The sequence below is a fragment of the Streptomyces sp. NBC_00178 genome, from assembly GCF_036206005.1.
Classification (GTDB): Bacteria; Actinomycetota; Actinomycetes; order Streptomycetales; family Streptomycetaceae; genus Streptomyces.
Window position 1 is genome coordinate 6,837,774 of sequence record NZ_CP108143.1, and the last position, 54,840, is coordinate 6,892,613.

At 70.7% G+C, this 54,840-nt stretch carries 56 protein-coding genes, 1 tRNA gene and 2 pseudogenes (2 of these 59 running past the window's edge); 32 read left to right on the forward strand and 27 right to left on the reverse strand.

Annotation, left to right across the window (positions count from 1 at the left end; genetic code table 11):
* Together OHT61_RS30030 and OHT61_RS30035 are read left to right on the forward strand one after the other, a co-directional pair.
* Nucleotides 1-224, forward strand: the 3' end of a protein-coding gene (locus OHT61_RS30030; protein ID WP_329042510.1) for a zinc-binding dehydrogenase. The gene continues 826 nt to the left of window position 1, outside the view; only the last 224 of its 1,050 coding nucleotides appear in the window; its start codon lies off the left edge, out of view; the stop codon is at nt 222-224.
* A 124-nt stretch (nt 225-348) separates the two neighbouring features.
* Nucleotides 349-846, forward strand: coding sequence for a GNAT family N-acetyltransferase (locus tag OHT61_RS30035; RefSeq protein WP_329042511.1), 498 nt, complete (start codon nt 349-351; stop codon nt 844-846).
* A gap of 104 nt (nt 847-950) precedes the next feature.
* On the opposite strand, the gene OHT61_RS30040 is transcribed toward OHT61_RS30035, so the two are convergent.
* On the reverse strand, nt 951-1,838 hold the full coding sequence (locus tag OHT61_RS30040; RefSeq protein ID WP_329042513.1) for a hypothetical protein: 888 nt from the start codon (nt 1,836-1,838) through the stop codon (nt 951-953).
* 208 nt (nt 1,839-2,046) lie between these two features.
* On the opposite strand from OHT61_RS30040, the gene OHT61_RS30045 reads away from it, so the two are divergent.
* Nucleotides 2,047-2,949, forward strand: coding sequence for an oxygenase MpaB family protein (locus OHT61_RS30045; RefSeq protein ID WP_329042514.1), 903 nt, complete (start codon nt 2,047-2,049; stop codon nt 2,947-2,949).
* Between the two features lie 26 nt (nt 2,950-2,975).
* Here the strand turns inward: OHT61_RS30045 and OHT61_RS30050 are convergent, their stop codons facing one another.
* Complete coding sequence (locus OHT61_RS30050) at nt 2,976-3,575, reverse strand: class I SAM-dependent methyltransferase (protein ID WP_329042516.1); 600 nt, start codon at nt 3,573-3,575, stop codon at nt 2,976-2,978.
* 161 nt (nt 3,576-3,736) lie between these two features.
* Here OHT61_RS30050 and OHT61_RS30055 point away from each other — a divergent pair, with 161 nt between their 5' ends.
* From OHT61_RS30055 to OHT61_RS30095, 9 genes are all read left to right on the forward strand, one after another.
* Nucleotides 3,737-4,525 (forward strand): MHYT domain-containing protein, encoded by a 789-nt coding sequence (locus OHT61_RS30055; protein ID WP_329042518.1) that lies wholly within the window; start codon nt 3,737-3,739, stop codon nt 4,523-4,525.
* A gap of 81 nt (nt 4,526-4,606) precedes the next feature.
* Nucleotides 4,607-7,144: a sensor histidine kinase gene (locus OHT61_RS30060; protein WP_329042520.1), complete on the forward strand. Its 2,538-nt coding sequence runs from the start codon at nt 4,607-4,609 to the stop codon at nt 7,142-7,144.
* The gene (locus tag OHT61_RS30065; RefSeq protein WP_329042522.1) at nt 7,141-7,578 is read left to right on the forward strand and encodes a roadblock/LC7 domain-containing protein; all 438 of its coding nucleotides are present in this window, start codon (nt 7,141-7,143) and stop codon (nt 7,576-7,578) included. Before OHT61_RS30060 ends, OHT61_RS30065 begins: the two co-directional genes overlap by 4 nt.
* A gap of 217 nt (nt 7,579-7,795) precedes the next feature.
* On the forward strand, nt 7,796-8,137 hold the full coding sequence (locus OHT61_RS30070) for a DUF742 domain-containing protein (protein WP_329043437.1): 342 nt from the start codon (nt 7,796-7,798) through the stop codon (nt 8,135-8,137).
* A gap of 172 nt (nt 8,138-8,309) precedes the next feature.
* The gene (locus tag OHT61_RS30075; RefSeq protein WP_329042523.1) at nt 8,310-8,945 is read left to right on the forward strand and encodes a GTP-binding protein; all 636 of its coding nucleotides are present in this window, start codon (nt 8,310-8,312) and stop codon (nt 8,943-8,945) included.
* A gap of 261 nt (nt 8,946-9,206) precedes the next feature.
* On the forward strand, nt 9,207-9,617 hold the full coding sequence (locus OHT61_RS30080; protein ID WP_329043439.1) for a roadblock/LC7 domain-containing protein: 411 nt from the start codon (nt 9,207-9,209) through the stop codon (nt 9,615-9,617).
* 109 nt (nt 9,618-9,726) lie between these two features.
* A complete protein-coding gene (locus OHT61_RS30085; protein WP_329042525.1) occupies nt 9,727-10,881 on the forward strand; it encodes a DUF6397 family protein in 1,155 nt (384 codons plus the stop codon).
* Nucleotides 10,823-11,323, forward strand: coding sequence for a GNAT family N-acetyltransferase (locus OHT61_RS30090; RefSeq protein ID WP_329042527.1), 501 nt, complete (start codon nt 10,823-10,825; stop codon nt 11,321-11,323). Before OHT61_RS30085 ends, OHT61_RS30090 begins: the two co-directional genes overlap by 59 nt.
* Nucleotides 11,324-11,708: 385 nt before the next feature.
* Nucleotides 11,709-12,353, forward strand: coding sequence for an LAETG motif-containing sortase-dependent surface protein (locus tag OHT61_RS30095; RefSeq protein WP_329042529.1), 645 nt, complete (start codon nt 11,709-11,711; stop codon nt 12,351-12,353).
* Between the two features lie 305 nt (nt 12,354-12,658).
* Here OHT61_RS30095 and OHT61_RS30100 read toward each other — a convergent pair whose 3' ends face one another.
* The gene (locus OHT61_RS30100) at nt 12,659-14,755 is read right to left on the reverse strand and encodes a SpoIIE family protein phosphatase (protein WP_329042530.1); all 2,097 of its coding nucleotides are present in this window, start codon (nt 14,753-14,755) and stop codon (nt 12,659-12,661) included.
* Nucleotides 14,756-14,935: 180 nt separating this feature from the next.
* Between OHT61_RS30100 and OHT61_RS30105 the strand changes: the two genes are divergently transcribed.
* Nucleotides 14,936-15,994, forward strand: coding sequence for an enoyl-CoA hydratase/isomerase family protein (locus OHT61_RS30105; RefSeq protein ID WP_329042531.1), 1,059 nt, complete (start codon nt 14,936-14,938; stop codon nt 15,992-15,994).
* 284 nt (nt 15,995-16,278) lie between these two features.
* Here the strand turns inward: OHT61_RS30105 and OHT61_RS30110 are convergent, their stop codons facing one another.
* The 3 genes from OHT61_RS30110 to rhaI all read right to left on the reverse strand — a co-directional run bounded on the left by OHT61_RS30110 (nt 16,279) and on the right by rhaI (nt 21,120).
* Entirely contained in the window at nt 16,279-17,769 is a 1,491-nt protein-coding gene (locus tag OHT61_RS30110) for a rhamnulokinase (RefSeq protein ID WP_329042532.1), read from the reverse strand.
* Between the two features lie 81 nt (nt 17,770-17,850).
* Nucleotides 17,851-19,896, reverse strand: a complete 2,046-nt coding sequence (locus OHT61_RS30115; protein WP_329042534.1) for a bifunctional aldolase/short-chain dehydrogenase — start codon at nt 19,894-19,896, stop codon at nt 17,851-17,853.
* A gap of 57 nt (nt 19,897-19,953) precedes the next feature.
* Nucleotides 19,954-21,120, reverse strand: coding sequence for an L-rhamnose isomerase (gene rhaI / locus OHT61_RS30120; protein WP_329042535.1), 1,167 nt, complete (start codon nt 21,118-21,120; stop codon nt 19,954-19,956).
* A 211-nt stretch (nt 21,121-21,331) separates the two neighbouring features.
* Here rhaI and OHT61_RS30125 point away from each other — a divergent pair, with 211 nt between their 5' ends.
* Nucleotides 21,332-22,090, forward strand: a complete 759-nt coding sequence (locus tag OHT61_RS30125; RefSeq protein ID WP_329042537.1) for an ArsR/SmtB family transcription factor — start codon at nt 21,332-21,334, stop codon at nt 22,088-22,090.
* 55 nt (nt 22,091-22,145) lie between these two features.
* Here OHT61_RS30125 and OHT61_RS30130 read toward each other — a convergent pair whose 3' ends face one another.
* The 4 genes from OHT61_RS30130 to OHT61_RS30145 all read right to left on the reverse strand — a co-directional run bounded on the left by OHT61_RS30130 (nt 22,146) and on the right by OHT61_RS30145 (nt 24,679).
* Nucleotides 22,146-22,373: a hypothetical protein gene (locus tag OHT61_RS30130; protein WP_329042538.1), complete on the reverse strand. Its 228-nt coding sequence runs from the start codon at nt 22,371-22,373 to the stop codon at nt 22,146-22,148.
* Between the two features lie 499 nt (nt 22,374-22,872).
* A complete protein-coding gene (locus OHT61_RS30135; RefSeq protein ID WP_329042539.1) occupies nt 22,873-23,352 on the reverse strand; it encodes a hypothetical protein in 480 nt (159 codons plus the stop codon).
* 261 nt (nt 23,353-23,613) lie between these two features.
* Nucleotides 23,614-24,153, reverse strand: coding sequence for a GNAT family N-acetyltransferase (locus OHT61_RS30140; RefSeq protein WP_329042541.1), 540 nt, complete (start codon nt 24,151-24,153; stop codon nt 23,614-23,616).
* The gene (locus tag OHT61_RS30145; protein WP_329042543.1) at nt 24,146-24,679 is read right to left on the reverse strand and encodes an SRPBCC family protein; all 534 of its coding nucleotides are present in this window, start codon (nt 24,677-24,679) and stop codon (nt 24,146-24,148) included. Before OHT61_RS30145 ends, OHT61_RS30140 begins: the two co-directional genes overlap by 8 nt.
* 139 nt (nt 24,680-24,818) lie before the next feature.
* On the opposite strand from OHT61_RS30145, the gene OHT61_RS30150 reads away from it, so the two are divergent.
* Nucleotides 24,819-26,171, forward strand: coding sequence for a radical SAM protein (locus OHT61_RS30150; RefSeq protein WP_329042544.1), 1,353 nt, complete (start codon nt 24,819-24,821; stop codon nt 26,169-26,171).
* Nucleotides 26,172-26,296: 125 nt separating this feature from the next.
* Here OHT61_RS30150 and OHT61_RS30155 read toward each other — a convergent pair whose 3' ends face one another.
* The gene (locus OHT61_RS30155) at nt 26,297-27,154 is read right to left on the reverse strand and encodes an NADPH-dependent F420 reductase (protein WP_329042546.1); all 858 of its coding nucleotides are present in this window, start codon (nt 27,152-27,154) and stop codon (nt 26,297-26,299) included.
* Between OHT61_RS30155 and OHT61_RS30160 the strand changes: the two genes are divergently transcribed.
* From OHT61_RS30160 to OHT61_RS30170, 3 genes are all read left to right on the forward strand, one after another.
* Nucleotides 27,146-27,697, forward strand: coding sequence for a glycoside hydrolase family 25 protein (locus tag OHT61_RS30160; protein ID WP_329042547.1), 552 nt, complete (start codon nt 27,146-27,148; stop codon nt 27,695-27,697). The two genes, OHT61_RS30155 and OHT61_RS30160, sit on opposite strands and share 9 nt — an antisense overlap.
* A 161-nt stretch (nt 27,698-27,858) precedes the next feature.
* Entirely contained in the window at nt 27,859-29,589 is a 1,731-nt protein-coding gene (gene ctaD / locus OHT61_RS30165; protein ID WP_329042548.1) for an aa3-type cytochrome oxidase subunit I, read from the forward strand.
* Nucleotides 29,590-29,625: 36 nt separating this feature from the next.
* Complete coding sequence (locus OHT61_RS30170; RefSeq protein ID WP_329042550.1) at nt 29,626-29,967, forward strand: hypothetical protein; 342 nt, start codon at nt 29,626-29,628, stop codon at nt 29,965-29,967.
* A 58-nt stretch (nt 29,968-30,025) separates the two neighbouring features.
* Here the strand turns inward: OHT61_RS30170 and OHT61_RS30175 are convergent, their stop codons facing one another.
* The 3 genes from OHT61_RS30175 to OHT61_RS30185 form a co-directional block, all read right to left on the reverse strand.
* Nucleotides 30,026-30,403, reverse strand: coding sequence for a VOC family protein (locus tag OHT61_RS30175; protein ID WP_329042552.1), 378 nt, complete (start codon nt 30,401-30,403; stop codon nt 30,026-30,028).
* A 623-nt stretch (nt 30,404-31,026) separates the two neighbouring features.
* Nucleotides 31,027-32,616 carry a sigma-70 family RNA polymerase sigma factor gene (locus tag OHT61_RS30180; RefSeq protein ID WP_329042553.1) on the reverse strand — a complete coding sequence of 530 codons (1,590 nt, stop codon included), beginning with the start codon at nt 32,614-32,616 and terminating at the stop codon, nt 31,027-31,029.
* Nucleotides 32,617-32,855: 239 nt separating this feature from the next.
* On the reverse strand, nt 32,856-33,050 hold the full coding sequence (locus tag OHT61_RS30185) for an antitoxin (protein WP_329042554.1): 195 nt from the start codon (nt 33,048-33,050) through the stop codon (nt 32,856-32,858).
* A 316-nt stretch (nt 33,051-33,366) separates the two neighbouring features.
* Here OHT61_RS30185 and OHT61_RS30190 point away from each other — a divergent pair, with 316 nt between their 5' ends.
* Nucleotides 33,367-34,170 carry an SAM-dependent methyltransferase gene (locus OHT61_RS30190; RefSeq protein ID WP_329042555.1) on the forward strand — a complete coding sequence of 268 codons (804 nt, stop codon included), beginning with the start codon at nt 33,367-33,369 and terminating at the stop codon, nt 34,168-34,170.
* A gap of 33 nt (nt 34,171-34,203) precedes the next feature.
* Nucleotides 34,204-35,493 (forward strand): FAD-binding protein, encoded by a 1,290-nt coding sequence (locus OHT61_RS30195; protein ID WP_329042556.1) that lies wholly within the window; start codon nt 34,204-34,206, stop codon nt 35,491-35,493.
* Between the two features lie 25 nt (nt 35,494-35,518).
* Here OHT61_RS30195 and OHT61_RS30200 read toward each other — a convergent pair whose 3' ends face one another.
* The 3 genes from OHT61_RS30200 to OHT61_RS30210 all read right to left on the reverse strand — a co-directional run bounded on the left by OHT61_RS30200 (nt 35,519) and on the right by OHT61_RS30210 (nt 37,972).
* Entirely contained in the window at nt 35,519-36,508 is a 990-nt protein-coding gene (locus OHT61_RS30200) for an MASE1 domain-containing protein (RefSeq protein ID WP_329042558.1), read from the reverse strand.
* Between the two features lie 67 nt (nt 36,509-36,575).
* Nucleotides 36,576-37,400, reverse strand: coding sequence for a PP2C family protein-serine/threonine phosphatase (locus OHT61_RS30205; RefSeq protein ID WP_329042559.1), 825 nt, complete (start codon nt 37,398-37,400; stop codon nt 36,576-36,578).
* Nucleotides 37,401-37,498: 98 nt separating this feature from the next.
* Entirely contained in the window at nt 37,499-37,972 is a 474-nt protein-coding gene (locus OHT61_RS30210; protein WP_329042560.1) for a MarR family winged helix-turn-helix transcriptional regulator, read from the reverse strand.
* A 109-nt stretch (nt 37,973-38,081) separates the two neighbouring features.
* Here OHT61_RS30210 and OHT61_RS30215 point away from each other — a divergent pair, with 109 nt between their 5' ends.
* A complete protein-coding gene (locus tag OHT61_RS30215) occupies nt 38,082-38,492 on the forward strand; it encodes an organic hydroperoxide resistance protein (protein ID WP_329042561.1) in 411 nt (136 codons plus the stop codon).
* 69 nt (nt 38,493-38,561) lie between these two features.
* Here the strand turns inward: OHT61_RS30215 and OHT61_RS30220 are convergent.
* Nucleotides 38,562-38,634: transfer RNA gene (locus tag OHT61_RS30220), tRNA-Trp, on the reverse strand.
* Nucleotides 38,635-38,798: 164 nt separating this feature from the next.
* Between OHT61_RS30220 and OHT61_RS30225 the strand changes: the two genes are divergently transcribed.
* The 4 genes from OHT61_RS30225 (at nt 38,799) to OHT61_RS30240 (ending at nt 41,524) form a co-directional block, all read left to right on the forward strand.
* Nucleotides 38,799-38,960 (forward strand): hypothetical protein, encoded by a 162-nt coding sequence (locus tag OHT61_RS30225; protein WP_329042562.1) that lies wholly within the window; start codon nt 38,799-38,801, stop codon nt 38,958-38,960.
* 69 nt (nt 38,961-39,029) lie between these two features.
* Nucleotides 39,030-39,662: an SGNH/GDSL hydrolase family protein gene (locus OHT61_RS30230; RefSeq protein WP_329042563.1), complete on the forward strand. Its 633-nt coding sequence runs from the start codon at nt 39,030-39,032 to the stop codon at nt 39,660-39,662.
* A 563-nt stretch (nt 39,663-40,225) separates the two neighbouring features.
* Nucleotides 40,226-40,462: a DUF397 domain-containing protein gene (locus tag OHT61_RS30235; protein ID WP_329042565.1), complete on the forward strand. Its 237-nt coding sequence runs from the start codon at nt 40,226-40,228 to the stop codon at nt 40,460-40,462.
* A 153-nt stretch (nt 40,463-40,615) separates the two neighbouring features.
* Nucleotides 40,616-41,524 (forward strand): helix-turn-helix domain-containing protein, encoded by a 909-nt coding sequence (locus OHT61_RS30240; protein ID WP_329042566.1) that lies wholly within the window; start codon nt 40,616-40,618, stop codon nt 41,522-41,524.
* A 37-nt stretch (nt 41,525-41,561) separates the two neighbouring features.
* Here OHT61_RS30240 and OHT61_RS30245 read toward each other — a convergent pair whose 3' ends face one another.
* A complete protein-coding gene (locus OHT61_RS30245) occupies nt 41,562-42,377 on the reverse strand; it encodes an SAM-dependent methyltransferase (RefSeq protein WP_329042567.1) in 816 nt (271 codons plus the stop codon).
* Between the two features lie 406 nt (nt 42,378-42,783).
* On the opposite strand from OHT61_RS30245, the gene hemC reads away from it, so the two are divergent.
* The 3 genes from hemC (at nt 42,784) to OHT61_RS30260 (ending at nt 44,815) form a co-directional block, all read left to right on the forward strand.
* The gene (gene hemC, locus OHT61_RS30250) at nt 42,784-43,719 is read left to right on the forward strand and encodes a hydroxymethylbilane synthase (RefSeq protein ID WP_329042568.1); all 936 of its coding nucleotides are present in this window, start codon (nt 42,784-42,786) and stop codon (nt 43,717-43,719) included.
* Nucleotides 43,720-43,930: 211 nt separating this feature from the next.
* The gene (locus tag OHT61_RS30255; protein ID WP_329042569.1) at nt 43,931-44,374 is read left to right on the forward strand and encodes an SRPBCC family protein; all 444 of its coding nucleotides are present in this window, start codon (nt 43,931-43,933) and stop codon (nt 44,372-44,374) included.
* A 57-nt stretch (nt 44,375-44,431) separates the two neighbouring features.
* Nucleotides 44,432-44,815, forward strand: coding sequence for a VOC family protein (locus OHT61_RS30260; RefSeq protein ID WP_329042570.1), 384 nt, complete (start codon nt 44,432-44,434; stop codon nt 44,813-44,815).
* 165 nt (nt 44,816-44,980) lie between these two features.
* On the opposite strand, the gene OHT61_RS30265 is transcribed toward OHT61_RS30260, so the two are convergent.
* The 6 genes and pseudogenes from OHT61_RS30265 to OHT61_RS30290 form a co-directional block, all read right to left on the reverse strand.
* Nucleotides 44,981-46,258: an MFS transporter gene (locus OHT61_RS30265; RefSeq protein WP_329042571.1), complete on the reverse strand. Its 1,278-nt coding sequence runs from the start codon at nt 46,256-46,258 to the stop codon at nt 44,981-44,983.
* 53 nt (nt 46,259-46,311) lie between these two features.
* Nucleotides 46,312-46,905, reverse strand: a complete 594-nt coding sequence (locus OHT61_RS30270) for an ArsR/SmtB family transcription factor (RefSeq protein ID WP_329042572.1) — start codon at nt 46,903-46,905, stop codon at nt 46,312-46,314.
* Between the two features lie 184 nt (nt 46,906-47,089).
* Nucleotides 47,090-47,668, reverse strand: a complete 579-nt coding sequence (locus tag OHT61_RS30275) for a restriction endonuclease (protein WP_329042573.1) — start codon at nt 47,666-47,668, stop codon at nt 47,090-47,092.
* A 259-nt stretch (nt 47,669-47,927) separates the two neighbouring features.
* On the reverse strand, nt 47,928-48,344 hold the full coding sequence (locus tag OHT61_RS30280; protein WP_329042574.1) for a thiol-disulfide oxidoreductase DCC family protein: 417 nt from the start codon (nt 48,342-48,344) through the stop codon (nt 47,928-47,930).
* Between the two features lie 103 nt (nt 48,345-48,447).
* The gene (locus tag OHT61_RS30285; RefSeq protein ID WP_329043440.1) at nt 48,448-48,834 is read right to left on the reverse strand and encodes a VOC family protein; all 387 of its coding nucleotides are present in this window, start codon (nt 48,832-48,834) and stop codon (nt 48,448-48,450) included.
* Nucleotides 48,835-49,125: pseudogene (locus OHT61_RS30290) on the reverse strand (ArsR/SmtB family transcription factor); the annotation flags it as partial.
* Between the two features lie 236 nt (nt 49,126-49,361).
* On the opposite strand from OHT61_RS30290, the gene OHT61_RS30295 reads away from it, so the two are divergent.
* Nucleotides 49,362-50,435 (forward strand): glycerophosphodiester phosphodiesterase family protein, encoded by a 1,074-nt coding sequence (locus OHT61_RS30295; RefSeq protein ID WP_329042575.1) that lies wholly within the window; start codon nt 49,362-49,364, stop codon nt 50,433-50,435.
* 157 nt (nt 50,436-50,592) lie between these two features.
* Here the strand turns inward: OHT61_RS30295 and OHT61_RS30300 are convergent, their stop codons facing one another.
* Complete coding sequence (locus OHT61_RS30300; RefSeq protein ID WP_327111647.1) at nt 50,593-50,763, reverse strand: hypothetical protein; 171 nt, start codon at nt 50,761-50,763, stop codon at nt 50,593-50,595.
* Nucleotides 50,764-51,475: 712 nt separating this feature from the next.
* Nucleotides 51,476-52,204: a hypothetical protein gene (locus OHT61_RS30305; protein ID WP_329042577.1), complete on the reverse strand. Its 729-nt coding sequence runs from the start codon at nt 52,202-52,204 to the stop codon at nt 51,476-51,478.
* A 185-nt stretch (nt 52,205-52,389) separates the two neighbouring features.
* On the opposite strand from OHT61_RS30305, the gene OHT61_RS30310 reads away from it, so the two are divergent.
* From OHT61_RS30310 to OHT61_RS30320, 3 genes and pseudogenes are all read left to right on the forward strand, one after another.
* On the forward strand, nt 52,390-53,124 hold the full coding sequence (locus tag OHT61_RS30310; protein ID WP_329042579.1) for an alpha/beta hydrolase: 735 nt from the start codon (nt 52,390-52,392) through the stop codon (nt 53,122-53,124).
* Between the two features lie 300 nt (nt 53,125-53,424).
* Nucleotides 53,425-54,687, forward strand: a complete 1,263-nt coding sequence (locus OHT61_RS30315; RefSeq protein ID WP_329042580.1) for an amidohydrolase — start codon at nt 53,425-53,427, stop codon at nt 54,685-54,687.
* Nucleotides 54,688-54,786: 99 nt separating this feature from the next.
* Nucleotides 54,787-54,840, forward strand: a pseudogene (locus OHT61_RS30320) (GNAT family N-acetyltransferase) (its annotated part continues 387 nt past the right edge of the window); the annotation flags it as partial.

Consider the following 54,840-nt stretch of genomic DNA (forward strand, 5'->3'; position numbering starts at 1 on the left):
GACACGGTGTCGCTTTCGACGTGCGTCGCCTCTACCTGCACAACGCCCAGCTCATCGGGTCCGCGATGCATACGCCCGCACACTTCGACCTCCTCATGGACATGGCCCGCCGGGCGGAGGTCCAGCCCGTCATCGCCGCCACGTTCCCACTGGAGCGGGCGGCCGAGGCGCAGAAGGAACTCTCCCGCAGGGCGCACGTGGGCAAGATCGTCATGCACCCCTGAACCGCATGGGTGTCGCGTCCGGCGTCTCTCGACGTGGAGGGCGGCGCGGGCAGGTCGCGGACGAGCCGGTGACGGACATCCGGCCCGGCGGGGCATGTCAGTGGCGGGGCGTATGGTCCGGGCCATGAACGCCCTCCGCCTCGAAGCATGGTCCGAAGCAGGTCTGACGATCCTGCACCGCCAGAACACTCCCGGGATGACCGAGCACGTCGGAGGGCCCGAGACCGAGCAGGCGGTCATCGCCCGCCATCAGCGTTACCTGGGTCTTGAAGGCGGCGAGATGCTGATCGTCCGCCTCGGAGACGTGGCGATCGGTTCGGTCGGGTACTGGGAGCGCGAATGGGGTGGTGCGGACGTGTACGAGACCGGATACGGGATCCTCCCCGAGTTCGGCGGTCACGGATACGCGGCCGAGAGCCTCCGGCTGGCCGCGGATCGGGCGGCGGCACGTGGCACACGGCGTCACCTGCACGCGTTTCCCCACGTGGACCACGCGGCGTCGAACGCGGTGTGCCGCAAGGCGGGGTTCGAGCTGATCGGCGAGGTCTCCTTCGAGTACCCCAAGGGCACCTGGCTGCAGTCGAACGACTGGCGGCTCGACCTGAGTGCCCTCGGCGTCTGACCGCACGCGACGGGCAGGCGCACGACGCCGGCACGACCGCCGACCGCCGACCGACCAGGCGTGGACCACGCCCGGTCCGGTCCGCGGGGCCCGCTGTCCGCCTGTCAGTTCGGCCGGACAGCGAGTTCGTCGAGCGACTTCAGCAGCCCCGGAAGTTCCGGGCCGCGCCCCACGGTCATGATCTCGCCCGGTTCCTCGTCCAGCAGGACGAACGCGATGTCGTCGGTCCTGGCGACCAGGGACCAGCCTGGCCCGTCGACGCGCAGGGTGCGCGCCCCGCCGGGAGCGAAGGCGGACCGGATCCGGCCGGGCGGGGGCGGGGAGACGACGTAGGCGCGAGCCGCCTCCAGCGCCGCCCGTACGCCGGGGTGCTGTCCGCCCTCGGCGCCGGTGGGGTCCGCGTCGTCATCGGCCGCAACGTCCCCGGCCGTGCCCTCCGCGGCAGGAGCCCCGCCGGACGCCTCGGGCTCGGCGGGGCGGCGGCCGAAGGCGGTGTCGTCGTCGATCTGGTCCCGCCAGGCCGACCACTGCAGGGCTATCTCGTCCGCTCCCAGCCGCCTCTGCGGAGCCCCCCAGGTGTCCGTGTCCGGGGGCGTCAGCGCCGCGGGCCCTTCAGCCTCGGGGTCCGGATCCGGGTCGTGCGGTTCGGGCACGCCGGGGGCGGCCACCGCCAGTGCGAGCGGCCAGCCCGGCAGGGCGCAGACCACCGTGCGGTCGTCGGGGGACAGGTCGTACTCCATCCCGCAGTCCCACGAGGCGATGGCGACGGCCACCAGCGACACGTCGTCGACGACAACCGTCCAGCGGGCACCCCCGCTGTCCTGACCCAGCACGAGCCCGTAGCCCTCGGCATAAGGTTCGAGCCCGAGCTCCGCGCACGCGGCCACGTAGTCGTCGCCGAGCACGCTGGGGTACTGCGCGGGGGTCAGCAGCACCGCCGTCAGCACGAACAGTGCGTCATCATCGGCGACCGTGTCGTCCGTCCCTGTCACAGCACCCACCCTCATCCCTCGTCGCTTGGTCCGTCGGCCCGCACCTTAACCACCCGGTAACCCTGTCGTCGAGGCCCTGACAAGCGGGAACGGCCACCCTCCTCCCTCCCCGGGCCGGGAGGGGACACGCCGCGACACCCTCGTGCCCTGGCGGCGGGCTGCCCGGCACCCATAGGGTTCCCGCGTGGGCCGACGAGGGGACTGCAGGGTGAACCGGTACGAACGCCTTGCCGCGATCCGGCGTCTTGATCCGGAGCGGGACTTCCTGGAGATCTACCGCCTCACCGTCACCTACGAGTTCCCCTGGGACATCACCAGGGCCCTCGAACTCGCCCTCTACCGCACCTACGCCGTCCCCAGCATCGGCCGGCTCCTGGCGGAGACCGGGGAACTGACGGAGCGTTCGCAGAAGAGGTACGACGACACCTCGCTCCTCCTGGACACCATCGTGGAGCACGGCTTCGACAGCGGGCCCGGGCGCACGGCCGTCCGGCGGATCAACCGCATGCACCGCAGTTACGACATCGGCGACGACGACATGCGCTACGTGCTGTGCACCTTCGTCGTCACCCCCAAACGCTGGCTCGACGCCTACGGCTGGCGCCCGCTGTCCGGACACGAGAAGCAGGCGTTCGCCGCGTACTACCGGACGCTCGGCGCCCGCATGGGCATCCGGGAACTGCCGCAGACCTACGACGACTTCGAGCGCGTCCTCGATGCCTACGAGGACGCGCACTTCGGCTGGGACGACGGCGCGCGCCGGGTCTCCGACGCGACGCTCGCCCTGGTGGGCACCTGGTACCCGCGCCCGCTCGCTCCCGTCGTGCGCGGGGCCACTCTCGCCCTGCTCGACGACACGCTGCTGCGGGCGTTCCGGTACGAGCGGCCCGGCACCCTGGCCCGTGGTCTGACCCGAGGGGCGCTGCGCCTGAGAGCCCGCGCCGTACGCCTGATGCCGCCGCGCACCGTCGCCCACCACGCCCGGCAGAACCCTGAGATCAAGGGGTACCCGAACGGCTACGAGGTGGCCCTGCTCGGCACCTTCCCCACGCCGGGACTGCGGGGCTGTCCCGTGGTCCCCGTCCGGCCACCGGTCGCACCGCCCGAGTGAGAGCGGTGGCCGCGGGCGGCGCCTGTTCAGGCGGTGCGTACGGCCAGCGCGAGGAAGCGGTCGTCCTCGTCGGTGTACGACTCCAGACGCCACCCGGCGTCCGCCAGGAGAGGCGCGAGGCGCGGTTCGGCGCGTAGGTCGTCGTCCGAGAGCGTGCGTCCGTGCCGGGCGGCCAGTGCTGCCCGCCCGATGGGATGGAACAGGGCGAGCCGGCCACCCGGACGTACCGCACGGGCCAGCTCCGTGAGCCCCCGCCCCGGATCCGCGAAGTGCGCGATCAGCCCCGCGGCGAACACCCCGTCGAGGCTCGCGGAGCGCAGGGGGAGCCGTGCGACGTCGGCCAGGAGCAGTGCCCCGCTCGCCGCCCGGCCCGCGCGCGCCGCAGCCCGCAGCATGGCGGGCGTCAGATCGGCCCCCAGCACCGTGCCGCCCGGTCCCACCTCGGCACGCAGTGCGGGGAGGGCCCGCCCCGTACCGCAGCCCGCGTCGAGCACGGCGTCGCCCGGTCGCAGGCCGAGCTCACCTACGGCGGCGGCGTAGGCCGGGCCGTCGTCGGGGAAACGGCTGTCCCAGTCCGCTGCCCGGACGGTGAAGAACTCCTGCACGTGTGTGTGGTCGTCGGCCATGCGGACATGATCGCGCACGAGGCAGCCGAACGAAACGATCCGTAGCGGCGCGCATGTTCGAACGTCGCGCGATCGCCCTGGAACATTTCGTTGTCATATTTCAGCACCTTTCGAAATGAGACCCGGGCGTGCGCCCTCGGGAGGACTAGCGTCCCCGGTTCATGGGACACCTGGACCACGCCACCTTCGGCTGGCTGACCCCCGTGCTGTCGTACGCGATGGCATGCATCGGCGCCGCGCTCGGACTGCGCTGCACCGTGCGCGCACTCGGCACCAGCGGGCGCTCACGGCGGAACTGGCTGCTCACGGCGGCTTCCGCGATCGGCACGGGCATCTGGACGATGCACTTCGTCGCCATGCTCGGCTTCGGGGTCACCGGCACGGACATCCGGTACGACGTACCGCTCACCCTGCTCAGTCTGCTGGTCGCCATGCTCGTCGTGGGCGCCGGAGTCTTCACCGTGGGCTACGGCCGCGACCGGCCCGGCCCCCTCCTCGTCGGCGGGCTCACCACCGGACTCGGCGTCGCGAGCATGCACTACCTCGGCATGGCTGCACTCCGGCTCCACGGGACCGTCGTCTTCGACCCCCTGCTGGTGACGGTCTCCGTCGCCATCGCCGTCGTCGCGGCCACCGCGGCGCTCTGGGCGGCCCTCCACATCAAGTCGCCCGGAGCGGTGGCCATCGCGTCGCTGGTCATGGGAGCGGCGGTGAGCAGCATGCACTACACGGGCATGCTGGCGGTCGGCGTCCGCGTCGCCCCGTCGGTGTCGGAGCTCCCCGGAGCCACGGTCATGCAGTTCATCTTTCCTCTCGCGGTCGGCCTGGGGTCGTACCTCTTCCTCACCTCGGCGTTCGTCGCCCTCTCACCGGCTGCCCGCGAACAGCCGCCGCGCACCGCCGGCTTCGACGAGTCCGTCGCCGAACGGCCCACGGCGGCCGCCCCCTGACCGCACCCCGGCAGTCCGTACCCGCCCACCGGTCGCCCGAGGCGATCCGCTCCCGACCTCTCCACCCGGAACGAGGAGGCCATGCGCACACCCCGCCCGACGAACCCGGAGCCGGGTCCGGACACCGGCCGGCCCGCGACACCGCCACGCGGACGGCGCGCACACGCCGGCCGGCCCGCGGACGAGCCCCCCGAGCCGACGGCGGCCACCGGGCCCGGGACGACGGGTGCTTCCCTGCGCCCCCGTACGGTTCGGGCCAAGATCATCTCCCTGCTCATGGTCCCGGTCGTGTCGCTCCTCGCCCTCTGGGGCTTCGCCACCGTCACCACCGCACAGGATCTGGCACGGTCCCGTGAGATCCAGCGCATGGACAGCACCGTGCGCGTTCCGGTCGCCAGGGTCGTCGGCGCCCTGCAGGACGAGCGCACCGCGGCGCTGCGGCAGCTGGCGGCCCCCGGTACCGGGCACGCGGCAGCGCTCCAGCAGCGCGCCGAGCGCACCGACGCCGCGCTGGGAGCGCTGAGTCTGGGAGAGGGGCACACCGTGGCCGACGCCGGAGTGCTGTCCTCCGGGGCCGCCGCCCGGCTCACCGTCTTCCTGGACCAGGTCCGGCAGTTGTCCGCGGTGCGTACCGGCGTCATCGACCCCACAGGCCGCAAGGAGGCCCGGGCAGCGGACGCCTTCACGCCGTACACCGAGACCATCGCCGCGGGCTTCGGCGTCGCCGGTGCCCTGACCGGGGTCCAGGACGCCGAACTCGGTTCGGAGACCCGTGTCCTGCTGGAACTCGCCCGCAGCGAGGAGATGCTCGCCCGCGAGGAAGCCCTGGTGGCGCAGGCCGGTCTGACCGGAACACTCGGCGGAGAGCACCTCCGCCTGTTCACCGGCTCGGTGGCGACACGCCGGACCCTGGCCGAGGCGGCGGGTGCCGACCTGCCGTCCGCCGGACGCCGGGAATGGCGAAAGCTGTCCGGGCAGGCCGCGTACCGGCGGATGACGGCGGCCGAGGACGCCGTCCTGAGTGCGCCTCCCGGCCGGCGCGCGGCGAAGGCGGTGTCGGCGGCCGCGTGGGAGCGCGACGCGTCCGAGGTGCGCAGCGGCATGCACGCCATCGCCACCGAGGCGGGCGGCCCACCCGCCGACGGGGCCGGCGCCTTCACGCGCGCCCTGTCGAGCCCGGCAGGTGCGGCCGTTCTCCTGGGGTTCCTCGCCGTCGTCGCCTCACTGGCCATCTCCGTACGGATCGGGCGCGCGCTCGTCGTCGAGCTCGTCGGCCTGCGGGACGGCGCGCTGGACATTGCGCGGCGCAAGCTGCCCGAGGCCATGCGGCGACTGCGGGCCGGTGAGGAGATCGACGTAGGGGCCGAAGCGCCGCGGGGCCGTCCGTCGCACGACGAGATCGGGCAGGTGGGTGAAGCCCTCGGGACCGTGCACCGTGCCGCCCTCGACGCCGCGGTGGAGCGAGCGGAGCTGGCCGGCGGGATCTCCGGGGTGTTCGTCAACCTGGCCCGCCGCAGTCAGGTCCTCGTGCACCGCCAACTCGCCCTCCTCGACGGCATGGAGCGCCGGGCCGACGACCCGGGGGAGCTCGGCGACCTCTTCCGTCTCGACCACCTGACGACCCGCATGAGGCGGCACGCCGAGAGCCTGATCATCCTGTCCGGGGCCGCCCCCGGGCGTGCCTGGCGGATGCCCGTACCCCTCACCAACGTGGTGCGCGCGGCCGTGTCGGAGATCGAGGACTACGCCCGCGTGGAGGTGCGCTCGCTGCCCGCGGCCGCGGTGAAGGGCGCGGCGGTGGCCGACCTCACCCACCTCCTCGCCGAACTCGTAGAGAACGCCGCCCAGTTCTCGCCGCCGCACACCAAGGTCCGGATCACCGGGGAGCCCGTAGGCAACGGATACGCCCTGGAGGTCGAGGACCGTGGGCTCGGCATGGGGGAGGAACTGCTCGAAGAGGCGAACCGGCGCATCGAGCAGTCCGAGACGCTCGATCTCGTCGACAGCGACCGGCTCGGCCTGTTCGTGGTCAGCAGGCTTTCGGCCCGTCATCACATCAAGGTCCAGCTGCGCCCGTCCGCATACGGGGGTACGACCGCCGTGGTCCTCCTGCCGACCGCGCTGCTCCAGGGCGGGCTGCCGCAGGGCTCGGCGGCGGGTCCCGCGGACATCGGGGCCGAGAGGACGACGGTGGCGAGGGACGACGACGGCCCCAGAGGCACGGCTCCTCTCCGGCCTCATGCGGAACCCTCCGCCTTTCCGGCCCCCGTCGCCGTTCCGGCCCTCGAACCCCGGGCGCCGTCCGGGCCGCGGACCGGCCCCGCTCCGCTGACCACGCCGCAGCGGCGGGTGCGCGCCGTCGACGAGGACGGCGAGCTCCCGCGACGCGTCCGGCAGGCCAGCCTCGTGCCCCAGCTGCGCGAGCAGCCCGGGGCCGAGCCCGGTGGGACCGAGTCCCCGGCCGGACGAAGTCCCGAACAGGCCCGCGATCGCATGACCGCCTACCGCGACGGCTGGCTCCGTGGTGGCGGTGCCGCACCCGGGAGCAACCACCGGGACCGCACGGCCGGAAGGCCCGTATCACCGTTCCGGCAGCACACCGAAGGAGACGAGAGATGATCGTGAACGAGAGGCCCGGAAGGTCCTCGCGCCGCTCCGGCGAACTCGACTGGCTGCTCGACGACCTCGTCGCGCGGATCGCGGAGATCCGGCACGCCGTCGTCCTGTCGGGTGACGGTCTGGCGGTCGGGGCGTCACAGGACCTGAGCCGTGAGGACGCCGAACACCTGGCGGCCGTCGCCTCGGGCTTCCACAGCCTCGCGAAGGGAGCCGGGCGGCACTTCCGTGCGGGCGGCGTCCGCCAGACCATGGTCGAGATGGACGAGGGCTATCTGTTCGTCGTGGCGGCGGGGGACGGTTCGTGCCTCACCGTGCTCGGCACCGCCTTCGCCGACATCGGCCTCGTGGCGTACGAGATGGCCCGCCTGGTCAAGCGGGTCGGCGAGCACCTCGCCAGCCCGGCGCGGCTCGCCGGCCCCCCGGCCACGGGCTGAGGCCGGCCGGATGCGGACGGACGGGGCCGGGGCGGGGCCGCGCGGCGGCCACCGGGCACTGCCCGGCGAGGGGTACGGAGCCTCGCGGGGTGGTGCTCCCCGCACAGCGACGGCCGCGCCACCCGGCGGGTGGTCCGCCACCTCACGGGGCGCCCCACCCGCCGGTGCGCACGGCACGCCGGCGGGCAGCCAGTGGTACGACGCCGAGGCCGGTCCCCTGGTGCGGCCCTACGCGGTCACCGGAGGACGGACCGAGCCGGGTCCCAGCGGGGTGCGTTTCGACCTGATAGCCCTGGTGGTGGCGGACGGTTCGGGTGCGGTCCGGGGGGACTCGCTCCTCGGCCCCGAACACCGGGCCCTGCTGGTGCTGTGTCACGAGGAGACCCAGTCGGTGGCGGAACTCTCCGCCGTCGCCGACCTCCCCGTGGGCGTGGTGCGCGTGCTCCTCGGTGATCTGCTCGAAGCCGGGTGCGTGCGGATCAGCAGGCCCGTGCCGCCCGCGCAGTTGCCCGACGAGCGCATCCTGCGTGAGGTGATCGACGGCCTCAGGGCGCTGTGACCGCACACGTCGTGGTCATCCGCAGCCCACACGACGGCAGAGATGCGACCCGGTTCGGACAGGGCCGAAGCGACCCGGACAGGTAAGTCGAATTCCGCTCATCCTCATCGGCGGCAGCCCCTGGACGTCATGCTGTCGCCCCTACTGACGGCACTCGCGAGAGAAGTGATCGATGGCCTCCGAGCACGTGGACAGCACGGTGGGGGAAGAAGCCGGGGACTCCACAGCCCTCGCCCTCAAGATATTGGTCGCCGGCGGATTCGGCGTCGGCAAGACCACCCTGGTCGGTGCGGTCAGCGAGATCCGGCCGCTGCGGACCGAGGAACTCCTCAGCGAGGCAGGACAGTCCGTCGACGACACCGACGGGGTCGACCGGAAGACCACCACGACCGTCGCCATGGACTTCGGACGGATCACCATCCGCTCCGGCCTGTCCCTGTACCTGTTCGGCACCCCCGGGCAGGACAGGTTCTGGTTCCTCTGGGACGAACTGTCGCAGGGTGCCCTCGGGGCCGTCGTCCTCGCCGACACACGGAGGCTCGAGGACTGCTTCCCGGCCGTCGACTACTTCGAGCACCGCCGCATCCCCTTCGTGGTCGCCGTCAACTGCTTCACCGGAGCCCGGACCTACGGCGAGGAGGACATCGCGCGTGCCCTCGACCTCGACCGGGGCACCCCCGTGGTCCTGTGCGACGCCCGCGACCGCGACTCCGGCAAGGAGGTGCTGATCCGCATGGTCGAGTATGCCGGCCGTGTGCACACCGCCCGGCTGCTCGAATCGGTCGGGCAGGGGTCCGGGCCGGAGTGACGCCCGGACCCCTGCGGGCGCGCGGGCCAGCCCCGTTGTGCGCTGGGGGCGTGCGGACATCTGGAAGCTGTCCGTGTTGCGCCGGGGCGGGCGGGTGCGCCCCCGGACCCCGGTGGCGCGCCCCAGGCCGGTCGCGGGGACGGGCGGACCGGCCGTGGCGCGAAGCCGCACCCCCGGGGCTCAGGGGCGCTTGCCCGCAGGGAAGCCGTACGCGAGGCTTGCGCAGGACGCGGGGACACGATGAACGGGGAGGACGAGCACATGGCGCTGGACCGGGGACTCGACTGGCTTCTCGACGAGCTCACCAGCCGGGTGGAGCACATAGAACACGCCCTCGTGCTGTCCAACGACGGGCTGGTGACCGGGGCCAGCACCAGTCTCGCGCGCGAGGACGCGGAGCACCTGGCGGCGGTCTCGTCCGGCCTGCAGAGTCTGGCCAGAGGCTCGGGACGCCACTTCGGAGCGGGAAGAGCCCGCCAGACCATGGTGGAGTTCGACGAGGCGATGCTCTTCGTCACGGCGGCGGGGGACGGCAGTTGCCTGTGCGTGCTGAGCGCGGCGGATGCCGACGTCGGTCAGGTGGCCTACGAGATGACGTTGATGGTCAACCGGGTGGGCGAGCACCTCGGTGTGACGACACGACATGAGACCGAGAGCATGCACCGCTTCTGATCTGCGCCTTTCTCGGGTCGACCGGAGTTGTCCACAGGCTCACGCGCGATCCGGCTCCCCCCGCTAGCGTGGTCACGCAGAGTATTCGATCTCAAGGGGGAGGGCGGCCATGACCGTTTCGGAAGACGCTCGCGGCGGCACCGCGGACGGTGCGCAGCCGACATGGGTGCCGGCGGCACGGGCGGCACAGGAACTGGCTCTCAGACGGGGCGAATTCGATCTCGCCGTCCATCTGGGACTGATCGCCACCGGGCAGGTCACCGGTGGCGGGCGGCCGCGGGTCTGTGTGCAGGAGATCGAGCGCCTCCGCGCACAGCCGGGATTTCCCGCCGCATTGCGGGAGAAGGTGCGGACAGTGGGCACGGCGGAGGGTGCGTCGCTGCTCGGAATCACTCAGGTCCGGTTCACCGGGCTCGCGCGCATCGGGTGCGTCTCGCCCGTGGCCTTCTACCTGAACCGCTACCGCGCGGTGGTCTGGGTCTATCTCGTCGGGGAGCTCGTGGCGTTCGCCGCGCAGGAGCCGGGTCTCCTCGTGGGAAGGATCCCGGCGGGGATGCGGGCCATACTCGACTCGGGCACCGACCGGCGTGCGCGCAACTGGCGCACACGCAGGATCGACAGGCTTCTCAAGCAGACCCGCGACCCCTGGGTCCGGGCGGCGCTGGAGGCGTCCGCTCTGGACCCGGTGCAGCTCGCCGAGGTGGTCGACGACCCCTACGAGCGTGCCTACCTAACCCGCATGCAGCACGCATCCGCTTTCGGGCAGCCTGGTTCCGTTTCAGGCAGGGAGGTCATGGCGCGGTTGACGCTCGCCGACGATCCGGACGAGATCCTCTGGCGCCGCGTCAATCTGACGCTGGAGCTCGACCGGGCCCGGGACGTCCGGCCGGCGCCTCGCCCGGGTGAGGACTCGTGCCGCGACGCCGACCAGCGGTCTCGACGGCAGCGCGACCGCGTGCGGACGAGTTCAGGGCACGACGTCGATCTGCTGAACCCGGTGAAGGGGTCGTACACCACCGCGGCGGGCCGGGGCACCCGTCCCTCGAAGGCCATCGTGGGATCCGCCGCGAGGAACAACCACCGCCCCTCTTCCGGGCCCTGGTCGCGGACGGAGGATCCTCGCCCGGATCGGGTGGGGGAGCGCCGTGCGGTGAAGAGCGTTAAAAGGTTTGCCTGCCGACGCCCGTGCGGGCATCTTGGCACGCATGTTGATCAGAGAAGCCACCGACGAGGACTGGCCCGCCATCTGGCCGTTCTTCAGTGACATCGTCGCCGCGGGCGAGACGTTCACCTTTCCGCTCGAACTGGCCGCGGAGCAGGCCAAGGACGAGGCCAGCGGGTGGTGGCTCCTGGCGGAGCCGGCCCGTACGGTCGTCGCGGTCGATGACAGCGGGACGGTCCTCGGTACGGCCAAGATGAACCGGAACCACATGGGGAACGGTTCGCACATCGCCAGCGCCAGCTACATGGTCGCCCCCGAACACTCCGGCAAGGGCGTGGGCCGGGCGCTCTGCACGTACACGGTGGACTGGGCCCGCGCGGCGGGCTACCGGGCGATGCAGTTCAACGCCGTGGTGGAGACGAACGTCCACGCGGTACGTCTCTACCGTTCCCTGGGTTTCGAGGTCATCGGAACCCTTCCCGAAGGATTCAACCATCCTCAGCAGGGGTACGTGGGACTCCACATCATGCACAAGGCGCTCTGATGTCCCTCCCGATCGGCATTCCACGAGCCGCTCGCCCCGGTGGCTTCAAGCCATCTTCGGCGCATGTGTGGGGTCTCTTTCCGTCGAGGCGTTGAATTCCTTCCTAAACGTGACGAAACGACGCCTGAACCACGCTGATTTCGCCACCTGGCAGACCGATTGCCGGGGCGCTCCATGGGTGTCGTTCGAGTCGTCCGCGCGTGACGCCGCTCTGTTCGGAATGGCATCGTCCGGATTCCGCCGTGTCCGGCATGTCGCAAGTGGCGGCGATTTGGGTGACGTTGAGAAGTCGGTGATGCATGGGGCGAGTGCGCAGACAGTTGCGCGGGGCAGTACTGTGCGCCCCATCGCTAATCAGCGATGAACTCATATGGAGGAAGAATCCATGACCATACCCAGGAGATCGTTGCGGGGCGCGGGAGTAGTCGCGGCCGCTGCGGTTGTCGGCCTGGCAGGTGGAGTCCTCTCCGCCGCACCGGCCGCAGCACACACCCCCACCTGGGCCGTGACCTGCTCCGAGGTGACGCTCAACCTGACCGCCTACTCGGACAAGGTCACCAACGAGGTGACCGTTTCCGTGGTGGACGGCAAGGAGCTGCTCGCGACGACCAAGTTCGGCCGTAGCTTCAGCACCGACGCTCCGCTGCAGCTTCCCGCGCACGACAAGGAGCTGACTGTCCGCCTGGTCGTCAAGGCCGGCGACAACGACAAGTACTCGGTCGACGAGACGAAGCAGGCCCCCGTCTGCGAGGGCACCACCCCGTCGCCGACGCCGACCGAGAGCGCGCCCACCGAGCCGCCGGCCACCGAGCCGTCGGCCAGCGAGACGCCCGAGCCGAGCGCCACGCCGAGTGAGACCGCCACTGAGGCCGCGCCGGCCCCGGCCGAGTCCAGCAGCACCGCGCCGGACCTGGCCGAGACCGGTTCGTCGTCCGCCACGCCCGTCATCGGTGGAGCCGCTCTCGCGGTTCTGCTCGCCGGCGGTGGCATCCTGTGGTCCGTCCGCAAGCGCCGCACCGCGCAGAACTGACGAACTTCAGCACCACGGTCACAGGGGTCTTCATGCCTGGGGCCGGACGGGGGCGTACCGCATCGATTCCGATGCGGTACGCCCCCGTCGCGCGTCCGCCCCGTTTCGCGTCGCGTCCCTCACACGTTGCGCCTCGATTCGCGTCGCGTTCCCTGTGCGTTGCGCCTCGATTCGCGTTGCGTTCCTTATGCGGTGCGCCTCGTTTCGGTTGCGTACTCTGCCGCGTTGCGTCCTTTGTGCGTTCCCCCCCCCCGGCGCGTTCCGTTGGAGGAGGCGGAGGCAGAGGCGGCCGCTCCAGGCGCCGGTCAGAATTCCGGCTGCTGACCGATCTCGCACCAGACGGCCTTGCCCTCCCCGCGAGGTTCGATGCCCCAGCGCTCGGCCACCGCGTCGAGGAGCAGCAGACCGCGCCCCGTGGTCGAGGTCTCTCCAGGAGCGCGGCGCCGCGGCCATACGCTCGAGCGGTCCTGGACCGACAGCCTGATCCGCCGCACCGGCTCGGGAAGGACCTCCAGCGTGAGCACCGCCCCGCCCTCCGTGTGCAGCAGGACGTTGACCAGCAACTCGCCGGTGACCAGCACCGCGTCGTCCGCGAGCACCGCGAGCCCCCAGTCCGCCAGCGCCTGGCGCACGATGGACCGGGCCTCCGAGAGTCCCTCGGGATCAGCCTGGTGGATGTACTGATGAAGCCGCGGGGCCCGTGGGGATCCCAGGTCGGGGCTGCGCCTCAGGACCAGCAGAGCCACGTCGTCCCCGGAGCCCCAGCGTTCCCACAACCGGTCCGACAGATGGTCGGCCAGCGCCTCGGCGCCGTCGGGTCCCTCACTCACCTCGTGGATCAGTGCCGCGATGCCTGAATCCACATCAGCACCGGGTTCCTCCACAAGCCCGTCCGTGTAGAGGACGAAGGTCTCGCCCGGCACCAGGTCGAGGCGCGTCTCCGGGAACTCCTCGTCCCAGAACTCCGACGAGATGCCGAGGGGCAGCCCTCCGCGTACCTGCGGGACGCCCACTCTCCCGTCGGTGTGTCTGATGAGCGGCCCGAAGTGGCCCGCGCGAGCCACGCGCACCGCGCCCGTCGCGAGGTCCACCTGGGCGTACGTGCAGGTGGCGAACCGGTCGGTGTCCAGCTCGGAGAGGAACCGCGAGGCCCGCGCCAGCACGGTCGCCGGGGGATGCCCCTCGGCCGCGTACGCACGCAGCGCGATGCGCAGCTGGCCCATGATCGCGGCGGCGTGCGTGTCGTGGCCCTGGACGTCACCCACCACGACGCCGTACCGGTTCCTGGGGAGAGTGATCACGTCGTACCAGTCGCCTCCGACCTCGCGTCCGCTCCACGCCGCGTGGTAGCGCACCGCGATCTCCCCGCCCTCGATCTCCTGGATGCGGCGCGGAAGCATGGCCGACTGGAGACCGGTCGCGAATTCACGTTCCTCGTCGAAGAGGATGGCCCTCTGCAGTGACTGGGCGACGATGGCGGCCAGGCCCAGGCAGAGGATGCGTTCGTCCTGGCTGAACACCGTGCGATCCCGGTAGAAGAGGGCGAGGCCGCCCAGGGGGCGCGCCTGGGCGACCAGGGGGAGGTAGGCGGCGGCGCGGAAGTTCAGTTGACCGACGTGCGGCCGGAGCACCGGGTAGCGCTGGATCAGCGAAGCGAGCGACGTGATGAACCGGGGGCGTCCGCTGAGAATCGTGTCGCCGAGGGGGAGCGTGGCGTCCAGCTGCCCCGAGCCCAGCCCCTCCAACACCTCGACCGAGTCTCCGCTCAGCGCGATGATCCGGAGCGCGGAGTTGTCCACCAGGCCCAGGGCCAGCCCGTCCGCACCGATCCCCACCAGGCCGCCCGGGCCGGTGAGCGCGGCGGTGACGTCGTCCACGGTGACCGCGCGTGACAGGGCGGTGGTGGTGCTCTCGACGATGTTGGTCTGGCGCCTGCGCCGCTTCTCGAGATCCAGCACGAAGGCCGAATGGGTGATCTCGGCCGTCGCGTCCCGCACCACGCCGATGACGCGGTGGGCCCGGCCGTCCTCGTCCCGAAGAATCCGCGCCTGCACATGCGTCCACTGGAGGGTCCCGTCCTCGAGCGGCACCTGGAAGTGGATGCTGTAGGAACCGCTCCCGCCGGTGATGGCCTCCTCGATGGCGAGGTCGAGACGGGCTCGTTCCGTGGCGTCCAGCCGCTCGATCACCGTCGAAGGGCGCGCGTCGAACGTCGCGGGGTCGAGGCCGAAGACCAGGAGGCCCGAGTCGTCGATGTCCAGCGTCCTGGCGTCCAGGTCCCATTCGAAGCTGCCCGTACGGTTCAGGGCCAGACGCTCCTCGGTCCCCGTCTCGCCGGCGTGGCGCCCGTCGAAGCGGAGCCGCGACGTGGAGTCGTCTGCTCGCCGTGAAGAGTCGGTCATGCGCGCTCCGGAGGTTGTCCGGCGGGGCTGCCGGACGTCGCGGCCCGTAGAAATCAATTGTCGAGCCCGTGGTGCGTGAGTGCCACAGCGGTTTCACCGGAGACCCGGCGCGTGAGCGCGGCGCCGGCCGTCGCAGAATGGCACGCAGAGATCGTCCACGGCTGACCGGAGCGCACATACATGAACGACGACGAGCCAGTCCTGCTGCACACCGAGGGCCGCGTACGGCACATCACCCTCAACCGCCCCCGCGCACTGAACGCGCTCACCCACACCATGGTGCGCCACATCGACGACGCGCTCAGCGGCGCGGCCGACGACGACGCGGTCGTCGCCGTCGTCATCAGGGGCGCCGGTGACCGCGGCCTCTGCGCGGGCGGTGACATCCGGTCGATCTACGAGGACGCCCGCGCGGGTCGTCGCGCCTCCGTGGACTTCTGGCGGGACGAGTACCGGCTCAACGCGCGGATCGCCCGGTTCCCGAAGCCGTACGTCGCCCTCATGGACGGGATCGTGATGGGGGGCGGGGTCGGGGTGTCGGCGCACGGCGGCGTACGCGTCGTCACCGAGCGCTCACGTGTCGCCATGCCGGAGACCGGCATCGGATTCGTCCCGGATGTAGGCGGCACCTACCTGCTGTCCCGGGCTCCGGGCGAGCTGGGCACGCACCTGGCGCTCACCGGGCGTGCCGTGGGCGCGGCCGACGCCCTCCTGTGCGGGCTGGCGGACCACTTCGTCCCGTCGCACGGGCTCGCCGGCGTCACCGAGGCGCTTTCGCGGTGCGGCACACCCGACGAGGTCACGGAAGCGGTCCACCGGCATGCCACGGATGCACCGGAGGGGGAGCTGGCGACCCAGCGCGAGTGGATCGACGACTGCTACGCGGCGGACACGGTGGAGGAGATCATCGACCGGCTGACGGACTGCGGACTGCCCGCGGCCAAGGAGGCCGCCGGAATCCTGCACACCGTGTCGCCCACGGCTCTCAAGGTGACCCTGGCCGCCGTGCGCCGGGCGAAGCGCCTGAACAGCCTCGAAGCCGCTCTCGACCAGGAGTTCCGTGTCTCCTGCCGGGCGTTCGCGGGACCCGACCTGGTGGAGGGCGTTCGGGCCCGGATCGTCGACAAGGACCGCAGTCCGCGGTGGAACCCCGCAGCCCTCGGAGACGTCACCGAGGACGACGTGGCCGCCCACTTCGAGCCGCTGGGCGACCAGGAACTCGGCCTGTCCGCACCCTGACCTGCGCGGCGGTCCGAAGCGCGTGGCGTCCCGGGCGGGGGCCACGCGCTTCGGACCGCGGCAGCCGAGGTGACACAGGCGACGGCGGAGAGCCGGGCCGAGAGCCGGTCAGCCGTGCCGCCGACCGGCCACCTCGGACGCGTCCCCCCCGACCTGTCGTCGTGGACGATGTCCGCCCTGTCCAGTGATGCTGACGCGCACTACCCGGCCCGTCGCCATGGACACGCACGCCTTGTCCGTCGGCTCGGACGCGTCCCCCGACCCATCACCCTGGGAGCGTGCGGTCAGCGCGCCCCCACACGTACGGGCAGCCGCTCGGCTGCCGAGTCCCAGGCCGCGATGTTCCCCTGCGGGGCGTAGTGGCGCAGTTCCTGGGTGCCGGCCACCAGCCGCCGCATGTCAGCGCGTCCGCCCACCAGGCCGTGCGCCCGGGCCTGGAGCAGCACGTTGCCGAGCGCGGTCGCCTCGGCCGGTCCCGCGGTGACCGGCAGACCGGTCGCGTCGGCCGTCCACTGGCACAGCAGCTCGTTGCGCGAGCCGCCCCCGACCAGGTGGATCCGGGTCAGGTCCCGGTCCGCCAGCCGGGCCGCGTCGCGCAGCGTCCTGCGGTGTGCCAGCGCCAGGCTCTCGAGCACGCATCGCACATAACCGCCCCGGCCTTCCGGCAGGTCCTGCCCGGTCCGGGTGAGAGCGGTGTCGATCCGTGCGGGCATGTCACCCGGCGCGAGGAAGACGGGGTCGTCGGGGTCGACGACCGCGGCGAACGGGCGGGCCCGCGCCGCGTCCGCGAGCAGATCCGGCAGCGACGTGGCCGCACCGTCCCGTCCCCACGTACGCCGGCATTCCTCCAGCAGCCACATGCCCATGATGTTGCGGAGATAGCGCACCGTTCCGTCGATCCCGCGCTCGTTGGTGAAGTTCGCCGCCCTCGACGCCTCGGTGAGCACCGGCGCGTCCAGTTCGAGACCCGCCAACGACCAGGTGCCGCACGACACGTACGCGAACCCCGGTTCGGCGGCCGGTACCGCGGCGATCGCCGACGCGGTGTCGTGCGACGCGACCGTCGTCACCGGCGTGCCGTGGGGGAGTCCGGTGAGCTCGGCGACGTGGGGCAGCAGGGTGCCCGCAGGCTCACCCGGCTCACGAAGGGGCGGAAACAGCGACCGGTCCAGGCGGAGCCGCCGGATCAGCGCGTCGGACCAGGTGCCGGATCGTGCGTCGAACAGCCCGGTCGTCGACGCGTTGGTCACCTCGGCGCCCACGGTCCCGGTCAGCCAGTACACCAGCAGGTCGGGCATCAGGAGGATCGTGCGGGCCGCCTCCCACTGGGCGGTGGCCCGGTGCGCGGCGAGCTGGAAGACGGTGTTGAACGGCAGGTGCTGCAGTCCGCCGATCGCGTACAGTTCCTGGGCACCGACGTGCGCGAGCACCTGCTCGGCGGCGGGCGCGTTGCGCCCGTCGCGGTAGTGGAACGGGACCCCGAGCAGCGTCCCGTCGGAATCCAGGAGGCCGTAGTCGACCGCCCAGGTGTCGATGCCCACGGAGGCCACGGGACCGGTGCGTGCCGCGGCGCGCAACCCGTCCAGCACGCCCTGGTACAGGGCGAGTACGTCCCAGCGCAGCCCATCGGGAAGCCGCACGGGGGTGTTGGCGAAGCGATGTGCCTCGGTCAGCACCACTTCGTCGGCTCCGACCCTGCCGGTGATCACCCGGCCGCTGGTGGCCCCCAGGTCCACCGCGGCGAAGACCGGGTCGTGTCGTGAAGTCGCAGACATGGAACTCTCATCCGATCCGAACGGAAGCCGCGCCCCGGATGCCGTCGGACAGGCACCGGGGCGCGGCAGGGTGACACCGGCTCAGCGCAGGAAGGCCGCCGCCACACCGGCGTCGACGGGAACATGCAGGCCGGTGGTGTGGGTCAGCTCCCCGCCCGTCAGGGCGAAGACCGCGTTGGCGACGTGCTCCGGCAGCACCTCGCGCTTGAGGATCGTCCGCTGGGCGTAGAACTCGCCCAGCTTCTCCTCCTCGATGCCGTACGTCGCCGCGCGCTGGGCTCCCCAGCCCGCAGCGAAGATGCCGGAGCCACGCACCACCCCGTCCGGATTCACGCCGTTGACCCGGATGCCGTGCTCGCCCAACTCGGCCGCCAGCAGGCGGACCTGGTGTGCCTGGTCCGCCTTCGTGGCTGAGTAGGCGATGTTGTTCGGGCCGGCGAACACGGCGTTCTTCGACGCGATGTACACGATGTCGCCGCCGAACCCCTGCGCCGTCATGACCCGTGCGGCCTCGCGCGAGACGAGGAACGAGCCCCGAGCCATGATGTCGTGCTGCAGGTCCCAGTCCCGGGCCGTCGTCTCCAGGAGCGGCTTGGAGATGGAGATGCCGGCGTTGTTGACGACCAGGTCGACCCCGCCGAAGGCGAGGGCCGCGGCCTTGAAGGCGTCGGCGATCTGCTCCTCGGCGGTGACGTCGACCGTCACGGCGACGGCCCTGTCCGCGCCTCCTAGTTCCTCCGCCACGGCGGCGGCGTTCTCGCCGTTCAGATCGGCCACGACGACGCAGGCGCCTTCCGCGACCAGCCGGTGCGCGATGGCCTTGCCGATGCCCGACCCGGCGCCCGTGACCAGCGCGACCCGGGTGGCCAGCGCCTTCGGCTTCGGCATGCGGCGGAGTTTCGCCTCCTCCAGATCCCAGTACTCGATCCGGAACTTCTCGGACTCCTCGATGGGCGCGTAGGAGGAGACGGACTCGGCGCCCCGCATCACGTTGACGGCGTTGAGGTAGAACTCCGCGGCGACCCGGGCCGTCTGCTTGTCCTTGCCGTACGAGAACATCCCGACACCGGGCACCAGCACGACGGCGGGGTCCGCCCCGCGCATCGCGGGTGAGTCCGGCGAGGCGTGACGGTCGTAGTACGCCTTGTACGCCTCCCGGTACTCCCCGTGGAGCACCTGCAACCGCGCCACCGCCTCCTCCAGAGGGGCATCCGCCGGCAGGTCGAGGACGAGGGGGCTCACCTTCGTACGGAGGAAGTGGTCCGGACAGGAGGTGCCGAGGGCGGCCAGCCTGGGGTGCTCCGCACGCGAGAGGAAGTCCAGCACCGGCGCCGCGTCGGTGAAGTGCCCGACCTGCGGGCGGTCCGTGGAGGCAAGGCCCCGGATCACCGGGGCGAGCGCGGCGGCCCGCTCCCGGCGGGTCTGCTCGTCCAGGGCCTCCCGCCCCTCCAGTACGGGGCCGAAGGGTTCGGGCCTGCCCTGTTCCTGGAGGAACTTCTCCGCCGTACGGATCATCCAGAGGGCGTTGCGCTCGCATTCCTGCGAGGTGACGCCCCAGGCGGTGATGCCGTGCCCGCCCAGGATGACGCCCACGGCCTGCGGGTTCGCTTCCTTCACGGCGGCGATGTCGAGTCCGAGCTGGAAGCCGGGCCGGCGCCACCCCACCCAGGCGACCTTGTCGCCGAAGCAGTCGGCCGTCAGCTTCTCGCCGTCCGCGGCGCACGCCAGGGCGATGCCGGAATCCGGGTGCAGGTGATCGACGTGGGCCGCCTCGACCAGCGCGTGCATCGCGGTGTCGATGGACGGAGCGGCGCCGCCCTTCCCGTGCAGGCAGTAGTCGAACGCCTGGACCATTTCGTCCTCGCGTTCCACCCCCGGGTAGACGGCCTTGAGCGCCCGCACGCGGTCGAGCCGGAGCACGGCGAGACCGGCCTCGGTCAGTGTCCCGAGGTCGCCGCCCGATCCCTTGACCCACAGGAGCTCGGCCTCGCCGCCGGTGACGGGGTCGGTGGCCGTCGCCTTGGCCGATGCGTTGCCACCGGCGTAGTTGGTGTTGCGGGGATCGGAGCCGATCCGGTGGGCGCGCTCCAGGAGCGCGGCGACTTCGGAGTGCGTCGCGGACGTCATGAGGTTTCCTTCGGAAGACGGGACGGGCGGCGGGTGCGGGAAGGCAGCGAGCGGGACTCAGGCACCCCAGCCGGCCTGTCGGCCCCCGACACGGTCGGCGGCGATGCGCTCCTGGTTGCCGGAGGCCAGGTAGGCGGCGAACGGGTCCCGGGCCAGGCCGAGTTCCTCACGTACGTCAGCGAGCAGCGGACGGACATCAGTGTTGAACGCGTCCATCAGCACACCGTTGGACGCGAGGACGTCACCGGACCGCTGCGCCGAGGCCAGCGCCTCGGCATCGACCAGCAGCGCCTTCGCGGTCGCCTCCTGCACGTTGGTGACCGAGCGGATGACGGCGGGGATCTTGGCCTCGATGTTGTGGCACTGGTCGAGCATGAAGTTGACGTTGGTCTCAGGCCGGAAACCGCCGTTCTTGACCACCTCGTGCATGATCCGGAACAGCTGGAAGGGATCCGCCGCCCCGGCCATGAGGTCGTCGTCGGCGTAGAAGCGGGAGTTGAAGTCGAACGCGCCGAGCTTCCCCTCCCGCAGGAGGAAGGCGACGATGAACTCGATGTTGGTGCCGGGCGCATGGTGCCCGGTGTCCACGACCACCTGGGCCTTCGGGCCCAGCTTCAGGCAGTGCGCGTACGAGGTGCCCCAGTCCGGGACGTCGGTGGTGTAGAAGGCGGGCTCGAAGAGCTTGTACTCCAGCAGCATCCGCTGGTCGGCGCCGAGACGTGCGTAGACCTCGGCCAGCGCCTCGGCCAGCCGGTCCTGGCGCCCCACGATGTCGTCCTGGCCCGGATAGTTGGTGCCGTCCGAGAACCACAGCTTGAGGTCGGGCGAGCCGGTGGCGTCCATGATGTCCACGCACTCGAGCAGGTGATCGGTCGCCTTGCGCCGGACCTTCGCGTCGGGATGGGTGACCGAGCCCAGCTTGAAGTCGTCGTCCTGGAAGACGTTGGAGTTGATCGCGCCGATGCGCAGCCCCAGCCCTTCGGCGTACCGGGTCAGCTCCGCGTAGTCGTCGACCCTGTCCCAGGGGATGTGCAGCGAGACCTTCGGAGCCACGCCGGTGTGGGCGTGCACCTGCGCTGCGTCCGCCAGCTTCTCGAACGGGTCGCGGGGGACCCCGGGCTGGGCGAAGACCTTGAAGCGCGTACCGGAGTTGCCGTAACCCCAGGACGGCGTCTCGATGACCTGAGACTTCAGAGCTGCCGTGACGGCCGACACATCAGACATGAACACCTCGTAAGCAGAGTCATCCGGCGACCGGTCAGGATCGGGATGTGAATCGTTTCATCCAGAACGTACGCTAGGTTTGGGCCTCGCTGCTAGTCAAGCTGCTGAGCAAGTTTCTTCCTGATTTGAATCAATTCATCGCGCCTGGTCCGGGGGCCTCGGGGTCTCGCTCCGATTGACAGGTGACCAAAAGGTCACATATTTTGGACGGATGGACGCAGTGTTCAAGGCTCTGGCGGATCCCACGCGGCGCGAACTGCTCGACGAGCTGTTCCGTGAGGACGGGCAGACACTGGGTGCGCTGGAGGCCCGCTTCGAGATCACGCGATTCGCCGTGATGAAGCACCTCAGGCTGCTGGAGGCGGCGGGACTGGTCGTCACGCGGAGGCGGGGCCGGGAGAAGCTCCACTTCCTGAACCCGGTGCCCATCCGACTCGTCCACGACCGGTGGGTGAGCAAGTACGCGGAGGCCTGGGCCGCCGGGCTCAGCGACCTCAAGAGTCGACTGGAGAATCCCATGGAGAAGGTCTTCGAGATCTACATCCGCACCACGCCCGAACGCCTCTGGGAGGCGATCACCGACCCCGAGATCAGAAGCCAGTACAACTTCGGGGCACGCATCACCTCGGACTGGACCGAGGGGTCGACCTTCGAGATGGGCGCACCCGGTGCGCCCGGACCGCTCGGAGAAGGCCGGAACCTGGAGGTCGACCCGCCGCGCAGACTGGTCCAGAGCATGGTGGCGCTCTGGAGCGACGACGTGAGGAACGAGGGCGCCACCCGCGTCACGTGGGAGATCGAGCCCGTCGGCGACTCCTGCCGCCTCACCGTCACCCACGACGAACTGCGTGAAGGCGCCAACGACGAGCTGTACGGCGGTTGGCCGATGATCCTCTCCGGCCTGAAGACCTGGCTGGAGACCGGGGAACGGCTCACCACACCCGGTTCCCTCATGTACACCGGTCAGTAGGGGACCCGCGCCCGGCCCCGCCCCCTGAAAGGAGCGGGGCCGCCGCCGGGACCCGTCAGCGATCCGAACCGGTCAGGCTCGGCTGCAGTTTCCGGACGAGAGCGAAGAACCTGTCCTCGTTACCCGCGAGCCCGGCGCTGTGCAGGGCCTCGTCCGCCTCTTCCATCGGCGAGGCGAGCAGCGGCATGTACAGCGGACCGTCGGCCGGGTCGGCGAGCGCGGCGCGGGTGGCGGCCAGTAAGCGGATGTAGGCCTGGGCAGCGGCCACTTCTGTCTCGTGCATCTCAGCATCTCCCGGTCAGAGGTGTCGGACCGTCAAGCATCCCCCATGGGTCTGACAACGAGGCCGAAGGCGGCGTCGGGCGGGGGGTCTGACGCTGGTGCGGCGAACACACGTCTCCCGGATCCGTGGCCTGCGTGTCGGTCACGTGACCATCGCTTGATCTGCGCCTTGTCGAGTCGCCGACCCCCTGTAGTGGACCCCCGTTCCACAGCCGGATCAGTCTGCTCGCAGACTGCCGGTCGTGGGATCGGAGCCGATCGACGAGGCTGCAGCCAGCCCTTCGACACATGTCCGGAAGTCGGCAGGCGGACATCGAGCTGACGCTCGGCATCCTGAACAAGCGCGTCGGTCAACGGCGGCTGAACCCCGTAGCGCCCCTCGCCCCAGAACGTCCTCCTGACCTCGTCGAACCCCGCCACGAGCGCATCCTGCGGACCTCGCCCACGGGCTTGACCAGCTACAGGAGCTTCAACGCAGGCCCGCCGTACGGGCCGGCCGGTCACGCGCGGACGGCGGACGGCGGTTCCACTTCGAGGAAGCGTCGCTTGCGTGGCCCCCGGTAGAGCAAGGCCGTCCAGCCGAGCCGCCGCAGCACCTCGGCGCAGCCGGCCAGTGCCTCTCCCTCGTCGTGCGCCGCTCCGCTGCCCGGGGGGCCGACCCACTCCACCCGCACGGAGCCGGGCCGGTCGTTCTCGCGCACGCGATAGCCCGTCGCCGTCCGCTCGCCGGACGGTCCGACCGCGGACGGGGTTGTCCCGGCAGCCTCCAGTGCCAACGCCACGGCCCGCAGCGGCCGGTGGAGCTCCCACGGGGCCGGCGCCCCTTCGGGGTCCGCGCAGGTGCTGCGGGTCAGACGCCTGATCTGGAGCATCCCTTCGAACGCTGTCCGCACCTCCCCGGTGCGGGTGCCCTTCGGGTCCGGCGCCACCGGGCCGTCCCCGGTCGCCGCCTCGAACACCCGCTCCTGTGCCTCGCCCATACCCCGCCTCTCACCGGTGACGACCCCCGGGGCCAAGTGTGCGCCCGCCCACTGACATCGGCCGCCCGTCCGCAGCACAGCACACCGCACCGCACCGCCGCCTCGGCGACCTGCTGAGACGTTTCGGCGAGAGGCCGACCGCCTTTCGCGCGGCGGTGTCCGCGAGCAGATCCTCAGCGAGCACGGGCGACTGACAAGGACAGCGGGACGCGCCTGGCGGGCACAGGCACAGACAACACAGGCACAGGCACGCGCACAGGGTCAGACGGTGGACTCCCCGGCATCGACATCGACGTAGCCCAGCATCCGGTTCATGGCGATGGCCCTCGTGTTGGCGGCGTGGTGCAGGGTGCGCACGCGGTGTACGCCGCACACTTCGGCGAAGCCGATTCCGTGGACCTTCATGGCGACGGCGACGCCCGCGCGCCGGTACTCCCGCCGCATCCCGGTCATTTCGTTGAACACCCATCCCGACGCCCGCCGGTCCGAGGTGGCGGCCATGCCCGCCCAGGCGCCGTCACCCGCTACGGCCAGTACGACTCCGCGAGGATCGAACGAGGGCACGTCGACGCGCTCCCGTACGTACTCCTCGTACGTGTAGAAGAGTCCCCGGCCCGGGATGTCGGCGGCACAGTCCCTGTTGAGCTCGTACAGGCGACGACGGTTCGAGGGGGTGTCACCGAGTTCCGCGTACGTCGTCAGCATCAGGCCGGCCGATCGGCAGCGGTCGGTGTACGGCGCCCAGCGGTCCACGTCGATGTGGCGCACGTCCAGTTCCAGACCGACCCAGGTCTCACCCACGGTGCGAGTCCTCCGGAGCGAGTCCGGCGTCCTGCTCCAGGACGGCCTTCAGGCGGTTCAGTGTCGTACGGATGTTCCCGCGCTGGAACTCGGCGAACGTCTGGCCCCGCGTCGCCAGCCGGTCGAACGCGTCGGCGAGGAAATCAGGCCACGCAAGCCGGTGATCCGTCCACGTCTCGGTGACCCGCGTCGCACCGTCGACCGCTTCGAATCGGTACTCCCACAGTGCGATGGGCGCCCGGAGCCGTGGGCGCCGCGCCCCGATCGCGTGCACGCGGAAGGCGAACCGCCGGCCGGGGTCGGCGGCGGTGACCGTGCAGCGGGTCGTCCAGCGGAAGGAGCCGCGCTTGTTCCGGCCTTCGAAGACCATCCCGACGTACGGGCCGCGGTGCTCGCCGAGCACCCGCGCACCCCTGTTCTCGGGGCTCCACCTCCCCATCGCGGTGGGATCGCTGAGCTGGTCGTACACGTGGGAGGGATCGGCCCGGATCAGAATGCTGTCCGACACGGACATGGTGCGGGGCATGGGGTCACTCCTGTCCTCGGCCGGCGCGACCCGAGGGAAGCCGGACGGGTCATCTGCGAACGCCTGACGGTGCTGGTTCGTTGGACAGTGTGGCCTACACGCAACAGTGTCCATGACACCGGACCCGAGGAGCCCGTACATGCCAAGCCCTGCCGACTCCGGCTCCACCCGACCCGCCGCCGTCTCGGGCGAGCGGACACGCCTGGTGGAACGGCTCATGGAGCGGTTCCCCCACGTGCCGAGAGAAGCCGTCATCAAGGAGGACCTGCTGCGCGGCGGCATGGCGTTCGACGAATCCGCCCTCAGCGACAACGAGGACGGGGACGTGAAGCCGAAGTCCTACTTCATCTTCTCCTTCGACCACGGCACCCTGCCCGAGCTCGGAGCGGCCGCCCTGCGGCGGCCCCCCGAGGAGATCGTGCTCACCGGCGGGCCGTACGACCTGCGCCGCACCGTGGTGTCGGTGCGCGTCAATCCCGCCTCGCCCTACCGCGTGGCCGCCGGGCCCGACGGAGTCCTGGGCCTGTACCTGGACGGCGCCCGCATCTCGGACGTGGGCCTGCCCCCGATGCCCGACTACTACCGGCACACGCTCTCCAACGGAAAATCCGTGATGGAGGTGGCCCCCACGATCCAGTGGGGCTACCTCGTCTACCTCACGGTCTTCCGCGTGTGCCAGTACTTCGGCGCCAAGGAGGAGTGCCAGTACTGCGACATCAACCACAACTGGCGCCAGCACAAGGCGGCGGGCCGCCCCTACACCGGGGTGAAGGACGTCGAGGAGGTGCTGGAGGCGCTCGACATCATCGACCGCCACGACGCCGCGCGCACGACCACCGCCTACACGCTCACCGGGGGCGCCATCACCTCCCACCTCCAGGGCAAGGACGAGGCCGACTTCTACGGCCAGTACGCCCGGGCCATCGAGGAGCGCTTCCCCGGACGCTGGATCGGCAAGGTGGTCGCCCAGGCGCTCCCCAAGGACGACGTCCAGCGCTTCCACGACCACGGCGTGCAGATCTACCACCCCAACTACGAGGTGTGGGACCGCCGCCTGTTCGAGCTCTACTGCCCGGGCAAGGAGCGTTACGTCGGCCGCGACGAGTGGCACCGCCGCATCCTCGACTCCGCGGACGTCTTCGGCGCCCGGAACGTGATCCCCAACTTCGTCGCCGGAGTGGAGATGGCCGAGCCCTTCGGCTTCACCACCGTCGACGAAGCCATCGCGTCGACCACCGAAGGCCTCCGCTTCTTCATGTCGCACGGCATCACCCCGCGCTTCACCACCTGGTGCCCGGAGCCCACCACACCCCTCGGCAGGACGAATCCCGACGGCGCGCCCCTCGAGTACCACATCAGGCTGCTCGACGCGTACCGCTCGACCATGGAGGAGTACGGCCTGTCATCGCCGCCCGGATACGGCCCGGCGGGCGCGGGCCGCGCGGTGTTCTCGGTCAGCTCGTTCATGGACAGCCTGCCTGCCCGGGACTGACGCCTCGCGGCTGGTCCGAGGCCGCGCGAGGCGGTCACCGGCCCGGCATCCGGCCGAGGCGACGGCGAGGGTGCCCGCACCCGGTCCCTCCCGGGACGGGCACCACGTCCGTACGGCGTGCGGCCTCAGGCGCGCCACTCGGCGGTGCGCTCCGGCGATGCCTCCGCCAGGGCCTTGGTGATGGCCTCGACGTCGCCCCGGTTTCCGTAGGCGGGCGTGCCGGGCTGCTGGCGCCACGAGTCGTCGAGGCCACCGGCGTCCACGGTGTCGAAACCGAGCTCGTCGATCAGGTCCCGCACGACCTGCTTGGCCGCGGGGTCGTCACCGGAAACCGGAAGCGCCTGCCGGCCGGGAGTGCCGTGCGGTACGGCGTTGTCCAGGATGTCCTGGGCGTACGTCCCGTTGAACGCCTTGATCATCGGACGGCCCAGATGCTGCTCGGTCCACCGGCTCTCCGTCAGTCCGTCCTCGATGGCGGCGATCCTCCCGTCGCGCTGCTGCGGGTAGTAGTTGCCCGTGTCGATGAACACCGCTCCGTCCGCGGCTCCGTCGAGAATGCCCGCGGGCAGGCCGGGAACGGACTTGAGCGGGACGGTCACCACCACGACGTCCGCCCCGCGCGCGGCTTCGGTTGAACGGACCGCCGTGGCTCCCGTCTCCTCGGCGAGCGCTGCGAGCGTCTCCGGCCCGCGGGAGTTGGCGACGGCGACATCGTGACCCAGAGCGGTGAGCCGCCGGGTCAGGTTGCCGCCGATGTTGCCCGCCCCGATGATGCCGATCTTCATGATTACGACCTTCCGATGCCGAATGCGTGAGGTGAAAGGGTCTCGCCGGATCACCAACCCGGAGCGGCAGGACACTATTCCGTGCCCGCTGAATCGGTTCTGCGGCCGTGCGACGGATGGCTGCTCCGCGGCCGGGCACGTATGGACGAGACAAGCGGAATGAGTGTCCCCCACTTGGAGGTGGAGCCCGTGCTGCACGGGGTCGACGTCAGCGCCTATCAGACCGACTTCGACACGGACGACGTGGATTTCGTCTTCGTGAAGGCGACCGAGGGCCGCACCTATGTCAATCCGAGACTGAAGAACCAGGTGAAGCGCGCCCGTGACGCCGACTGCATTGTCGGTTTCTATCACTTCCTGTGGCCCGGACACGCCAAGGAGCAGGCCGCGCATTTCGTCGAGGGGGCTCCGGACAAGCCCGGCGACCTTCTCGCGGTCGACTGGGAGGAGACGGGCGAGGGCACGCGTGCGAGCAGCACGGACAAGGACCGCTTCATCCGTGAGGTGAAGAGGCTGAAGCCGCGTCACCGTGTCCTGCTGTACTGCAACCGTTCCTTCTGGCGCACCCACGACACGAGCTCGTACGCCGGTGACGGGCTCTGGATCGCGGACTACGGCACGGCAGGCGAACCACGGGTGGAGGCCGACTGGCGCATCCACCAGTACACCGACCACCCGCTCGACAAGAACGTGGCCGACTTCCGGTCGCGGGACGCGATGCGTGCCTGGGCGGAGGGCTGAGGGAGCGGGCGCGTCAACAGCGGTATCGCGGCTGTCGGCCAATGGAGTGTCCTTTGCCAGCCACTGGTGCAGTGCACAGGGAGATGGCAGGCGTCGCCGCCGCGCGGAGTCCATCCTGGTCGCCGAGTCAGCAATCGGCCGTCGACCGAAGGAGTGCCGCAGTGACGACGAGGGGCCCCTCAGCATCGCTGGAAGCCGATGCCGCCTATCAGGACGAACTTCCTGTGCGGCGTCGGCAGCCGGGGAACGTGGTCATCCGGTGGCTGACGACCACCGACCACAAGACGATCGGCACGCTCTACCTGCTCACGTCGTTCGCGTTCTTCCTCTTCGGTGGCATCCTCGCCCTCGTGATGCGGGCCGAGCTGGCTCGGCCGGGCATTCAGATCATGTCGAACGAGCAGTACAACCAGGCGTTCACGATGCACGGCACGATCATGCTGCTGATGTTCGCGACGCCGCTCTTCGCCGGATTCACGAACTGGATCATGCCGCTGCAGATCGGCGCGCCCGACGTGGCGTTCCCGCGGCTGAACATGTTCGCGTACTGGCTGTACCTCTTCGGCTCGCTCATCGCGGTGGCCGGCTTCCTCACGCCCCAGGGTGCTGCCGACTTCGGCTGGTTCGCCTACTCCCCGCTCACCGACACGGTGCACTCGCCCGGCATCGGCGCCGATCTGTGGATCATGGGTCTGGCCTTCTCCGGGTTCGGCACGATCCTCGGTTCGGTCAACTTCGTCACCACGATCATCTGCATGCGCGCCCCCGGCATGACGATGTTCCGCATGCCGATCTTCGTCTGGAACGTCCTGCTGACCGCTGTACTGGTCCTGCTGGCCTTCCCGGTCCTGGCCGCCGCGCTCTTCGCACTCGAAGTCGACCGTAAATTCGGCGCCCACGTATTCGACGCCGCGAACGGCGGCGCGTTGCTGTGGCAGCACCTCTTCTGGTTCTTCGGCCACCCGGAGGTGTACATCATCGCCCTGCCGTTCTTCGGAATCGTCACCGAGATCATCCCGGTGTTCAGCCGAAAGCCGATCTTCGGTTACGTCGGACTGATCAGCGCCACGATCGCCATCGCGGGGCTCTCCGTCACGGTCTGGGCGCACCACATGTACGTGACGGGCGGTGTCCTGCTGCCGTTCTTCTCCTTCATGACCTTCCTCATCGCGGTACCCACCGGTGTGAAGTTCTTCAACTGGATCGGCACCATGTGGAAGGGCTCGCTGTCCTTCGAGACACCGATGCTCTGGTCGATCGGATTCCTCGTGACCTTCCTCTTCGGCGGTCTCACCGGGGTGATCCTCGCGTCGCCCCCGCTCGACTTCCACGTCTCGGACTCCTATTTCGTCGTCGCGCACTTCCACTACGTCGTATTCGGCACCGTGGTCTTCGCGATGTTCGCCGGGTTCCACTTCTGGTGGCCGAAGTTCACCGGCAAGATGCTGGACGAGCGGCTCGGGAAGATGACCTTCTGGACGCTGTTCCTGGGCTTCCACGGCACCTTCCTGGTGCAGCACTGGCTCGGCGCCGAGGGCATGCCCCGCCGGTACGCGGACTACCTCGCGGTCGACGGCTTCACCGCCCTGAACACGGTCTCCTCGATCGCCTCGTTCGTGCTCGGCTTGTCGATGCTGCCCTTCCTCTACAACGTGTGGAGGACGGCCAAGTACGGCAAGCAGATCGAGGTCGACGACCCCTGGGGCTTCGGGCGCTCCCTCGAATGGGCGACGTCCTGCCCGCCGCCGCGTCACAACTTCCTGACCCTTCCGCGGATCAGGTCCGAATCGCCGGCGTTCGACCTGCACTACCCGGGAGTCCGGGCCATCGAGGACGCGACGAACCTCCCCTCCGAGTCCGTCACGGTCGCTCCCGGGGACAAGCAGGAATAGAGACCCGGGGCTCCGGCCCGTGGAGAGGAGGACGGTGTGAAACCCGACAAGGAGAGTGCCCGGGGCCTTGCCCAGGTGGAGGGCTACCTCCTCTGGAACGCCGAGGTCGACGAGGCGCGCCGCCAGGCACGGCGTTTCACCGACGCACTGCCCTGGCTCACCACCGCCCAGCGCGAGGACGTCGAGCGCGTCTACGTCACGGACAGGGTGGCGCTCTGCAGGGACACACTCACCAGGATCGCCGGTCGCGCCGTCGAACTCCGGGGTGAGTACACCGCACGCTACGACCGGCTCAGGGCGCGTTGCGTGGCCCTGTCCGTCCTGACCGTCGGCGCGGTGAGCGGCACCTGCGCCGCGCTGACGGTCATCGGCCGCTGACACCGCGCCCTCGGGCGCCCGGATCCGCCCGGGCGCCCGAGGGTGCCGCCCTGTCCCCTCAGTGGCGCACCAGGCAGAACGGATGCCCCGCCGGATCCGCGAAGATCCGCCAGCCCCGGGTGTCCGGCCCCCCGTCGAGCAGGGCCGCCCCCAGACCCAGGACGAGTTCCGTCGCACGGTCCAGGTCGGCGACACCGAAGTCCAGGTGGGACTGCTGGGGGTGGGCGGGGTCCGGCCACTGCGGGGGCCGGTACCCCTGGACCCGCTGGAAACAGAGGACGAAGCCCGTCGGGGTGTGGACGGTGGCCCACTCCTCACTCAGGGCCCATCGTCCGTCGGGCCGGTCGGCCGTTCCGCCGAGCAACTCGGCGTAGAAGCGTGCCAGCAGCGCCGGATCAGGACAGTCCAGCACCACACACTGCAGTTCGGCGATCATGCGCCGAATCCTAGGACGCGCACCCGCGCGCCGCCCGCTCGCACGCCCGGCGCACAACCGACGGGCCTCGCGCCCTTCTGTACGTGCTGCACCTTCTCGCACAGCTTGCTCGGTGCACGGGCGACGACCCGCGCCGGTCGTGGGTGCCGCGCCCATGCCCCGGATTCCCGTCAGCGGTAACCCCCGTGGTCTCGCGGTGTGGCCCGACGGCTCGCGTGTGTACGTCGCCGACTACTCCGGTAACAGTGTGTCGGTGCTCCCGGCCTCCATCGGCTCCACACCGACGTCCCCAACACCGGTCCGGGCAGAGCCACTTCGGCCGAGGTCACCGCGAGCCTGCCGGTCGGCACCATCGCGACCGGGCTCTCGCCCCGGCTGCACGGCCTCGGGCGGCACCGTCGTCCGCACCTTCGCGGACCTCGTCGACAGCGCCGTCGCCACCGCAGGTTTCAAGGTCCCGCCGTCGCGGCTCAGCCTCGGTCGGTTCGCGGTCGAGGCCGCCCGTACGGCATTGTCCCCGGACGGCGCCGACCCTGCCGACGACACGTCGTCGGCGTCCTGCGTGGTGATCTCCCTGCCGCCGGTCACCTGCTGACCCGTCGTACGTGCCGGTCGGCCGCCCGTCAGAGCGCGGTGCCGAAGTTCTGTGTCCAGACCGGCCCCCCGGACGAGTCCTCCCGGCCGATCCCGATCTCCTTGAAGGCACAGTTGAGGATGTTGGCCCGGTGTCCTTCGCTGTTCATCCAGGCCTCCATCACCGCCTCCGGGGTCTGCTGGCCCTTCGCGATGTTCTCGCCGTACGTGCTCCACCGGTATCCGGCCGCGGTGATACGGGCGCCCGGGTCCGTGCCGTCCGGCGAGGTGTGGGAGAAGTAGTCCCGCGCCACCATGTCGGCCGAGTGCCGGGACGCGGCGGTCGTGAGCTTGCTGTTGCTCGTCACCGGTGAGCAACCAGCCTTGGAACGTTCGGAGTTGACCAGGTCGACGACCTCGTCTGCGACCGACGGCGCGGCCGGCGGCGGCTTCGGCGCGGCTGCGGGCGCGGAGGAGGGCGTGCGCGGCTTCGGCGCCTTGCGGGGAGTCGGCGACGCGCTGCGGCTCGGGGACGCGGACGGTTTCGCGGAGGGCGACGGTGACGGTGAGGCCGACGACGCTGACGGCGAGGGTGATACCGAAGGGGACTGAGGAGACGTGGCCGTGTCCGAGGGGCCGCTGAGAGGAGAGACGGCGGTCGACGGTCCTTCACCGTCGTCGTCCGTGTAGAGGTGGACGACCGCCCCGCCCGCCCCGAGCACGCCGACCGCCACCAGCCCCGCCACGACCGTGGTGCGCCGCCGCCGGCGAGCCCCGTCCCGGCGTCGCTCGGCCCGGCCGGGACCCGACAGGGCGGTGGTTCCCGCCACGGGCAGGAAGGCCGCAGGCAGGATGTCGGTCGCAGGGCCTGCGACCGACGCCGCCACGGGTACCAGCGCGAGTCCGACCAGGAGGCCCTCCGCCGGAACCAGGCCCGAGCGGTGCCCCGCGCACACCGTGCACTCACGTGCGTGCCGCGCCAGGCGCTTGCGCCAGAGGGCGGAGGGCGTCCCGTCCCACCGGGCCGTCAGGTCCTCGAGGAGGACACAGCCCGGTTCGGCCGTGAGAGCGCGGACCACGATCCGGGCGGCTTCGAGCCGCTCCTTCATCCGCTGGACGCGCACAGCGGTGTGCTGGGGCGAGAGGTCGAGGGCGCACGCGACCTCGGCCCGGGTCAGCTCGCCGGCCGTCTCCAGCCACCAGAGCGACACCAGCTCCCGGTCCTCTTCGTCCAGCCACCGGGTGGCCTCGGCGGCCTCCCGGCGCTGTCCCGTCAGGCCCAGCCGGACGATCGTCAGCTCGACGAAGTCGGCGGCGGGATCGACGACGTCGTACGCGTCCTCCATGGGGTCCGCGGATATGTCCCCGGACCCGCGCCGACGCCAGTGCCCGCGTATCTCGTTCATCGTGATGGCCACGAACCAGGACCGGAAGCTCTTGGGGGAGCGGAGTGAGGGCAGGCCGTTGAGCATGCGCAGCACGCTGTCCTGGACCACGTCGTCCACATCGGTGTGCCCGTTGAGGGCACGGCCCACGATGTTGTAGACGAGCGGCAGATAGGACGCCACGAGCGCGTCCTGTGCCTGAGCGTCTCCCTTCTGAGCCGCTTTGATCAACGCCGTCTCGCGTGCCTCGCCCATGCTGTGCTCACTCTTCCGGGATCCTGTTCCGTCACTTCCCACACTCGGGAGACGCCGTGCGGCGGGGACGATAACAGTAATCCGGTCACGTGCTCGAAATCCGCTCCCGGTTCCGTGCTCGCGTGGCCGCGTCCGGCCCCCGACGGATCGGCGGCCGCGGGATCCGGCGCCGCGTACCCGGACGCGGCCGAGGCGCCGACCCGCTGGAGCGGGTGGCGCCTCGGCCGGTCGGGTACGGGTCAGGAACGATGCGGGTCGTCCCGGTCGGATTCGTTGCCGAGCTGCTGCTTGAGCTTGTCCTGGCCGGTGTCGACGTGCTTGGCGTACTTGCCCCCGGTCCGGTCGTCGATCATGTCGCCGCCTTTGTCGACGCCCTTCCCGGCCTGGTCCTCGTGGCCCTTCAGCATCTTCTTGATCTTGTCCATCGCGGACATGCGGGTCCTCCTAGGCTCGGCTTCCCCCACCCGTCCAGGGTCACCGCACATCGCCCGCCCCGCATCCGCGAGCTCGCCGTCGCGGTCCCGAGGGGGCCGCGACGTGTGAAGCGCCGCCGGATGGGCACATACCGGGTTACCTGGAGGAGGTGGTGGCCGTGGGCCGCATCCAGATCGTCCGCCGTCCGCAGCCCCCCACGGGGCCGCCCCCGCTCGACCTGCGCACACCGTCCGGCAGGCCTCTGCCGTACTGACCGTCCCGCTGTCCCGGACGCGCACCGGTTCCCCGCGGACGAGGTGGGTGTGAGGGGTACACATGAGCGATGACCGAGAGCCGCCCACCGACCGGCTGCAGACGGACCGGGCACACTCGGCCCGCGTCTGGAACTACCTGCTGGGCGGCAAGGACAACTACCCCGCCGATGCCGAGGCCGGCGAGATGATCATCGAGGCATTCCCCGACATCGCGGGCATCGCGCGGGATCAGCGGGCCTTCCTCGCACGCGCCGTGCGCCACCTGACCGGCGAGGCGGGAGTCCGGCAGTTCCTCGACATCGGAACCGGGCTGCCCACCGCGAACAACACCCACGAGGTCGCTCAGTGGATGGCCCCCGAGTCGCGGGTCGTCTACGTCGACAACGACCCGCTGGTGCTCACCCACGCCCGGGCGCTCCTGACCAGCACCCCTGAGGGCGCGTGTGCCTACGTGGACGCCGATGTGCGCGACACCGCCCTCGTCCTGCGGGAAGCGGCCCGGACCCTCGACCTGGGCGAACCCGTGGGTCTGACACTGCTCGGGATCATGGGTCAGCTGCCCGACGAGGAGGACCCGTGGGGGCTGGTCGGGCGTCTGCTGGCGGCCCTTCCGTCCGGAAGCCACCTGGTCCTCGCCGACGGGACGGACACGAGCGACAGGATGACGCGCGCCATCGAGGCGTACAACGCCCATTCCGCGAGCTCGTACCACCTGCGGAGCCCGGCACGGATCGCCGAATTCTTCCACGGGCTCGAACTGGTCGAGCCCGGCGTCGTCCGGACGTCGCGGTGGCGGCCCGATCCCGTCAGCGGAGCGGATCCGCCGTCGAGTCACGCGGTCTGCGGGGTGGGACGCAAGCCCTGAGACCCCCGACCGGCGCGGCGTAAGCTCCGGAGCATGATCGACCAATCGGCGCACGCCCCGTCCGCCCGGCAGACGAACTGGGCCGGCAACATCACCTTCGGCGCGAAGCGTCTCCACACACCCGCGACCGTGGCCGAACTCCAGGACGTCGTGGCCGCGGGAAGTGCGGTGCGGGCGCTGGGCACCGGCCACTCCTTCAACACGGTGGCCGACACGACGGGCGACCTCGTCTCGGTGGCCGGGCTGCCCCGATCCGTCGAGATCGACACGGACGCCGCGACCGCGACGGTGAGCGCCGGGCTGCGCTTCGGGGAGCTGACGGGCGAACTGCACCGCAGCGGCTTCGCCCTGCACAACCTGGGCTCGCTGCCCCACATCTCCGTGGCCGGTGCCTGCGCCACCGGGACCCACGGCTCGGGGGTGGGCAACCGCGCCCTCCCCGGTGCCGTGAGGGCCCTGGAGTTCGTCACCGCCGACGGCCGGCTCGTCTCCCTGGAGCGGGGGGACGCCGACTTCGCCGGCGCGGTGGTCTCCCTGGGGGCCCTGGGGGTGGTGACCCGTCTGACCCTGGACCTCGTGCCGGCGTTCGAAGTCCAGCAATGGGTGTACGAGGGGCTCCCGCAGGACAGGCTCCTGGGCCGGTTCGACGAGGTGATGTCCGAGGCCTACAGCGTCAGCCTGTTCACCGGATGGCACGGCGGAGCCATCGACCAGGTGTGGCTCAAGCGGCAGGTCGACGAACAGGGGCCCCGCAGTGCCCCGCAGACGTGGCACGGTGCGGAGCTCGCCGGGGGTCCCCGGCATCCGGTGCCCGGCATGGCGGCGGAACACTGCACGCAGCAGCACGGCGTCCCCGGCCCCTGGCACGCGCGCCTTCCCCACTTCCGGCTCGAATTCACGCCCAGCAACGGCGACGAGCTGCAATCCGAGTACTTCGTCGACCGGCGCGACGCCGTAGCGGCCTACGAGGCCCTGGACCGGGTCCGGGAGCGCTTCTCGCATCTGCTCCAGATCGGTGAGATACGCACCGTGGCCCGCGACGACCTGTGGCTCAGCCCGGCCGAGGGCCGTGACTCGGTGGCCTTCCACTTCACCTGGGTGCCGGACACCGCGGCGGTGACCCCCGTCCTCGGGATCATCGAGGAAGCCCTCGCTCCCTTCCGTGCCAGGCCGCACTGGGGCAAGGTGTTCACGACTCCGCCCGCCGCACTGCGCGAGCTGTACGGCCACCACGCGGACTTCGAGCGGCTGACCCGCCGGTACGACCCCGCAGGCACGTTCCGGAACGACTTCCTGGCCCGCCACTTCCCCCGCGCCGCCTGAGACGGGGGCGCGGTCCCGGCGGCGTTCAGCCGGGCTCGGCCTGCGGCGTGTCCGGCCCGCCCTCCCGCACGGGACGCGGGGCGAGTTCCTCCACGAGGGCGGCCAGTTCCTCGCAGGCCACCTCCGTCTCGTGCCGGATGTTGTTGTGCTCCGTGACGATCGCGGCCAGCAGCAGGGCGGTGAGCGCCACGCAGCCGTTGAGGATGCACAGGTTGAACATGACCTCGAGCACCGAGTGATTGGCGAACGGCCCGGCCGAATCGGTACCGGCGATGATCGCCACGACGGAGATCAGCAGTGCGCACGGGGCGCTGCCCGGCAGCTGGAAACGCAGGGCGGCCCAGATGAGTACCGGGAAGACGAGATAGAGCATGGACAGCTCGCTCATGGTCGCGATGGCCGTCGAGGCGACCGTCACGACCGCGAGCGCGGTGGCCTCCGCCCATCTGTCGTCCAGCCGGGGCCGCCGCAGTCTCCGCAGGACCAGCAGGAGGGGGGTGACCGTGAGCACCCCCATCGCGTCACCCGCCCACCAGGCCGACCAGACCTGCCAGAACTGGTCACCGGGGAGTCCTCCACTGAGCCACTGGACTCCCGCGCCCACCGTGGCGCTGATGGTCATGCCACCGAGGGCGCCGAGGAAGACGAGCGCCACCCCGTCGCGCAGCCGGTCCAGCTCGGGACGGAACCCCACGGCCCGCAGCGCGAGGAACGAGCACAGCGGGGCCAAGGCGCTGCCCGCCGCGACGGCGACTCCCCAGAAAGTGGGGCTGTCGCTCATCGAGAGCACCGTGACCAGGGCGCCGATGGCGATCCCGGGCCAGATGCGGGCACCCAGGTGGAGCAGGGCCGCGACGGCGATACCGGACGGCGGCCACAGCGGGGTGACCACCGAGCTCTGGACCTGGACCTCGCGGAGAAGCCCGAGCTGCCCGGACCCGTAGTAGACGGCGGCGATGCCCAGCATCTGCGCGACGATCACGGCCCGGCGTCTGGATTCCTCGCTGCGGATCACGCACCTCATCAGACACCGCCCGCGGCGGCGGGGCGGTCGTGACACGCTCGGCCGGTCGTCGGCCCGGTCAGAGCGCGGCCGCGCCGTGCCGCAGGACGAGTACGGCGGCGTCGTCCTCGTGGCCGGTGAGCACGGCCGCCTGCAGCACTCGGTCCGCCAGTTCCTCGGCGTCGGCGAGGCAGTGGTCGCTCACCAGGCGCCGGACGCGGTCCAGGCCGGCGTCTATCGTCAGCGACGGACCCTCGACGACACCGTCGGTGAGCAGGACGAAGGCTCCGTCCACCGTCAGGTCGCGCCGGGTGACCGGGTAGTCCTGACGCGGTTCTATGCCCAGCGGAAGGCCTCCCGCGTCAGCGGTGACCCCCGAACGGCCGTCGGCGGTCGCCCAGACGCAGGCGACATGGCCGGCGCGGGCGCTGCGCAGCTCCCGGGTCGCGGGGTCGAGGCGGAGGAACGAGCAGGTGGCGAAGAGCGTGGAGTCCATGGACATGATCAGGTCGTTCGTGCGCCGCATGACCTCGCCCGGATCGGGCGCCGAACTGGCGACGGCACGCATCGCGATCCGGATCTGTCCCATGAAGGCGGCCGCCTCCACGTCGTGCCCCTGGACGTCACCGATGGCGAGCCCGAGTGCCCCGTCCGGGAGGAGGAATCCGTCGTACCAGTCGCCGCCGATGTCCAGCCCGTCCCGCGCGGGTGCGTAGCGGGCGGCGGTGCGGAGACCCGGGAAGGAGGGAAGCGTCGCGGGCAGCATCTTGCGCTGCAGGGCCTGCGCGAGTTCGACGCGTGCCTGGTGCAGTTCCACTTCCTGCCGGGCCCGGGCAGTCAGATGCTGCAGGGTGCTGAGCAGGTCCTCGGCGCTCGCCGACCGGGGAGTTCGACGCCGGTTCATGGGCCGCTCCGCGTTGCGATAGTCCCTGCATCATATTTCGGCGGCGAAGCTCCGGCGAGCGCTGCCCGCGCGCCCCGGACACGACGCCGCGGGGCGGGTCAGCCAGCGTGGTCGAGGGCTGCGGTGAGCCGCCGCAGCGTCTCCTGCAGGGTGATCACCTCCTGGACCGACATGCCCGTGGCCCGCAGGATCGCCCGGGGGACGGGCAGGGCCCGCTCCCGCAGTCCGGAACCGGCGTCCGTGAGGTGGACCGTCACGGAGCGCTCGTCCTCGGGACCGCGCTCGCGTCGGACGAGTCCGGCGGACTCCAGACGCTTCAACAGCGGTGACAGGGTCCCGGAGTCCAGGTGCAGCCGCTCACCGATCGCCTTGACGGGCAGGGGGCCGCGCTCCCACAGGACCATCATCGCGAGGTACTGCGGATAGGTGAGCCCCAGGTCTTTCAGGGCTTCCCGGTAGACGCCGCCGAAGGCGCGGGAGGCCGCCTGCAGCGAGAAGCACACCTGGTGGTCCAGGCGCAGCATGTCGGCGTCCGGCACGTCGGGAGCTGGTGCGTCAGGTGGCGGCGTCATGAGGCCAGGATAGCGCGCCGCCCGTCATTTACTTGTGCACAATTGAATTGTGTGTCACTCTCTTGCAAGTGATCGACCCACGGTCACGTCGTACGAGAGAGGTCTCCCCATGGACGCGCTGTACACCGCTGTCGCAACCGCCAACGGCCGCGAAGGCCGGGCGGTGAGCTCGGACGGCAGGATCGACCTGGCTCTGGCGATGCCTCCGGCTCTCGGGGGCAACGGCGAGGGAACCAACCCGGAGCAGCTCTTCGCCGCCGGCTACGCGGCCTGCTTCGCCAGTGCGATGAAGGAGGTCGCCCGCGAGATGAAGGTCGACACCAAGGACGTCTCCGTGACGGCCGAGGTCTCGATAGGCAAGGACGAGACCGGCTTCGGCCTGGCGGTCGTCATGCGCGTCGAGCTGCCCGAGGCGCTCGAGGGCGAGACCGGCCGCCGCCTGGTCGAGGCGACGCACGCCTTCTGCCCCTACTCCAAGGCCACGCGCGGCAACATCGAGGTCGAGCTCGTCATCGAGTGACCGAGCGGCGAAGCGTTTCCCCCGCCGGCCCGGGGTGGGGGAAACGCTCGTGCAGGGCGGGACGAGCGGCAGGGGAGGCAGGAGTCGAACCTGCGGCATCCGGTTTTGGAGACCGGCGCTCTGGCCTCTGAGCTACACCCCTTCGGTGCCGACAGCCTCGCAGCCCGCCCCACCGGCCGGCAACCGGGTTTTCCGTGGCCCGGACCGGGTCGCCGGGGTCGCCCGGAGGCCTTCGGCGGGCGACGCGTACACTCGGCTGCCGTTTCCGCTGACTGGCGGGCACAACCGATCGTTAGGCAGTTTCACGTGAGTTTCGCAGAGGCAACCGACGCGCCGATCTACGCCGGGCTGGTGGAGGAGCAGGGCGATGTCCCGGCCGAGGTGCGGCGGGTGGCCGAGGAGACCCTGCTGGAGGCCGGCCGCGTGCTCGACTTCAGCACCATGCGTGTCCCGGCCGCGGCGCGTTAGGCCTGGTCCGGGCTGCGGCGGGCAGAATCAAGGGTGGTATCCACTGGTTCCCACCCAACGGAGCGTCGCGTGACCATCAGCCTGCACGGCTCGCCAGTCGTCCTGTTCCAGGGGGACAGCATCACGGACGTGGGCCGGCTGATGGACCCAGACGAACCCCTCGGCCGCGGTTACGTCCGCACGGTGGCCGACCGCGTGCGGTCCGCCCGTCCGGACGACGGCATCACGTTCCTCAACCGGGGTGTGTCCGGCGACCGCGTCTCGGACCTGCGCGCCCGGTGGCGTGAGGACGCGACGGATCTCGAACCGGATGTGGTGTCCGTCCTGATCGGTGTGAACGACACCTGGCGCCGCTACGACTCCGGCGAGATCAGCACGATCGAGGCGTACGAGGACGACTACCGCACCGTCCTCACCCGGGCGCGGGAGAGGCCGGACACCCAGCTCGTCCTCATCGAGCCGTTCCTGATCCCGGTGCGGGAGGAGCAGTGGGCCTGGCGCGAGGATCTCGATCCCAGGATCCAGACGGTCCGCAGGCTGGCGGAGGAGTTCGACGCCTCGCTGCTGGCCGCCGACGGACTGCTCAACCAGGCGGCGCGGGCCGCGGGCGGGCCCGCGCACATCGCCGGTGACGGCGTCCATCCCACTCCGCTCGGACACGCGCTGCTGGCCGAGGCGTGGATGGCGCTCGCCGGACTCTGACCGCCGGGCTCCGGAGCCACGGGAGTCCTCGCCCGCCCGGTCCTCCCCGTACGGGCCGGGCCCGCGACCGGCCCCACGACCTGCTCGGCGCGTCGCGGACACGCATGCTTGGGCCTCGCTCCAGGAAACCCTCCGCCCCGCGCAGTACGGGTACTTGAGGACCGGCTCGTCTTCGGGCAGACCGGCGTTCGGGCGTGGCGCGGGGGGCCAGGGCGCGCGGATCCGCTTCCCCGCCGCGTGCGGTGAACCAGGCGCCGGGATCACCGGATCGCGAGCCGGCCGTGCGAGCGGATCCCCCTCGGGCGCACACGCCCTCCTCGACTCGGCCGCGAAATGTGCTCTCCGTGTGCAAGAACGCTGACCGCCCTGCGGCGAAGGCCGGTGCGAGGTGTCCTTGGGGGCCCGGCGGCCACTAGTATCCTCGCCGTCCGCGCAACCGCATGCAATTGCATCCGAAATTGCATGCGGCGGTGTGAGCGGGAGACGTCCGTCCACCCCGCGGGCAGGCGCCGACAGTCGCGCCAGCGAGGAACCGAGCAGACGGCCGAGAAGGAATGAACCGCATGCAGCACATCGACAACGGCGTTCCCGCCAACTCCCTGACCGGCGTGGAGTGGAGGAAGAGTCATCACAGCAATCCCAGCGGGAACTGCGTCGAGATGGCCCTGCTGCCCGGCGGCGAGATCGCGGTCCGCAACTCCCGCCACCCCGAAGGGCCCGCGCTCGTGTACACCGGCGACGAGGTGCGCGCCTTCCTCGCCGGCGTACGGGACGGCGACTTCGACGGCTTGGCGGGCTGACGGCTCATCGGCCGCGGGGAGGCCTCCACGGAGGCGTCGGCCGAAACCCGGCCGCGCCGACAGGCCGAAAATCAACCGCACTTCGAGTGATCTGCCCCCTCCCGGGGCTCCTGATGGCAGACTGGCGCCATACGTCCGCCTTCAGGAGCCCGCATGCCCGGCATCGAACCGCTGCATCCGTCACGGAGGCCCACGCTCGCGCCGGCCCCCGGGGCGAGTCCCACCGCACTGCGTCTGGTCCTGGGCGCGCAGCTGCGGAGGCTGCGGGGCGAGGCGGGACTCACGCCCGAGGTGGCGGCGAGCCGGATCCGGTGCTCCACGGCGAAGATCAGCCGTATGGAGACCGGCCACTCGCCGTGCAAGGAGCGCGACGCCGTCGATCTCCTCGCGCTCTACGGCGTGACCGACCCGGCCATGACCGACGAGTTCATCGACCTCGTCCGCAGGGCGGGTCAGCGCGGATGGTGGCGCAGCTACGCCGATGTGCTCCCCGACTGGTTCGAGCCCCTGGTCGGCCTGGAAGAGGCCGCGGCGTCCATCCGCACGTACGAGGGCCACTACATCCCGGGTCTTCTGCAGACCGCCGCCTACGCCCACGCCGTGGTGCGCTCCGGGCACGCCCTCGAATCCGAGGAGGTCACCCGACGAAGGGTGGAACTACGGCTCAGAAGGCAGGAGTTGCTGCACCGCCGGGACGCCCCGAAGCTCTGGGTGCTGCTGGACGAGGCCGTGCTGATGCGTCCGACGGGCGGCGCGGCCGTGATGCGGGAGCAGCTGGTCCATCTGCTGGAGATGACGGAGCTGCCCCACGTGATCGTGCAGGTGGCTCCCTTCGACGTGACCGCCCACACCTCTCCCGGCAACGGCATCACGTATCTGCGCTTCGCGATGGACGGGCTCCCCGACGTCGCCTACATCGAGCACCTGACCAACGCCACGTCGGTCAACAAGCAGGAGAGCACGGACGAGTACCGGTGGATCCTGGACTCCCTGAGCGCACAGTCCCCGAGTCCGGCGGCGAGCAGGGAACTGCTGAGGCGGGCGCTCGAGCGTTACACCTGAGCGCCCGCCGCACCCCCGGCACGTCGTCCGGGGGATGTCACCACTTGCGGCCGACACCGCCGTACTCGATCCACTCCCGGGTCTCCTGCTTCGGCGCGAGGTCGGAGTCCGGCCGCCAGGTGGAGACTTCGACCAGGCCGGGTTCAAGCACGTCCAGGCCTTCGAGGAACTCCCGTACGTCGTCCTCGCGGCGCACGCGTCCCCACTGGTCCCCGGTGCTCTTGGCCATGAAGTCCGTGACGAAGTCGCGGGTCGCCGCGTCCTCGCTCACCAGCTGACACACCACCAGGAAACTGCCCGGCGCCAGGCGGTCCGCCACGCGGCGGATCAGTCCCGCCGGATCGTCCTTGTCCGGGATGCAGTGCAGCACGGACACGAACAGTGCGGCCACCGGCTCGTCGAAGTCGATCAGCCGGGTCACCTCGGGGTGGCCGAAGATCCCCTCGGTGTCACGCATGTCCGCCTGGATGACCGCCGTCCGGTCGTTCTCCTCCAGTATGGCCCTGCCGTGGGCCAGGACGATGGGGTCGCTGTCGATGTAGACGACCCGGGCTCCGGGATCGACCAGCTGGGCGACCTGGTGGACGTTGTCCTGGGTCGGCAGGCCGGATCCGTGGTCGATGAACTGGCGGATCCCGTACTCGGATGCCAGATGGTGCACGACGCGGCGGAGGAAGCGGCGGTTGTTCACCGCGAGGACCTTGGTGCTCGGGACCACCTCGAGCAGCTCCTCGCACGCGACCCGGTCGGCGGGGTAGTTGTCCTTTCCGCCCAGGTAGTAGTCGTACATCCGCGCGACGCTCGGCACGTTCACATCGATGTTCTTCGGAATGGAGGTGTCCCCGTTGCTCATCCAGCCCCTCGCGGTTCAAAGAGAAGAAGTCGGTGTCCGTGAGCGCCCATGCTAGGTACCCCGTCGAGCCGCTGACAGCCCACGGGGGAGTGAGGCAAGACCCCGGGGCGGGGAATCGGCCATCCCGGAAGGGTGCGGGGCACCCGCCCGATCCGGACAACCGGTGCTGAACGGACGGCCAGCCGTCCTTCCTGAGCCACGTCTCGCGCAACTCTGCCTGATGGAGGGCTTTTTGACGTCCGGGGACGCCGGCGTGACAGCCTGATCGCGGCATCCGGGACGCGCGTCGAACGCGGCTGGAAATCGATGCCTGGCCTCCTTCCGGCGCGGCCGTCGCGATGGGGGACCGGTGCCGGGTCCGCGTCGTGCGATCGGAGCTCGAGTCAGGCGCACTATCGTGGGCACCATGTCCGCCCCTGAGCTGATCCGCATCGTGTCGCGCGACTCACCCATGGCCCTGGCCCAGGTCGAGCGTGTCCGGGCCGAACTGGCCGCACTCCACCCCGCCACCGTCACGGAGGTGGTTCCCGTCCGGACCACCGGCGACAAATGGCTCGGGGACCTCTCGAAGGTCGAGGGTAAAGGCGCCTTCACCAAGGAGGTCGACGCAGCCCTGCTCGCCGGGGACGCGGACCTCGCGGTGCACTGCGTCAAGGACATCCCCGCCGACCGCCCGCTGCCGGCCGGGACGACGTTCGCCGCCTTCCTCGAGCGCGACGACATCCGTGACGCCCTGATCCACCCCGGGGGCCTCACGCTCGACCAACTGCCCGACGGCACCCGGATCGGCACCTCCTCCGTCCGCCGCGTGGCCCAACTCGCCGCCTCGCACCCGCACCTGGAGTGCGTCCCGTTCCGGGGCAACGCCAACCGCCGACTGGCGAAGCTCGCGGAGGGCGAAGTCGACGCGCTTCTCCTCGCGGCGGCGGGCCTGCACCGCATCGGCCGCCCCGAGGTGATCAGCGACCTGCTCGACACCGAGACGATGTGCCCGCCCATCGGCGCCGGCGTCCTCGCACTGCAGTGCCGGGATGGCGACACGGCGACGATCGAGGCGGTGACCGGGCTGAACCATCCCGGTACCTACCGGGAGATCACGGCCGAGCGGATGTTCCTTCACGTGCTTCAGGGCCATTGCAACTCCCCGATCGCGGGCTACGCCACGGCCCACCGCAACGGTGACCTCTCCCTGCGGGCCTGTGTGTTCACGCCGGACGGGAAGACGGTGCTCAACGCCCACGAATGGGCCGGCCCGCTCGATCCCGCCACCCTCGGTACCTCGGTGGCCGTCGCACTGCTGCGCCAGGGGGCGCGCGAGCTGATCGACGGCATCGCCCACTGAGGCGCGAGGCACCCCGGGCAGGTGCGGGCGCACACGCGTCGGACCGCCGGGCACCCCGGCCACGACCGGGCCGCGGCGGCCGGAGACACCCGATTGCACGATCAATCCGCCTGACCGGCTGCCGAGAGTCCCCAGAGCGCGGATCGTGGGAGGCAGCGCCATCACGGGTCGGCCGCGCCGCGTCCGCACCCGTCATCTGAAAGGGGAACCCATGGCACGGTTCGAGGCGACGGTGGAGATCGACCGCCCTGTCGACGAGGTGTACGCCTTTCTCGCCGACGGCGAGAACGACAAGAAGTTCAGCCCGCGTGTGCAGAGCATCTCCAAGACGCCCGGGGGCCCGACGGCGGTGGGCACCGTCTTCCGGAGCACCGTGAAGGACGCGGGCATGACGACCCAGCGCGAGTTCCGGATCAGCGAACTCGTCGCGCCGACGCGGATCCGCTGGCAGGAGCAGTCGTCGAACCTCGTCACGGCCAAGGAGGGTGGCTACGATCTGGAGCCCTTGCCGGACGGTCGGACAAAGGTGCGCATCTACAACGACCTGGAGGGTCACGGTCTCGGCAAACTCCTGGTCGGCTTCGCCGCCTCCGCCGCGCGCAAGGACGCGCCGGCGTTCGGGCAGCGGATCAAGTCGGCGGTGGAAGCGTCGTGAGTGAGCGTTCCGCCCGGGTTCGCGGGGCCGGAATCCGGCCGGCGTAGGGTCGCCCCCATGCATGTACTGAGCAGCCGTGTCCTGCTGAGGCCCCGCGATCCCGAGGTGTCCCGCGAGTTCTACGGACGCACCCTCGGGCTCGCCGTCTACCGGGAGTTCGGTACCGGTCCCGAGCGCGGGACGGTGTACTTCCTCGGCGGCGGCTTTCTCGAGGTGTCGGGCCGTTCGGACACCCCGCCGACGGACACGCTTCGGCTGTGGCTGCAGGTCGCCGACTGCTCCGCGGCGCACGACGAACTGTCACGGGGCGGGGCGCACATCCTCCGCCCCCCGGTGAAGGAGCCCTGGGGGCTGATCGAGATGTGGATCGCGGACCCGGACGGGCACCGCATCGTGCTGACCGAGGTTCCGGCGGATCACCCGTTGCGCTTCCGCCCGTGACTCCGGTGCCCTGCCGGAGAGACGTGGTCGTACGCCCCTGCGATGCCGTGGGCGCTGATTCTTGACAGCGTGCGGAGTCGGAGGAGTGCGGGGAAGTGCTCGCGTGGCCTGCCGCCCCGGCCTGATGGCCGTACGGACTCGGGCGTCGACAGGCCACCATGTCCGTCACGGCGACGCCGATCCGGCGCGTGGCAGTTCGGCCTGGCGTACCGCCGCGGACCGCAGGGCGACGAGTGCGCCGATCCCGGCGAACGCGCCGCACCCCACGAAGACAGGAGCGGCACCCCAGGCCCCGATGGCCGCACCGACGAGGGGATAGCTCAGTGGAGCCAGGCCGAGCACGCTAAGCATGACGACCGATGTCACCCGGCCCAGATAGGCGGGGTCCGCCGCGGTCTGCACGAGGGCGTTCCCCAGACTTCCGCAGAGGCCCATGGCGGCGCCCACGGCCGTGGCCAGCGCGACGGCGAGCGGCAGGCTCGGCACCAGTGCGATGGCTGCCCCGCCCACGCACCCCACGGGCAGTGTGCCGACGAACAGCCTTCCGGCCCGTGGCAGACCTCCGGCGATCGTGAGCAGCACCGCGCCGGCGGCGGCACCCGCCCCGAAACCGCTGACGATCCATCCGTATCCCGAAGGGCCCCAGCCGCGCTCGCTGTTGAGCAGCACCATGCCGACGTTGAGTATGCCGATGAGCCCCAGTTCGGTGATGGCGGTGACCACGACGAGCGGGCCGATCAGACGATGGCGGCGTACGTAGCGCAGACCGTCCACGAGGCCCGTGCCCGGGACGGCGCCTGCCGCCGGCCGCTCGTGGCCGTGCCCGGCGAGAGGGCGGAGCCGCACCGTCAGCAGGAGCGGCAGAGACAGCGCGAAGAGCAGTCCGGCGACCGCGAAGGTGGTGGCCGCTCCGCCGAACCCCATGGTGAGTCCGCCGATCGGTGGTCCCACGATCTGGCTGAACCGCATCGACAGCGATTTCATACCGGTGAGGCGTGCGAGCTGGTCCGGCGTGGTCATCCGCGGCGGCAGTGCCCCCACCGCCGGTACGAACAGCGCATCGACCGCGCCGAAGACCAGGGCCAGCGTCACCAGGATCCACACGGCGGGTGCGGTCACCGCCACGAAGGCCGCCACGAGGAGGATGAACAGACAGCGCACGGAGTCACCGGCGATCACCACCCTGCGCAGCCCCCACCGGTCGGCCGCCACCCCGCCGCCCAGCATGAGCAGGGCTCTCGGTAACGCGCCCGCGGCCATCACCAGGCCGACCTCGGTCGGCCCCGCCACCTTCTGAGCGGACCAGCCCAGTGCCACGAAGTACACACCGTCGCCTACGAGGGACAGCGTGAACGCCGCCAGCCATCGGAGGACGTTGCCGTCGCGGTACGCGGGCCGGAGTCCGGCGGGTCGTTCGTGAGCGGTCTTGACCAGGGAAGCCATCGTCTTCTCCCGTGAGTCGGAGTCGGAGTCGGGTCCGGGAAGGGCGGGGGAGTTCAGGGGCGGAACGGGAAGCCGTACATGTGCACCGCCACCCGCTCGCGTCCGCCGGTCTCGCCGGCGGCCTCGGCTGCCTTGCCCCGCTCACGCCAGCGCCGGGACAGCGCCATCAACTCGAAGTTCATCTCCGCCAGTTCAGGAGCGGTGAGGGCGAACAGGTACTCCGAACTGAACGCCGCGTTCGACCACTCCTCGTCCCAGGTGCCCGCCTGGTCCAGATAGGTGCGGTGCAGGGCGGTGCGGCTGTCCATGATGCTTCGGGTCACCGCGCCCAGAACTGCCGCACCCTCGGGCGTCTTCCTGAAGTCCGAGTCCCGGAAGCCCCAGCCCTCCTCCGAAGCCACCTGCCACCACCGCTCACGCCCGTCGGTGCCGCCCTCGGACGCCCCGGCGACGAAGCCGTGTTCCGCCAGCTTGCGCAGGTGATAGCTGACCAGGGACGGAGCCTGATCGACCTGTTCCGCGAGCTGTGAGGCGGTCGCGGTTCCGGCTGCGTAAAGGAGCCGGTAGAGCTGCATCCTCAGGGGGTTGGTGAAGGCCTTGAGGCGGGAGAGGTCGGTGATCTTCTCGGGCGTGGGCTTCGGCTGCATGAGGGCAGCGTAGGTATGAAAACTAATTTGCGCAATAAAAATTTCGCATCGTGCGGTGCGTGAGCCACGGACCAACTGCGGTGCGGGCAGGGCTATATGGTGTGGCGCCCGGCTTGGGCGATCCGGCCGTTTCCTGCCGGACGGGGCACGGAACAGGCGGCGCCCACGGGCCCGCCATCAGCGCTCAGCCGTGGTCGGGACGCAGCCTGCGGTTGGTCCCGGACCGGCCGATGTCCAGGTCCAGGAACGTGGAGAGCCCGGTGCCGCTGTTCCAGAAGCCGAGCAGGTCGACATCGACCAGGGTCAGGCGCTGTGCTTCGGCGAACGCGCGAGCAGGGCCGGTGAAGACGCAGGACGCGACGAACAGGGGCACATCGGCACCATGGTGCGCGCGGGCGGTGCCGTTGAAGGTCTGGATGTCCCTGCTTCCCACCGCGCGGTGCTTCGCGTAGCGCTTGCACTGCACGACCAGTTTTCTGCCGTCCGGCAGGAAGCCGATCACATCGGCGCCCAGGTCGCCGGCGCCTCCGACCCGTCGGACGGCGGTGCAGCCGTCGCGACGGCACAACTCCGCCACGTACTCCTCGAACTCGCGATCGTTCATCTCCCAGACCGCGTCCAGCGACCGCCGGGCTCGTCGACGCGCGTCCTCGGAGAGCCGGGCCGCCTCGGCCCTCGCCTCACGCCGTCCCGCACGTACGATTCCCGTGACCACGGCCGAGGAGACCCCGGCGACCAGCGCCACCAGCCATGCCGTCCCCATGCGTGCCCCCCGGTCGAGTGCCGTCCGACCTGTGGCTCCCCAAGCAGCGGCACTTTCATCCGGAGACGACTGGTCCAGATCCGGCCATTCAGGGGCGCCGAGCGCGGAGGCGGTGGTGACGAGCCGGCTTGTCGCGCAGAGGCGACCCGTGGCGACCCGTGCCGGAAGCCGGTGCGGGCGGTCCGTGCGTCCAGCGCGGCGCCGCCTGTCGGCTCACACGGTCGACACCTCTGTCGTCTGCGAGGGTCCGAGCGAGGTGTCAGCGGGTGTTCCGCGGCTCCGTGCCGTGCGGGCCCTGTCGTTGAGCGGCGGGCACCGCGCACGCCGGAGTGCCGCCGGGCATCCTGTCGCGGTGGTTCGCCACGAGCCGGTAGACGCCGTGGGCGAGCAAGCGGGCCGGGGGCAGGGTGAGCAGTGCGCCCAGGACGCTCCAGACCCCACCGGAGCTCAGCAGGAGCTTGGCGACGGCCTGGGCGCCGCCGTACACCGAGCCGTTCGGAGTGGTCCACAGGAGTTCGTACTCGGCCCGTTCCCGGGTGACGCCGAGTGACTCCAGATCCGCGAACTGCCAGGGCGTGATCTCGCAGCGGGGCCGCAGGCGGCGTTCGGCGAAGACGACCGACGACGTGCAGAAAGCGCAGTCTCCGTCGTAGATGAGCACAGGTCGGGTCCGCATACGCCCATGATGCCGCATCCCGTGTCCCGCAGTGTGCCGCCGTCGGTGCGGGACAGTGGTGGGGTGCGGGCGCGGACGATCCGTCCGCCGCCCTGCCGATGCTCTATTCGCTGTGCACGATCTGGATGAGGTTGCCGCAGGTGTCGTCGAACACGGCCGTGGTGACGGGTCCCGTCTCCAGAGGCTCCTGGGTGAAGTGGACGCCGAGACCGCGCAGTCGGCCGAACTCCGCGTGCACGTCGTCCACGGCGAAGGAGGTCGCCGGAATGCCGTCGTCCACCAGCGCGCTCTTGTAGGGCCCCACCGCCGGGTGACTGTCGGGTTCCAGCAGCAGCTCGGTCCCGTCGGGCGCTTCGGGGGAGACGAGCGTCAGCCATCGGTGTTCGCCCAGCGGCACTTCGGTCTTCTTCACGAACCCCAGGATGTCCGTGTAGAAGCGCAGTGCCTTCTCCTGGTCGTCCACGAAGACACTGGACAGGTGGATCCTCATGGGTGCGCTCTCCGTCGTTTCGGGCCGAAGCCATCGGTTCAGGATGTGTTCGAGCGGTTCGGCGTCCAGGTCATGGAACTTGTAGCGGCCCTCGCGCCGCGAACGGACCAGGCCCGCGGACTCCAGAACGGCCAGATGCTGGCTGACCGCCTGGCGTGACAGCCCCGGTCCTTGCTCCGACGCCAGGCGCGCGCAGATCTCGAACAGGGTCTGACGGCCCCGCTCCGCCAGCCCGTCGAGGATGCGCCGACGGGTCGGGTCGGCCAGCGCCTTGAAAACATCCTCCGCCACGGCGCCACCATAGGCAAGCACCCACTTGCCTATCAAGGGGCGTGTGTGCACGGATGCCGACGGGTAGGGGGACCGGTGGTCCGGCGGCCTCGACCGATGGTTCGTGATGCGTCCGGCTCGCTCGGAAGTTACCGTTTCGCGGGCGTTCACGCGGTTCTCACGTCCGGTCTGCGTCGTGGTCGGCCTCCCCGGATTGGCTTCCCGACGTCCGGCAATACGAACGTAACGAGGCATACATGTCCCTGAGGCACACAGCGACCGTCCTGGCCCTTCTCCCCGCACTCGCCGTCCCGGCGGTCGCCCAGGCGGACACGGCCCACCACGACCACAGACCGCATCGCGGTGCCTCGTTCGACCTTCAGGCCCACCGGGGAGGGCTCGGGATGACCACCGAGGAATCACTCGAAGGCTTCGGGAAGGCGATACGCCTGGGGGTCAGCACCCTTGAGCTGGACACCCAGATCACCAAGGATCAGAAGGTCGTCGTGAACCACGACCGTCAGATCAGTGCGCAGAAGTGCCAGGACACCGGTCCGGTCACGCCGGGCGACCCCATGTACCCGTACGTCCGCAAGTACATCAAGGACCTGACGCTCGAGCAGATCAAGAGCATGGACTGCGGTTACCAGCAGCTGCCCGGCTTCCCCGAGCAGGAGCAGGTCAAGGGCTTCCGCATGGTGGAGCTCAAGGACGTGCTCAACCTGGTCAAGCACTACCGGGCGAAGCACATCAAGCTGAACATCGAGACCAAGGTGGAGGCCGGGGCGCCCGAGCAGACCGCGCCCCGCGAGCTCTTCGTGCGACGCGTCTTCGAGGAGATCCACCGCTCGGGCATCGAGAAGCAGGTCACCATCCAGTCCTTCGACTGGGGGGCGCTCAAGGCGATGCACAAGCTCGCGCCCCGCTACCCCCTGGTGGCCCTGACGAACTACGACTTCCTGCAGGTGGGCAAGCCCGGAGCGTCACCCTGGCTCGGCGGCATCGACGCCGACGACTACGACGGCGACTTCGTGAAGGCGGCCGCCTCCATCAGCGGAGTCACCGCACTGTCCCCCAACTACGGCTTCCCCCAGAACGGCACCGTCGCGGACCCGGACTTCCGGTTCTACCCGGACAAGCAGATGGTCTCGGACGCCCACCGGCGCGGACTCAAGGTGATCCCGTGGACCTGTGACGACCCCGCCACGATCGAGGCCCTGATGGACCTGGGCATCGACGGGCTCATCACCGACTACCCGAACCGCGTGCGGGACATCATGGCCGACCGTGGCATGCGCCTCCCCAAGGCATACCCGGCGCCGCGCCACTGACGAGCGACCGCCCGCACCCGCAGGCCGTCGGATCGGTGGCAGATCCATCCCGGACATGAGCGAGTCGGACAGTCCCGACGTACCCGTCGCATGCCCCGAAGGGGGCTGTGCGCGATGGCGCGGAGACTGTCCGACCCGGTCCTGCCTCAGGCGGAAGTCACCGTCTGCCGACGCGGCGTCCATGGCCGATGCCGGCGACGTGAAGAGCCAGCAGACCGAGCCCGATCAGCATCACATTGACCGAGGAGAAGACATCGTTGGTCGTGATGTCGGCCGCGTTGATCAGGAAGGATATGAAGAACAGCACTGCCGCTGCGATTGCCAGCATGACGTAGCTCCTTAGTCGGTTGGAACCCGTGTGCCCCGGCGCGCGAGATACAGACCTGGCCACGGGCGTCGTTCGGTCCGGGGCAGCCGGACCGCACCTGCGACAGGCCGGGCCCGCGCCGCGCGTGCCGGCCGGGAGTCGTCGGCCGCCGGGAAGCCCGCCGATCGCCGGACGGCGCTGTCACGTTGAGGCGAGGATCCTGCTCGGACGTACGGAGAGGCCGCGTGTACGAGCAACGGCGCACCGAGTTCTCCCGCGACCGGCTTGACGGGCGTGCGATACCCGACGATCTCCGCTGTTGCCGGTGGCCCAGTGGGACGGCCGCACCGACTTGACCCGTCTTCTCCGCCTCGACTTCCGTCAACGCCGCGGCGGGCATGGCCGCATACGTCAAACTCGTGGCGAAGGGCGGAAAGGGCTGGGGTCGGCTACCGGTTGCATCCGCCGAACCCACGGGCCCTGCGTGGCGCCTCATCGAGTTGGACACCGAGTTCAGCTTCTGGAACATGGAGGAGCCGAGCGCGAGAGACGCGGCCTGCGATGAACGGGCGGACACCGCCGCCCCGCCGTCCGTCACAGCGGAAGGCGGTCGGTCCGGCGGGCGCAGTTCTGGAGACGGGCCGTTCGCGGAGCGGGCGGCCCACGCCGCGAAGACGTCGTCCGCTGGGCCCCGTCGGTGCGAGCGGCTGCCTCAGTGGTGCGGGACGGGACCTCACCGCCCGGCAGGGTGCTGGTCGTGCAGCCAGATCCGCAGCGGCCCGATCGGCTCGAAGCCATGGCGCAACGCCGCTGACAGCGCTTCGCCGTGTTCGTATCCGACCAGTGGCAGAGCGGGGAACAGACCGTGCACCGCCGTGAGCACGAAGGGCCACGCGGCGTCCGGACCACCTTCCACCGCGAAGACGTTGGAGATGCCCACGGCCCCCTCGCTGACGGTCGCCACGGCGCCGGCTGCGGTCCGGCCGTCGGACGACCGCTCGGCGAGCACGAAGGTGGCGGGGTCGTCCAGGAGCTCCGGCCGGAAGACATCCGCGTGACCCTCGCCCTGGTCCCAGGTGTCCGCCCAGGCGCGTAGTTGCGCAGGACTCTCCACCACCTCCCACGCACGATCACCGGTGTCGGCGGACCCGCCGGCCGGCCGGTACACCCACTGAGCCTCGAACAGGATGCGATAGCCGAGGGCCGACAGGTCGACATCGGCGAAACTGTCCTTGACCGACGCACCGGGCGTCGTGGCGTCCACGCCTTCCGCCACGGTGGCCGGGGCGGTGTTCGGCGCGAGGGTCACGGCATCGGGGTGGAAGAGCGGCGTCCGGACCGGCGCGTGCCAGACCCTCGTGCCGAACTCGCTCTCCACACCGTGGGACCGGCTCATCGCGGCACACCACTCGGCGTTGTTCCGGGCGGCCGTCCGGACCAGGTGCTGCCTCGCTGTCGTCACAGGTGGGGAGCATGGCCCTTCCGGCAGTTCCTGTCGAACGGTTTTCGCTGTGCTAGGTTCCGTGGCGCCCAGTCCGGCCGACCGAGGAGGTGAGTCCGATCAACGCTGTGACAGGTCGGGCCTCCCTCACGAGCCGCACAGGCTGAGGGAGTGCCCGCACAAGGCATCCCGAAAGGCGTGAAAGCATGCGTTTCCTCTCTCGTTCCCTGTCCGACGGCGTATCCGAGGAGCTCATCTCCTTCGGCGCACTTCCCGGTGTGCTGTGGACACGCGAGGGTTCCGTCGGCACCCGCCCGCTGATCCTCATGGGGCACGGCGGCGGTCAGCACAAGAAGGCTCCCGACATCACGCGGAGAGCCCACCACTTCGTGACCGAGGGCGACTTCGCGGTGGTCGCCGTCGATGTGCCCGGCCACGGCGACCGGCCGACCGAGGAGGCACTCGACCGGCTCGCGGGGGAGAACCGGGCGCGCATCGACGCGGGCGAAGCACCGGCCCCGCTCATCGCCGGTTTCCAGGCGATGGTGGCCCGCCGGACCGTGCCCGAGTGGCGGGCGGTCCTGGACGCGGTCCAGCGGCTGGACCACGTGGGCGCCGGTCCCGTCGGTTACTGGGGGGTGTCGTTGGGCTGCGGACTCGGCGTGCCCTTTGTCGCTGCCGAGCCCCGGGTCCGCGCCGCGGTACTCGGCCTCGGCGGACTGCCGGACCCCCGGGACGACACCGCCTCCCGGATCACCGTGCCCGTCGAGTTCCTTCTGCAGTGGGACGACGAGCGGGTGCCCCGCGCGGACGGCCTGGCCCTGTTCGACGCGTTCGCTTCCGCAGACAAGACGCTGCGTGCCCATCCCGGCCGGCACGCCGGCATCCCGGAACGCGAGCCGGCCGACGCACTGGCTTTCTTCTCCCGGCACCTCCGCTGACACAGGGCGCCGCTTCCGCGCGTGCCGGGGCGGGGCTGAGGTGGATGTGTCCGGTAAGGAACGGCCCCGAGTCCAGCCACGTGTGAGCAGTCGTCAGGTTCGGCGAGCGGTCCCGCCCTGCCGAGTGGGAACTGCCCGCCCAGGCGGCAGGAACTCTCGTGATCCGCCTGCCGAAAGGGCGTGCCGGGAGAATGCGGAGCCACACGCTCCGGCGTGTCGGGGCCGGAGGGCGCTCCGCGGGCCGACGGCCGGTAACCTCGGCCTGACCAGCGAAGACGTGAGCAACCACAGGGAGTCAGGATGACCGACAGCGCCCGCACCGTGCTGGCCGGCCTCGACCGCATCCGCGACGACATCGAGGATCTCTACAAGGACCTCCACCGGAACCCTGAGCTGGGACTGGAGGAGCACCGGACGGCGGGCAAGGCCGCCGAGCTCCTGCGCGGCCTCGGCTGCCGGGTCGTCGAGGGCATCGGCGGCACCGGCGTGGTCGGCGTCCTGACCAACGGTGACGGCCCGACGGTCATGGTCCGGGCGGACATGGACGGCCTGCCGGTCCGGGAGCAGACGGGACTGCCCTACGCGTCCACCGTGACGACGACCGGGCGGGACGGCACGGAGCAGCCGGTGATGCACGCCTGCGGGCACGACGTGCACATCGCTTCGCTGATCGGCTGCGTGCGCCTGCTGGCCGAGTCCGAGGATTCCTGGAAGGGCACCTTCGTGGCGCTTCTCCAGCCCTCCGAGGAACCGGGCGACGGCGCCGACGCGATGGTCGCCGACGGCCTCACCGACAAGGCACCACGCCCGGACGTGGTGCTGGCCCAGCACGTCCTGAACTATCCGGCGGGTTACGTCGGCACCCGGGCCGGATCGTTCATGTCCGCCGCGGACAGTCTGCGGATCACGGTCCACGGCCGGGGTGGCCACGGTGCCATGCCGCAGACGGCGGTCGATCCCGTGGTGATGGCCGCGATGATCGTCGTGCGGCTCCAGACGATCGTCTCCCGGGAGATCGCGGCGCTCACTCCGGTGGTGGTCACGGTCGGCAGCATCCACGCGGGGACCGGCCCCAACATCATCCCGGACCGCGCGGTCATGCAGGTCAACGTGCGTACGTACGACGACGCCACCCGTACCCACGTGCTGCAGGCCATCGAGCGCATCGTCAAGGCCGAGTGCCAGGCGTCCGGGGCACCCAAGCCACCCGAGTTCGAGAAGATCGTCTCCTTTCCCCCCACGGTCAACGACGCCGGGACGACCCGGCGCGTAGCCGAGGCGTTCGCCGGCCACTTCGGGTCCGACGCGCACACCATCGACCTCCAGACCGCGAGCGAGGACATGAGCAGGATTCCCGAGGCCTTCGGTGTCCCGTTCACCTATTGGGGCATCGGCGGAGGCGCCCCGGCGCCGGACGAGGGGGAGGGGGCGGACGGGTCGGCCGCAGCCCCGAGGCCGGGCAACCACAGCCCGTACTTCGCCCCGGTCCTCCAGCCCACCTTGGACACCGGCGTGAGCGCGCTGGTGGTCGCGTCACTCGCCTGGCTGGCGGTCGAAGCGTGAATCCTCCGGGTTCCGGCCGGGAGGACGGCTGACCCGGCGTCCGCGCGGAACCGCGTGCGGCTGGCCGTTCACGGCTGTCCGACTGCCACAATCTGCGGCATGCACGTCCCTTCCCGCACCCCTCGGTGGCCGGTCGCCCTGGCCACGGGCCGG

Coding starts and splice junctions, on each gene's coding strand:
- OHT61_RS30035 (WP_329042511.1), top strand. CDS start 349: ATGAACGCCCTCCGCCTCGAAGCATGGTCCGAAGCAGGTCTGACGATC.
- OHT61_RS30050 (WP_329042516.1), bottom strand. CDS start 3,575: ATGGCCGACGACCACACACACGTGCAGGAGTTCTTCACCGTCCGGGCA.
- OHT61_RS30055 (WP_329042518.1), top strand. CDS start 3,737: ATGGGACACCTGGACCACGCCACCTTCGGCTGGCTGACCCCCGTGCTG.
- OHT61_RS30060 (WP_329042520.1), top strand. CDS start 4,607: ATGCGCACACCCCGCCCGACGAACCCGGAGCCGGGTCCGGACACCGGC.
- OHT61_RS30065 (WP_329042522.1), top strand. CDS start 7,141: ATGATCGTGAACGAGAGGCCCGGAAGGTCCTCGCGCCGCTCCGGCGAA.
- OHT61_RS30075 (WP_329042523.1), top strand. CDS start 8,310: ATGGCCTCCGAGCACGTGGACAGCACGGTGGGGGAAGAAGCCGGGGAC.
- OHT61_RS30080 (WP_329043439.1), top strand. CDS start 9,207: ATGGCGCTGGACCGGGGACTCGACTGGCTTCTCGACGAGCTCACCAGC.
- OHT61_RS30085 (WP_329042525.1), top strand. CDS start 9,727: ATGACCGTTTCGGAAGACGCTCGCGGCGGCACCGCGGACGGTGCGCAG.
- OHT61_RS30090 (WP_329042527.1), top strand. CDS start 10,823: ATGTTGATCAGAGAAGCCACCGACGAGGACTGGCCCGCCATCTGGCCG.
- OHT61_RS30095 (WP_329042529.1), top strand. CDS start 11,709: ATGACCATACCCAGGAGATCGTTGCGGGGCGCGGGAGTAGTCGCGGCC.
- OHT61_RS30100 (WP_329042530.1), bottom strand. CDS start 14,755: ATGACCGACTCTTCACGGCGAGCAGACGACTCCACGTCGCGGCTCCGC.
- OHT61_RS30105 (WP_329042531.1), top strand. CDS start 14,936: ATGAACGACGACGAGCCAGTCCTGCTGCACACCGAGGGCCGCGTACGG.
- OHT61_RS30110 (WP_329042532.1), bottom strand. CDS start 17,769: ATGTCTGCGACTTCACGACACGACCCGGTCTTCGCCGCGGTGGACCTG.
- OHT61_RS30115 (WP_329042534.1), bottom strand. CDS start 19,896: ATGACGTCCGCGACGCACTCCGAAGTCGCCGCGCTCCTGGAGCGCGCC.
- rhaI (WP_329042535.1), bottom strand. CDS start 21,120: ATGTCTGATGTGTCGGCCGTCACGGCAGCTCTGAAGTCTCAGGTCATC.
- OHT61_RS30125 (WP_329042537.1), top strand. CDS start 21,332: ATGGACGCAGTGTTCAAGGCTCTGGCGGATCCCACGCGGCGCGAACTG.
- OHT61_RS30130 (WP_329042538.1), bottom strand. CDS start 22,373: ATGCACGAGACAGAAGTGGCCGCTGCCCAGGCCTACATCCGCTTACTG.
- OHT61_RS30135 (WP_329042539.1), bottom strand. CDS start 23,352: ATGGGCGAGGCACAGGAGCGGGTGTTCGAGGCGGCGACCGGGGACGGC.
- OHT61_RS30145 (WP_329042543.1), bottom strand. CDS start 24,679: ATGCCCCGCACCATGTCCGTGTCGGACAGCATTCTGATCCGGGCCGAT.
- OHT61_RS30150 (WP_329042544.1), top strand. CDS start 24,819: ATGCCAAGCCCTGCCGACTCCGGCTCCACCCGACCCGCCGCCGTCTCG.
- OHT61_RS30175 (WP_329042552.1), bottom strand. CDS start 30,403: ATGATCGCCGAACTGCAGTGTGTGGTGCTGGACTGTCCTGATCCGGCG.
- OHT61_RS30180 (WP_329042553.1), bottom strand. CDS start 32,616: ATGGGCGAGGCACGCGAGACGGCGTTGATCAAAGCGGCTCAGAAGGGA.
- OHT61_RS30185 (WP_329042554.1), bottom strand. CDS start 33,050: ATGTCCGCGATGGACAAGATCAAGAAGATGCTGAAGGGCCACGAGGAC.
- OHT61_RS30190 (WP_329042555.1), top strand. CDS start 33,367: ATGAGCGATGACCGAGAGCCGCCCACCGACCGGCTGCAGACGGACCGG.
- OHT61_RS30195 (WP_329042556.1), top strand. CDS start 34,204: ATGATCGACCAATCGGCGCACGCCCCGTCCGCCCGGCAGACGAACTGG.
- OHT61_RS30205 (WP_329042559.1), bottom strand. CDS start 37,400: ATGAACCGGCGTCGAACTCCCCGGTCGGCGAGCGCCGAGGACCTGCTC.
- OHT61_RS30210 (WP_329042560.1), bottom strand. CDS start 37,972: ATGACGCCGCCACCTGACGCACCAGCTCCCGACGTGCCGGACGCCGAC.
- OHT61_RS30215 (WP_329042561.1), top strand. CDS start 38,082: ATGGACGCGCTGTACACCGCTGTCGCAACCGCCAACGGCCGCGAAGGC.
- OHT61_RS30235 (WP_329042565.1), top strand. CDS start 40,226: ATGCAGCACATCGACAACGGCGTTCCCGCCAACTCCCTGACCGGCGTG.
- OHT61_RS30240 (WP_329042566.1), top strand. CDS start 40,616: ATGCCCGGCATCGAACCGCTGCATCCGTCACGGAGGCCCACGCTCGCG.
- OHT61_RS30245 (WP_329042567.1), bottom strand. CDS start 42,377: ATGAGCAACGGGGACACCTCCATTCCGAAGAACATCGATGTGAACGTG.
- hemC (WP_329042568.1), top strand. CDS start 42,784: ATGTCCGCCCCTGAGCTGATCCGCATCGTGTCGCGCGACTCACCCATG.
- OHT61_RS30255 (WP_329042569.1), top strand. CDS start 43,931: ATGGCACGGTTCGAGGCGACGGTGGAGATCGACCGCCCTGTCGACGAG.
- OHT61_RS30260 (WP_329042570.1), top strand. CDS start 44,432: ATGCATGTACTGAGCAGCCGTGTCCTGCTGAGGCCCCGCGATCCCGAG.
- OHT61_RS30265 (WP_329042571.1), bottom strand. CDS start 46,258: ATGGCTTCCCTGGTCAAGACCGCTCACGAACGACCCGCCGGACTCCGG.
- OHT61_RS30270 (WP_329042572.1), bottom strand. CDS start 46,905: ATGCAGCCGAAGCCCACGCCCGAGAAGATCACCGACCTCTCCCGCCTC.
- OHT61_RS30275 (WP_329042573.1), bottom strand. CDS start 47,668: ATGGGGACGGCATGGCTGGTGGCGCTGGTCGCCGGGGTCTCCTCGGCC.
- OHT61_RS30280 (WP_329042574.1), bottom strand. CDS start 48,344: ATGCGGACCCGACCTGTGCTCATCTACGACGGAGACTGCGCTTTCTGC.
- OHT61_RS30285 (WP_329043440.1), bottom strand. CDS start 48,834: ATGAGGATCCACCTGTCCAGTGTCTTCGTGGACGACCAGGAGAAGGCA.
- OHT61_RS30295 (WP_329042575.1), top strand. CDS start 49,362: ATGTCCCTGAGGCACACAGCGACCGTCCTGGCCCTTCTCCCCGCACTC.
- OHT61_RS30300 (WP_327111647.1), bottom strand. CDS start 50,763: ATGCTGGCAATCGCAGCGGCAGTGCTGTTCTTCATATCCTTCCTGATC.
- OHT61_RS30310 (WP_329042579.1), top strand. CDS start 52,390: ATGCGTTTCCTCTCTCGTTCCCTGTCCGACGGCGTATCCGAGGAGCTC.
- OHT61_RS30315 (WP_329042580.1), top strand. CDS start 53,425: ATGACCGACAGCGCCCGCACCGTGCTGGCCGGCCTCGACCGCATCCGC.